We start from the raw sequence: 42,859 nt of genomic DNA on the forward strand, positions 1-42,859 counted from the left end.
CAATGAGCAACCGAAGAAAATCGTGCGCTTTATGTCGCAGACGGGGGGATAAGCGCTCGCTCACGTTTGAGATGGCGCTGCGGCGGCGCTGCTGGGCCCGCGTGAATAGCCTGCATCTCGTCGACCGAACGTGTTGATGCTCACCACCAGCCGGCATCTTGGGCTTGCTTACGGCGAGAATGCATTTATGATGGGCTACCTGAAAACAAAGACCCCGCCATGGAAGCTGGATGAAAGCAGCATCGGACAGTAGTGGGTCGATGCCAAGGTCATGACCTTGGCCAACTACGGATAGATGGAGCAAGAACGGTGCGTAAAATCGATGCGGTCATTCTGGCCGGTGGCCAGGGCCTGCGCATGGGTGGGCAGGACAAGGGGTTGGTGCAACTGGCTGGCCGGCCGCTGGTGTCGTGGGCAATCGACGCGCTGTTGCGACAGTCTCCGCGACAGCTGGAACAGATCCTGATTTCCGCCAACCGCAATCTCGCCGAGTACACCCGCTTGGGCTACCCGGTACTGCACGATGTACACGATGGCTACCCTGGACCGCTGGCTGGCATCCACGCCGCCCTGCTCGCTTCACCAGCCGAGCTGATGCTGGTGGTGCCGTGCGACGTGCCCTTCCTGCCGCATGATCTGCTGCAGCGGCTGTTTGACGGCATGGGCGACGCGCCGGTGGCCGTGGCGCAAAGCGAGAACGGCCGGCTGCATCCGACGACCTGCTTGTTGCGCCGTGGCGTACTGCTGTCGCTGACCGAGCGGCTCAACTGCAAGGAGCTCAAGGTGGCGGACTGGATTGCTGCGCTCAAGCCCGCCTACGTCGAATTCCCCGATACCACCTTCGCCAACGTGAATACGCCCGAGGAATTGGCCGCCTGTAGCGATCGCGCCGGCGCCGCGCCCGCGCTCACGCATTTCGACGCGGCGGGCCAGGCGCATATGGTCGATGTCGGCACCAAACCGGAGACCGCGCGTGTCGCCGTTGCCAGCGGCAGCATCCGCATGCTGCCCGCGACGCTCACACTGATCGCCAACGGCGGCCACAAGAAGGGCGCTGTGCTCGGCATTGCCCGTATCGCCGCCATCATGGCCGCAAATCAGACTGCCGACCTGATTCCGCTGTGCCACCCCATCCCACTGCCCCGCGTCGCCGTCGATTTCGCCCTCGACCCTGCGGCCTGCGCCGTGCATTGCACGGTGAGCGCCGACACGATGGGTCGCACCGGGGTGGAGATGGAGGCGCTCACTGCGGTGAACATCGCGCTGCTCACCATCTACGACATGTGCAAGGCGGTCGATCGCGGCATGAGCATCACCGACATGCGCCTCCTGGAAAAACACGGTGGGAAGTCGGGCAGCTGGCAAGCCGCATGACCCGGCGGCGGTGAGCGGAGTAAAATCCGGCTTTTGCCTCGTGTAGCCCTCATGGAACCCATCCGCCTTTCCAAACGCATGGCCGAACTCGGGCTGTGCTCGCGGCGCGAAGCCGACGAATACATCGCGCGTGGCTGGGTCCGGGTCGACGGCGTGGTCGTCGACGTGCTGGGCAGCAAGGTATTGCCCCAGCAGAAGATCGAGCTGCAGCGCCAGGCGCAGGCCGTACAGGCGCAGCGCGTCACCATATTGATCAACAAGCCGGTCGGCTATGTATCCGGCCAGGCCGAGAAGGGCTACGAGCCCGCCAGCGTGCTGGTCCGCCCGGAGCACCACTGGGCCGGCGACAGCAGCGGCATCCGCTTCGAGCGCGATCACCTCAAGGGACTGGCGCCGGCCGGCCGGCTCGATATCGATTCGGTCGGCCTTCTGGTGCTCACCCAGGATGGCCGCGTCGCCAAGACGCTGATCGGCGAGAACTCGCCCGTCGACAAGGAATACCTGGTGCGTGTGGCCGGACGGCTCTCCGCCGAGGGATTGCAGCGGCTGAACCACGGCCTGTCGCTCGACGGCGAGGCACTCAAGCCCGCCAAGGTCAGCTGGCAGAACGAGGACCAGCTGCGCTTCATCCTCAACGAGGGCAAGAAGCGCCAGATCCGCCGCATGTGCGAGCTGGTCGGCCTGCGCGTGATCGGCCTCAAGCGCATCCGCATCGGCCGCATCACGCTGGGCGATCTGCCACAGGGTAAGTGGCGCTACCTGCGGGCGGACGAGCGGTTCTGATGCCGCGCGCCGATGTACTGCTGGTCGAGCTGGGCCTGGCGCCGTCGCGTACCGCCGCACAGCACATGATCGCCGCTGGCCGCGTCAGCGCCGATGGCAAGGGTATCGACAAGCCCAGCCAGAAAATCGACCAAGATGCGGATATCGTCGTTACACCGGATGAGGCCGATCGCTACGTGTCGCGCGGCGGACTCAAGCTCGCCGGCGCGCTGGCCTGTGCCGGGCTGAGTGTGAGTGGACTGCAGGTGCTGGACGTGGGGCAAAGCACGGGCGGGTTCACCGATTGCGCGCTGCAGGCCGGCGCGCGCCGCGTGCTCGGACTGGAAGTAGGGCACAGCCAGTTGCATCCGCGGCTGACGAGCGATGCGCGCGTGGTGACGCTGGAAGGCGTGAATGCGCGCCACGTCACCCACCAGGACATCGCCGCCCAGCTCGATGGCGAGATCGATCTCATCGTCGGCGATGTCTCGTTCATCTCGCTGACGCTGATCCTGCCCGCGCTCGCTGAGCTGCTGCCCGAGGGTGGCCAGCTGCTATTTCTGGTGAAGCCGCAGTTCGAGGTCGGTCCACAAGGATTGGCACGTGGCGGCATCGTGCGCGACGCCGGGCTCTACCCCGAAGTCGAGGCCAAGGTCCGCGCCGCCGCCGAGGCGGCCGGGCTGACAGTAGCGGGCTACTACGACAGCGCCATCACCGGTGGTGACGGCAACCGCGAGTTCTTTATTTACGCGCGGCGCGCTCGGCCTTGAGCTGGGCGAAGTAGGCGCTCGCAGCGTCGACTTCGGCCACCAGTTCGTGCATGGCCGGGTAGCGATCCTGGAACTTGTCCGGCTCGCCGCGGAACCACGCGAGGCTCGCCGGATACGCATACGCCGCCTGCCGGACCAGTACACGCCCGCGCGCCACGTCGCCCTGCATCGCGTGCATCACGGCGGCACGCCCCAGCTGCGCCGGGTAGGGCCGCACCGCATTGAGCGGATCGAGCACGGCCAGCTTCCACGGCACATCGGATTCGGTCGCCACCACGTAATTGGAGAGCGCGAAGGTCGCGTAGAAATCGACCAGCGGGTGCCGGCGCAATTTTTCCAGCTGGGCGATGCGCTGCACGTTCAGAGCGGCGTTCTTGGCAGGCTGAACCAGCGGATAGATCAGCAAATAGGTCTGCAGGCCAACCGTAGCAAGCGCCAGCGCAAAGGCGCCGCCCGCCACGCACAGCGTGCGCACGCCCCAGTCCGGCAGCCGCCAGCGCGGAGCGCCATCCCAAGCGACGAACAGCAGCACCGCGAACGGCAGCAAAAAGTGCGCATACCACAGCGGGTATTCGACAAGGCTGTGCAAGAGCGATACGGTGACCAGCACCGCGCCGAACCAGGCCACTGTGTTGTCGCGGCGACGCCAGACACCGACCGCGGCAGCGGCAATGCCAGCGAGCACCGGCAAGGTGCCGGCAAGGCCCGTTTCGGCGAGCAGGTTGAGCAGACTGTTGTGGCTATGCGTGAACAACCGGCTTTCCATTGCCTGGGCAAAGCGTGGCTCGATCTGCAGCGCCACGCTGTGCGCCGGGTACGCCGACCAACCCACGCCTAGACCCGGATGCGCGACAAAGGCCTGCCAGGCTTTCTGCCATTCGACGAGGCGTCGGCCCCCATTGGACGCGATGCGCTCCAGCGCGCTGGCCTTCCCGCCTCGGCCACCGACGAGAGCATTGATCAGGTCGACCAGCAGCGGCGCCAGCACCTGCGCCACGACAATCAGCGCAACGGCGTAAAGCAGTTGCCGGCCAAAGCGCCGCACCTCGATATCGCGTGTACGCCAGAGCATGGCGCCGCCGAACACCAGCCACGCGCCGGCATACATCAGCACCGAACGCGAGCCGCACCAGGCCAGCAGCAGCGCCAGCCAGGGCGCCACCAACCAGAACACGATGCGCGGCGCCCGGCCCTGCGACACCAGCCAGGCTAGCGCCCCCAGGCCCCAGGCCAGGTAATGGCCATACATATTGGCCTGACCGATCGCGCCGAACACGGTGGCGCGTCCGCTGGTGAACTTGACCCAGGCCTGCGGCAGGCCAATGCAGACGCTGACTGCAGCACCCGCGACCAGGCCCCAGGCCAGCGCGGTGAGCAGCGGAGCCCAACCGAATACATCGCGGGCGCGCGCCAGCGCCAGCAGCATCAGCGCCGCCATACCCATGTAGGCCATCGGAATCAGCAGCAAGGCGAGAAACGGCGGCGGCTGCAGCCACAGTTGCAGGCCCAACGCCGCCACCAGCGCCAGCCACATCCACGACAGCCACGGCGTGGCGGTACGCGCCCGTGGCAGGCCGAGCGCGGCCAGCACCAGCGCGGCACCGCCAACGAAGGCGGCAAGCTCGGATGGGAACACCGGATTGGGCGCCCAGCGGAACGGGATCAGGAAAGGCGCGCAGGCAAACAGGAACAGCAGCAGTTGGAACACGCGCAGCATGGCGGGCATCAGGGCAATCAGGATGCGGCAGTGTAGCGCGACAAGCGGCGGCTACTTGTAAGCGCCTGTTCAACGGCCGGTGACAAAGCTGTGACGACCGCGGCTTGACGCTGCCAGTGACGTCGATACGCCGCACCAGAGTGCCTCAGGCCTGCTTCACGGCCTCGGTGCGGCGCCCCGTCCATTGCGCGACGAAGCAGCCCAGTTCGAACAGCAGCCACAGCGGCAGCGCCAGCAGGCACTGTGACACCACATCCGGCGGGGTGACGACGGCAGCGACGACGAAGGCGCCGACGATGATGTAGGGTCGCCATTCGCGCAGCTTGGCCACCGAAACGATGCCCAGGTGCACCAGCACCACCACGGCGACCGGCACTTCGAAGGTGAGACCGAAGGCGAGGAACATGCCGAGCACGAAGTCGAGGTACTCCCCCGAATCGGGCAGCCATTGCATAGACGCCGGCACTACGGTGGCGATGAAATGGAACACCGTGCCGAACACGAAGAAATAGGCGAACGCCATGCCAACAAAGAATAGCAGCGTGGACGACACCACCAGCGGCAACACCAGCCGCTTCTCGTGCTGGTAAAGGCCCGGCGCGACAAACGCCCACGCCTGGTACAGGGTGTGCGGCAACGTCACGACAAACGCCGCCATGGCAGCGATCTTGATCTGCAGCACAAAGGGTGAGGCGATTCCGATCGACACCAGCTTCTGGCCTGGCAACACGCTGGCGAGCGGCGCCACCAGCAAGTCATAGAGCGGCTGCGAGAAATAGAAACAGACGAAGAAACCGGCCAAAAAGACCAAGATGCCGCGCAACAGCCGGTCGCGCAGCTCCAAAAGGTGTTCCATCAACGGTTGCAGATCGGTGCTCATGGGCTTCAACGGCGATCGCGCGCGGTGGGTACGGCGGGTTCGGGTGCGGCGGCAAACAGGTCGAGCTGCCGCTCGTCGACCGCGCGCACCGGCGCCTCTTCTATGGCGGGCACGCTGGCATCGGCCACCAAGGTCAGAGACTCAACCTGAGCAGGCTGCGTCGCAGCCGGTGCTTCTACGGTTTCGATTGGCGCGGACACGATCGATTCGCTCAGCGCCTCGCGCGCTTCGGTGAACGGCTGGTGTATGGTGTGCTGCAGCGCCGCCTGCTCGGCGCGCAGTTCGGCCTCGATCTTGGCCAGTTCCGTCTGGTTGATCTCGCGGTCCAGGTCAGCCTTCACATTGGCGGCAAAGCGCCGCGCACGGCCGACCAGCGCGCCGACGGTGCGCGCCACTTTGGGGAGGCGCTCGGGGCCCAACACGACCAGCGCCACGGCGCCGATCATCAATAGCTCGGAAAAACCAACGTCGAACAAATGGCAGGCCTCAGCGCTTATCGCGCTCGGCCACGTCGATCACGCGGCCGCCGGCCTTGTCGTCGGTCTCGGCCAGCTTCTTGGGCTCATCCTCACCCTTCATGCCGTCCTTGAAACCACGCACGGCCGAACCGAGATCCTTGCCGACGTTACCCAGCTTCTTGGTGCCGAAGACCAGGATGATGATGGCCAGCACGACCAGCCAATGCCAGATACTGAACGAACCCATGTGATGCTCCGATTGCTTGAGGTATTTAGTAGGTGACGACTTCGGCGATGCGCGGCGATAGCCCGGGGCCACCGATCACGTGGGCATGCAGGTGGAACACCGACTGCCCACCACCGGCCCCCGTATTGACGATGGTGCGGTAGCCGTCGACGAGACCCTGCTCGCGCGCGCAGCGCGCCGCCACCAGCATCAGCTTACCCAACAGCGCCTGATGTTCGACCTCGGCATGCGCCAGCGATACGATATGGACCTTGGGTACCACCAGAAAGTGCACTGGCGCCACCGGATGGATGTCGTGGAACACCAGCACGTCGTCGTCTTCGAAGATCTTGTTCGAGGGAATGGCGCCACTGGCCAGCTTGCAGAATATGCAGTCGCTCATTTCCCTTGCTCCTTGCGCGAGGCCTTTTCCTCTATTCCCGAAATGCCCTCGCGGCGCGCCAGCTCGGCCAGCACATCCTCGTGGCTCAATCCTTCGTGCGCCAGCAGCACCAGCGTGTGAAACCACAGATCGGCCACTTCGCGCACCACGTGCAGCTTGTTGCCATCCTTGGCTGCCATCACCACTTCCACCGCTTCCTCACCCACCTTCTTCAGGATGGCCTCGGTGCCCTTGCTATAGAGCTTGGCGACGTAGGAAGTCGACGGATCAGCGCCGCGGCGCTCGGCCAGCGTGCTGGAAAGACGTTCGAGGATATCGGCAGAAATCATTGCGGATCACTCCGGGTGCGCAATCAAACCGCAATTATATTGCCGTTTCGTTGCAAGTTCGTGGCGGGATGCACCGGGCACCGCACGCGAAAGGGGAAAAAGGACGGCACAGCCAGGACGCGGGCGCGCCGCTCAATGCTTGTAGATGGTGGCCGGATCTTTCAGCACCGGGTCGACCACCTGCCACTCGCCTTCCTTGAGCACGCGGAAGAAGCAGCTTTGCCGGCCGGTATGGCAGGCGATGCCGCCTTCCTGGTCGATCTGGTAAATCAGCACGTCGCCATCACAATCGAGGCGGATCTCGCTCACGCGCTGGAAGTGGCCGCTCTCTTCTCCCTTGTGCCACAGCCGGCCGCGACTACGCGTGTAGTAATGCGCGGTGCCGTGCTCGGCCGTCAGTGCCACCGCCTCGCGATTGGCGAAAGCGAACATCAGCACCCGGCCGGATACGCGATCCTGCGCGATCACGGGCACGAGGCCCTTGTCATCCCATTTGATTTCATCGAGCCAGGCGGCCACGGTGACTCCTTGTTCCAGATTCTTTACTCGACGTTCAACCGGATCGCGGTGTAGCTCGGGTCCGGCAGGTAATGGCTGACCAGCTGCACCTTGGCGCCGGGCACGAGCTCCGTGGCTGGCACTTCGAGCTTGACCGGGGACACCAGCACACCCTGCTCGTCCTCCACCATCAGCCTGGCATCGGCGAGCTTGAGCGGCGTCTTGCCCTTGTTTTCCAGCGTAACGAACAGCGTGAGCTCGTTCTTCAGACCATGGCGGCTATTGTCGATCACCGCCGACAGGCCATCGCGGCTCTTCACGGCGATATCGCAAGCCAGCGCCGAGCTGGCGGAGACTAACAATGCAAGGGCAATCAACAGCTCACGCATGATGGGGTTCCTGATCAGATCGAAAACGACACGCTAACGCCTGCACGCGTGCTGCGGGGCAAGTGCCGACGCGCGTCGCAGCACTGCCTACAGCCGGACCTCGATCCCGGCCGCCTGCATCGCTTCCTTGGCCTGGCGCACCGTGTACTCGCCAAAGTGGAAGATGCTGGCCGCCAACACTGCGCTGGCGTGGCCCTGCGTGACCCCTTCGACCAGATGCTGCAGGTTGCCGACACCGCCTGAGGCGATCACCGGGATGTCGACCGCATCGCTCACCGCGCGCGTCAGCGGCAGGTTGAAGCCGATCTTGGTGCCATCGCGATCCATGCTGGTCAGCAGGATTTCACCGGCACCCAGTTGCTGCATCTTGCGCGCCCATTCCACCGCATCGAGCCCGGTGGCGCGGCGGCCACCATGGGTGAACACCTCCCAGCGGGTGTTGGACTCGTCGACCGCCTTGGCGTCGATCGCCACCACGATGGCCTGGCTGCCGAACTTGTCGGCCGCACCCTGCACCACCTCGGGGTTGGTGATGGCAGTGGTGTTGATCGATACCTTGTCGGCGCCGGCGTTCAAGAGCCGTCGTACGTCGCCCACCTGCCGCACGCCACCGCCGACGGTCAGCGGAATGAACACCTGCGAAGCCACCGCCTCGATCACATGCAGGATCAGATCGCGGTTGTCGCTCGACGCGGTGATATCGAGGAAGGTGAGCTCGTCCGCCCCCTGCAGATTGTAGCGCTTGGCGATCTCGACCGGATCGCCCGCGTCGCGCAGGCCGACGAAATTGACGCCCTTGACCACGCGACCGGCGGTAACGTCGAGGCAGGGAATGATGCGTTTGGCTAGCGGCATGACGATCTACTCGAAAGGCGAAGGGGCGCCCAAGCGCCCCGTCGCCAGGATGAAACGCGCAGCGGAATCAGGCCGGCACCAGCTGGTCGGCCAGTTCCTGCGCGTCCTTGAAATTGATGGTGCCTTCGTAGATGGCGCGACCGGTGATCACGCCTTCGATGCCTTCGGCCTCGACTTCGCACAGCCGCTTCACGTCATCAAGGTTGGTCAGTCCGCCCGAGGCGATCACGGGAATGGTCAGCGCCTGAGCCAGCTTCACCGTCGCTTCGATATTCACGCCCGACAGCATGCCGTCCCGGCCGATGTCGGTGTAGATCACGCTCTCGACACCATAGCCCTCGAAACGCTGCGCCAGGTCGATCACGTCGTGATCGGTGATCTTGGCCCAGCCATCGGTCGCCACCTTGCCGTCCTTGGCGTCGAGCCCGACGATGATGTGGCCAGGGAAGGCGTCGCACGCCTCGTGCAAAAAGCCCGGCTGCTTGATCGCGGCGGTGCCGATGATCACGTAGTCGATGCCGGCATCGAGATACATCTCGATCGTTTCCAGATTGCGGATGCCGCCACCCAGCTGCACCGGTACGTCGCCATCGATGGCAGCGAGGATGCGCTTTACCGCATCGAGATTCTTGGGCTTGCCGGCAAAGGCGCCATTGAGGTCGACCAGGTGCATGCGGCGTGCCCCTTGTCCCAGCCAGTGGCTGACAAAGCTCGCCGGGTCATCGGAGAACACGGTGGCGTTGTCCATTTCACCCTGGCGCAGGCGCACGCACTGGCCGTCTTTGAGATCGATAGCGGGGATGATAAGCATGGTCTGGATCTAAGGGTTTGCGGGTTTACACGTCGGGCCGATCAGGGGCGACCGTCCCAGTTTACGAAATTTTTCAGTAACTTGAGGCCGGCATCGGCCGATTTTTCCGGATGGCACTGGATGGCGAAGATGTTGTCACGCGCCACGGCCGCCGCGAAACGGTAGGGATAGGCCGATTCGACCACGGCGATGTCGTCGACCGGGGCAAAGTGATAGCTGTGCACGAAATAGAAACGCTCGCCATCCGGGATACCGGCCCACAGCGGGTGATCGCGCTTGATGAACATCTCGTTCCATCCCATGTGCGGCACCTTGAGCCGCTCGCCGTCCGCGCCGACCATCTGTTCTGCCGGGAAGCGGATCACCTGGCCGCCGAATACGCCGAGACTGTCGGTCGGCCCTTCCTCGCTGCGCTCGAACAGAAGCTGCGCGCCGACGCAGATGCCCAGAAACGGCTTCTCGGTGGCGGCCTTGAGCACGCTGGCCTTCACGCCGGATTCCTCCAGGTGCGCCATGCAGTCCGGCATGGCGCCTTGCCCTGGGAACACCACCTTGTCGGCGGCGGCGATCTCGGCAGCATCGGCGGTCAGCACCACGCTGGCACGGTCGCTAGCGACGAGCTGCATCGATTTGACCACCGAGTGCAGGTTGCCCATGCCGTAGTCGACGATGGCGATTTTTTGCATCGTGTTCAGCCTACCAAAGTGCCCTTGGTGCTCGGCGTAATGCCCGCCATGCGCTCGTCGAACGACACCGCCATGCGCAGCGCGCGGCCCAGTGCCTTGAAGATGGTCTCGGCCTGATGGTGCGCGTTCTTGCCCTTCAGGTTGTCGATGTGCAGGCTGATCGCGGCGTGGTTGACGAAGCCACGGAAGAATTCGCCGAACAGGTCGACATCGAAGCCGCCGATCACGGCGCGGGTGTAGTCGCACTCGTATTCGAGACAGGGGCGACCGGACAGGTCAACCACGACGCGGCTCAAGGCTTCGTCGAGCGGCACATAGCTGTGGCCGTAGCGCACAATGCCCTTCTTGTCGCCCACTGCCTTGGCAAAGGCCTGGCCCAGCGTGATGCCGACGTCTTCCACCGTGTGGTGGGCGTCGATATGCAGATCGCCGACGGCCTTGATTTCGATGTCGAACAGGCCATGGCGCGCCACCTGGTCGAGCATGTGCTCGAAGAAAGGCACGCCGGTATCGAACTTGGAAACGCCGGTGCCATCCAGATTGAGCGTGATGGTGATCTGGGTTTCCAGCGTGTTGCGGGTAACGGTAACTTGACGCATGGGCAGGCAGTGGTCCGGGGTAGTGCGAGATTGTCTCCCAGAACCGGCGCGGCGGGAAGCGGGAACGTAATCCGGGCGGCGCTTTACCAGTGCGAAACGAACTCGTCGCAGGCTGCATCGAACTCGGCCTGCAAGGCAGTGAAGCGCGGATCGGACAGCTCGGGCGGGGTGTAATCGTCGTCGACCAGATCGAGCATGCGCATTTCCTCGACGCCATCGGCAAAGATATTGGCGACGTAGAGCACGTCCGACAGCGTGCGCATCGTCACTTCCGGCGTGCGTGGCGTGTCGTTGTCGCGTACCGCTTCGATGATGTCCTCGGGCAGGCCCAGCGCATCAAGCAGCACGGTACCCACGCTGTCGTGCCATTGCGCGACCAGGTAGTGCACGGTCGCCGGCCGCTCGACGAGCTCGGGGTAACGCGTGGCGCGCTCCAGCATGTAGAAGGCGCCCAGGTCGTGCACCAGGCCACCGAGCATCGCCAGCTCCGGATCGATGCGGGTGAGCTTGCGCGCCAGTACCCGGGCAATGGCTGCGCACTTGAGCGTGTGCACCCAGAAGTTCTTGGCAATGGCGTCAAACGCCACCAGCTCGCGCGAGCGCACCATTTGCTGCATGGCGCAGGCCAGCGCCGCCGAGCGCGCGGTGGCAAAACCCAGCCGGGCCACCGCCTGTCCGACATCGACCAGCGGCTTGCCGCCGGCGTTATAGGCCGCGCTATTGGCCAGCCGTAGCAGCTTGGCGGTGATCAGCGGATCGCGCTGCACTTCATGCACCACCGCCTGCAGCGACGCGGCCTCGTTGCGCAGCACCTTTCCAACGCGAATGGCAGCATCGAAGCAGATGGGAAAGGTCACCTCGCTGCCTAGCTCACGGGCAATGTCCTCCAGCATGGCAAAGCGTTCGCCACGCAGTTCGGCGGCAGTCTTGGGGGGCGTGAACATGTTAGGCATGGGTGTTCTGCAGGTAAGGGTGGAACGATTTCAGCATAGGAAAAGAGACGACAGCTGGCCGCGCCTTTCTAACATTGCATCCCCGCTACTTCAACCGCAGCTCGGCTGCGCACGCATGCGCCGTCAAGCCCTCGCCGTGTGCCAGCACGCTGGCAATACGACCGAGCTGCTGCGCACCGGCCTCGGACACATTGATCAGGCTGGTGCGCTTCTGGAAATCGTACACGCCGAGCGGGCTGGCGAAGCGCGCGGTGCGCGCGGTCGGCAACACATGGTTGGGGCCGGCACAATAGTCGCCCAGACTCTCGGACGTGAAGCGGCCCATGAAGATGGCGCCGGCGTGGCGCAACTTGCCCACCCAGGCCTCGGGCTCGGCCACCGACAGCTCCAGGTGCTCGGGCGCTATGTAGTTGGAAATGGTGCAAGCGTCATCCAGATCGGCCACCTTGATCAGCGCGCCGCGATTGGATAGCGACGCTTCGATGATGTCGCGGCGCGTCATGGTCGGCAGCAGCCGGGCGATGCTGGCCTCTACCGCGTTGATATACGCCGCGTCCGGGCACAGCAGGATGGCCTGGGCAATCTCGTCGTGCTCGGCCTGGCTAAAGAGATCCATCGCCACCCAGTCCGGATCGGTGCCGCCATCGCAGATCACCAGGATTTCGGAGGGCCCGGCCACCATGTCGATGCCGACGATGCCGAACACCGCGCGTTTGGCGGCGGCGACATAGGCATTGCCCGGGCCGGTGACCTTGTCGACCTGCCGGATGGTCTGCGTGCCGTAGGCCAGCGCACCGACCGCCTGCGCGCCACCGACGGTGAAGACGCGTGACACGCCAGCCACGTGAGCGGCGGCGAGCACCAGATCGTTTTTCTCGCCCTTCGGGGTAGGTACCACCATGATGATCTCGGGCACGCCGGCGACGTGCGCCGGAATCGCATTCATCAGCACCGACGACGGATACGCCGCCTTGCCGCCTGGCACATAGATGCCGACCCGATCGAGCGCGGTGATCTGCTGACCCAGGAGCGTGCCGTCCTCGTCGTGGTAGCTCCAAGACGCCATTTTCTGCCGCTCGTGGTAGCGGCGCACCCGCTCGGCGGCGGCAACGAGCGCATCGCGGCGTTCGGCCGGCAGACGCTCGAACGCGGCCTTGAGCTCATCCTGCGTCAGTTCCAGATCGGCGAGCGTTTGGGCGCTGGTGCCGTCGAAGCGATTGGTGTACTCGACCACGGCCGCGTCGCCGCGCGCCTTCACGTCGGCAAGGATATCGGCGACGCGCGCGTCGACCTGCGGATCCTGCGAGGTTTCGAAGGCCAGCAGCGCCTGCAGTTGGGACTGGAAATCGGAAGTAGCGGAATCGAGGCGACGGATCATGGCAAGGCGGGATTTGAATCAGCGAAAGCCCCGAGTATACCCGGCACCGACGCCATCCGCCTGTCGGAACAAGGCATTACGCGCGCGGCTTGCCCCTGCGCAAGCGAAGCCCGATCAAGACAACGCAACCTTCACCCCCAGCGCCACCAGCACGCCGCCCAGCACCTTGTCGATCACCGCCTGAGCCCTGGCCAGAGTGCGCCGTACCACAGCGCTCTGGATGATGAACACCAAAAGCGGCCACCAGATCACGCCCAGCATCCAGATGATGAAGGCGTACCACAGCTTGGCGAGCAAGGTGGTGTCGACGCTGAGGATCTGGGTGAACACCGAGAGGAAGAACAGCGTGGCCTTGGGATTGAGCAGGTTGCACAACAGGCCCTGCATGAAAGCCTGGGTCAGGCTCACCTCCTCGCGAACACCGCTCAATGCGATGGTGCCGCCACCGCGCGAGCGCAACGCCTGGACGCCGATCCACACCAGATAGGCCGCACCGGCATACTTGAGGATATTGAACAGCCATGGCGTGGTGGCGATCACCACTGCCAGGCCTGCCACGCAGTAGCTCATGTGCGCGGCGATGCCGACATTCACCCCTGCTGCGGTCGCCAGCGCCGCGCTGCGCCGGTAGCGCGCGGCGTTCTTGACCACCAGGAAGAAGTCCGGCCCAGGCGAGAGCATGGCCAAGAGGGCGATGGTGGTGACAACAAGCGTGGTCTCGAGCATGGCGATCTCCGTGTGCCCCACGCCATGCTATGCCTGCGGCAAGAACCGCCGTATACGGGTTTTCCGCAGCACTAGTCGTCGCCCTTCTTCATCTGCTCGCGCAACTCGTCGGCGGTGATCTCCACGCCCTCTTCGCGCATGGCGGCGGCCATTTCCTCCAGCTGCTCGTCGCTCAACTGGCCGGCTTTCAGCTTCTGGCGCTGCACATAATCGCCGTAGCCGGGGACGCCGACCGATGCCAGCATCGCCGGGATGGACAGCAAGGACAGCAGCAAGCCAATCACCGCCAGCACGTTGATCAGCGTGGTTGGTGGCTCGGCCGGCGGGCCGTAACGGTTGTCGCCCGGCGAGCCCGGCCAGAAGCACAGCGCCAGCGAGCCGAGTGTGACAAGGCCCCAGGCCATGGCGCCAAGGCGCGCATCGATCAGGCTGATCAGCATGGACACGACCACGCCGCCGACCGCCCACCAGCCAGACTGGTTCACGTCGTGCAGCCGGAACACCGCCAGTCGCACGAACAACCAGACCCAGGCCATGCCGAACACCACCCAGAAGCCCTTGAGGAAGACCAACGCCAGCGAGAACAGCAGCGTGATCGGGAAGATGGCCAGGATCAGTAGCACACCATAGGCGAGATAGCGCATCCGGCCCAGCCGGCCGCCAAGACCCACGCCAAACAGCTTGGGCGTTTCAACGATATCCATCAGTGCGGCGGCGTCCGGGCGCAGCGACGACACGCTGCGCGGCCCCGCCATCTGCTGCGCCTGGCGCGCCTCGATCTTGGCCTGGTTCTGCGCGGCGAGCATGCGCGGCATGTCGGTACCGCAGCCGGTACACAGCGTGCGCTTGGGTTGCTCCAGCGCGCAGGATGGGCATTTGATCGTTTCGGGCAGTGACTCCTCGACCAATCCCAATTCGCGCTCGGGGGGTGCCGCCACGGCAGCGACCGGCGCTGCGACTTGCGGCGGCACGCGCAGTGTGACCGTGGGCGGATGGATGGGGCGCGCCTGTATATCGTCAAGCAAGGATGGAAACGCGCGCTCGCCAGTTGGCGCCTGCCAGGGGCGGCCGTCCGGATGCTCGACGCGTACGCCGGCGCCAGCCTTGGCCAGCAGTGCCAGATAGGTATCGACATGCGCCAGCGGCAATTGCTGCTTGATCACCGTCGGCGCCGTATCGAGTAGACGCGCGCTGCGCTCGGCATCGAGCTTGAGCAGTGCGGCCAGATTGTCGCGCACACCGTCGCGCTCATGGCCGGACAATACTTCACCAGTCAAAACCAGACGGACCGTCTCGCTCATACGAAGTAGGACTTGTTCAACTTGGAAAGCCAGAAAATTAACGAATTATTCAGCACTCAGCAAGCAAGAGTGCGGAATTTCGCACTACCGGGCGCATCCAGCATGGCAGTTACTTACAAAAACCAGCAAGATCTTCACGACGACGCCGAGTGACCCGCGTCCTCGATCTCACACAGCTCCAGGGCCGTGAGAACGCCACGCCGGCGCATCGCCCATTTTGCGAACTGCAGTTTCCAGGCGGCGTTGCTCGCAATCGCGTCAAGCGGGGTGGTGACGGCGTAGCCCAGGGCACGCGCGGCAAGTGCCGTGGCCCGTACGCACCCTTCGGCGTACACCCCAACGATGACAATGCGCGAAACCCCATGGGACTGGAGTAAGGGTTGCAACTGGGGATTGGAAAAGGCACTGGGCGCAGACTTCGAAAAGATCGGAATACCTGGGGGAAGCGTGATGCGGGGGTCGATTTCACCGCCAGGAGCGCCTATGACTGCGGCGCCCCGGCGGAAGAAATTGCCGATCTTCTGGCTGGCCTTGAACTCATTCACGATGGCAACCGGTATGGCCGCCGGCAACACCTGGCCGCCGAGTATGCGTCGCGCAGCGGCAATCACGCGCTCGGCACCGACATCGCCTACGGGCATGCGGCCCCGCATCGAATCCAGAAAATCGACTTGCAAATCCATCAGGAGCACCGCGGTCGTTGTCAATTCGAGCCTCTCGTGATTCTTTGCCTCGAGCAGCCTGTTCGCAAGCGTAGTCGTTAACACCAGCCCATGCTTTCAACGATAGAAATGTTTCAATGGTATATGGGTTGATGTGCGATGGCCTACCATCGCCACACATCGCAGCGACATCCCGGGCGCATTTGTCCTGTCCAGCTGGCTGCAGATTATGCCGTTGCTTCGTATATTCGCCGGGCACACTCACCGCGATCACCGCCCCCTCTTCCTACCAGCAGGCCATGCCACCGATGAGTTCCTTCGCGGCAAAAGTCGTGCAGCGACATTGGCTGCGCTCGGCCCATCGCCTCAGCCTGTATGGCGGTCCACGAGAGTGGCCCGAGCGCGGTGCGGATTGCGCGCTATCTTGTTCAACCTCGCCAAGTGCGGCTCAAGCCGGTTCAAGTACGGGCACATTCCAGCCCGCAACAGGCGCAGCAGTTCATCACGCCATTGTTGCTCGACCCGGGTGATGCGACGTGGCAAACGGATCTGGAGGGGCGCGTGCTCATTGAGCTCCCAATGCCGCGCCTAGCCACCGGACCGCCCTCCTTCCTGCTCGCCTCAAGCCGCAGGCCTGCAGTTTTTTGCCATGCCTTTGTAAAAGCTGCAACGCGCTGCTACGTTTTCAACACTTGGATCCCTTCCCTTCAGGCACACGGCTTGCTCCCGTGACCCGTGCGGCCGCACCAGCCTGGTACGGCCGCCCACCTTGGGAGGCAGTATGGCTACATCGATTTCGTTCGATCAGCACCACCCACGCGGCAGCTGGCGGCGTTTTGAAGCGCTGCAAGACGCCCCGTTGATCGAAATCGCCACGCTGGAAAGCGCCCAGCAACGGCAGGCAGGACTGCTGGCCGGTCTGCTTCAGCCAGCCGCCGCCATTGATCCCAAGTTCTTCTACGACGCCCAGGGCTGCGCGCTCTACGGCGCCATCTGCCAGCTGCAGGAGTACTACCCCACTCGCACCGAGGCGGCAATCTTCGAGCGCTATCGCGATCAGATCGCCGCACAGTTGCCCGGTCGCTGCTTGTGGGTGGATCTGGGCTGCGGCGATGGTGCCAAATCCTGGCCCTGGCTGGAGACGGTGGATGCGGCGGGCTATATGGGTGTCGATATCGCGCAGGACTGGCTGGCCCACACCTTGCAGGTGGGCGCGGAGCGTTTTCCAGCCATCGCGTTCTCGGGCGTGGTCACCGACTTCAGCCAGACGCTGCTGCTGCAGCCCGTGCTCTCCGGGTGGCTGGAGCAGCCGCCGGTGTTGTTCTATCCCGGTTCGTCCATCGGCAATTTCGCGCCGGCGCAAGCGCTGGCACTGCTGCGCGCCATGCGCCAGCACCTGGGGCCACACGGTCGCTTGCTGATCGGTGTGGATGCGCTCAAGGACGAGGCCACGCTGCGCGCCGCCTACGACGATGCGCTGGGCGTGACTGCTGCATTCAACCGCAATGTGCTGAGGGTGGTGAACCGCGAGCTGGGCTGCCACTTCGAGCCCACCGATTTCTCCCACCGCGCGCACTTCAACGCCAAGGCCAGCCGGATCGAGATGCGGCTGGTCGCGCGTCGCCCGGTCACCGTCCAGTTGGCCGGTACCATGCGGCATTTCGCCAAGGGCGACGCCATCGTCACCGAGCATTGCTACAAGTTCACTCCGGAGCGCTTCGAAACCCTGCTCACCGTTGCCGGTTTTGGCGAGATCCAGCGCTGGAGCGACGATCGCGGCCACTACAGCGTGTTCGTTGCCGCCACTGGGCGAGCCCAGACGTGAAGCCCGAACCTGCGCGGACCATGGCCGCCGCCAACGCACCGTTGCGCGATCACTATGCCACCGTGCGCGCGCGCTCGCTGCAACTGATAGCGGGGCTGACGGCGGAGGATTGCATGGTGCAATCGATGAGTGACGCCAGCCCGCTGAAATGGCATCTGGCGCATACCAGCTGGTTCTTCGAAACCTTCGTCCTGGCGCCGTTACGGGGCTATCGCTGCTTCAATCCGGCGTACCGCATGCTGTTCAACTCCTACTACGTGGGTGTGGGCGAGCGTCATGCCCGGCCGGCACGCGGCGTGCTCTCCCGCCCCGATCTGGCCCAGGTACTGGCCTACCGCCAGCACGTGGACGATGCGCTGGACACTGTGCTGCAAGGCGCATTGGCCGCAGATGCGACTGCACTGATCGAACTGGGGCTGCAGCACGAACAGCAGCACCAGGAACTGATGTTGACCGATCTGAAGCACCATTTCTGGTGCAATCCGCTGCATCCGGCCTATCGCGATTCGACCGGCCTTTCGGCCCCGCCAGCCATCGGGGCGCAGTGGTTGCGCCACGCCGGCGGCAATACGGAGATCGGCCACGCGGGCCCGGCCTTTGCCTTCGACAACGAAACGCCGCGCCACCCGGTAACTCTGGCGCCCTATGAGCTGGCCAACCGGCTGGTGACCAATGCCGAATACGCCGTCTTCATCGCCGATGGCGGCTATCGCCAGCCCACGCTATGGCTGTCGGATGGCTGGGATTGCCGCCAGCGCGAAGGCTGGCAGGCTCCGCTCTACTGGCTAGATGCCGCCGGCAAGCGTGCGTTCACACTGTATGGCGATCAGCCACTGCACCCGACCGCACCAGTCAGTCACATCAGCTATTACGAGGCCGACGCCTACGCGCGCTGGGCCGGTGCCCGCCTGCCCACCGAAGCGGAATGGGAGCAAGCTGCCGATACATCATCGACCGCGCCAGACGGCACCCCATCGCTGGCGCCACAGCCCGCAACGGGTGAAGGGCTGACCCAACTCTTTGGCACGCTGTGGCAATGGACCGGCAGCGCCTACCTGCCCTACCCCGGCTATCGGCCGCTGCCGGGCGCGGTCGGCGAATACAACGGCAAGTTCATGATCAACCAGATGGTGCTGCGCGGCAGCGCCTGCAGCACCCCGCCAGGCCACGCGCGCGCGAGTTACCGTAACTTTTTCCCGCCCGCCGCGCGCTGGCAGTTCAGCGGGATACGCCTGGCGCGCGACGTGGGCTAGCCGCCGCTCACTCGTGCCGGAGTTACTCGTGTTGCGGCGGGTCATCCACAATGTGGCGCGTGGCCTTGCGTGAGCCGATGTGGGGCACCGGCAGCACGCCGCCCGGCACCATCATCACGGCCAGCGGTGCCTTCGGTGTTGTTGGCAAACATGATGAGCCCCTGATCCAAAGCCGGATCGGGCCGTCCATGGCGGAGCAGGAAACCCGCCGCGACGAACGGCGTTGCCAGCCCCCTTTGAAAGCACGATGATGCGCCCCCAACTACGAAACACCGGCTTGGCCTTACGCCGTGCCACCACCTGGAGCAATCCGATGACCCGCAATCTGTCGCCCTTCGCGATCGTCCGCACCGCCAGCGCGGTCGTCGGCGTGCGCGTGTACGGCGCGAATCACGCATTGAAGGTCGTTATCACCTAGGTGCCGAGCGTTGCCCGGTACCTGGTCACCGGGTACCCGCATTCAGCAAAACCCCGGTCTCCCCACCGGGGTTTTTTGTTTTTCCATGTTCAACCCAAGGAGTTCGCCATGTGGCGCTACGATAAACAGATCGAAACAATTCGCGCAGGCCAAGGGAAGCAGGGCTTGCGCCCTTCCTTTGGTGCGATTTCGGCTGCCATCGTGGGCACACCCGCCGCGGCTGCCTTAGCGCAAGACACCACAAGGCCCTTCCAGCGCGGAAAGGCCCCGGCGCCCGGCCCGTAGCCTGGCGCGTGCCCTTGCAGGGCTGAATCCGTGGCGATCGACCAGCGAAGTCTGGCGATGCCGGGTTCGAACAAGGATGAACACATCATGGAAAACAGAAACCGCCGCAATATCGGCATCATCGCCCACGTCGACGCGGGCAAGACCACCACTAGCGAGCGCATCCTCTATTACACCGGCGAGAACCACCGGCTGGGCGAGGTGCACGACGGCGCCGCCACGATGGACTTCGATCCGCAGGAGCAGGCGCGCGGCATCACCATCAACAGCGCGGCCACCACCGTGTTCTGGCAAGGCACGCAGATCAATCTGATCGACACCCCGGGGCACATCGATTTCAACATCGAGGTGAACCGTTCGCTGCGCGTGCTCGACGGCGCCATCGTGGTGTTCGACGGCGTGGCTGGCGTGGAGCCGCAAACCGAGACCAACTGGCGTCTGGCGGACAAATACCGTGTGCCGCGCATTGCCTTCGTCAACAAGCTCGATCGCACCGGCGCGGATTTCCTGCGCGTAGTCGGCATGATCGAGGAGCGGCTGGGCGTCAAAGCCGCAGTGCTGCAGCTGCCGATCGGCGCAGAAGGCGACTTCCACGGCCTCGTCGACCTCGTGACGATGACGGCGCTGACCTGGCCTGCCGGCAACGCACCCACCCGCTATACGCGTGGGGCTATCCCGGAAGCGCTGCAGGCGGATGCTACGGCGTGGCGCACGCGACTGCTGGAAGCGGTGGCCGATCAGGACGACGCGCTGCTCGCCGCCTATCTGGACGGCACCGAGATTGACGAGGCCATGCTGCACGCGGCGATTCGGCGCGGCACGATCGCCGGCGACGTGGTGCCGGTGGTTGCCGGTTCCGCCTTCAAGAACAAGGGGGTGGAGCCGCTGCTCGATGCCGTCGTGGCCTATCTGCCAGCGCCGGGCGAAGTGGCCGTCGCCAGCGAGCACGATATCGCCAGCGATCCGGAAGGACCGCTGACGGCGCTCGCATTCAAGGTGATACAGGACGACCATGGCGCGCTCACCTTCGTGCGGCTGTATCGCGGCCGACTGGCCGTGGGCGACAGCGTGCTCAACACCACCAGCGGCAAGCGCGAGCGCATCGCCCGGCTGTACGAGATGCACGCCGATCGCAAGCGCGAGCGCGAGCTGGCGGTGGCTGGCGATATCGTCGCCGTCGTCGGGCTGAAAACCACGGTGACCGGCGATACGCTGACCGACCCGGCGCACCCGCTGGTGCTGGAGCGCATCGACGCGCCCGAACCGGTGATCGATATCGCCATCGAGCCACGCACGCAGGCGGACCAGCAACACCTGTCGCACGGCCTGCAGGCGCTGCTGCAGGAGGACCCCAGCCTGCGGCTGCGCCACGATGCCGACGCCGGCCAGACCATATTGTCCGGCATGGGCGAGCTGCAGCTGGAGGTGACGCTGGAAAAATTGCGTACGCGTTTCAAAGTGGAGGTCCATACCGGCCGCCCGCAGGTGGCGTACCGCGAGACCATCACCCGCAGCGCGACCGTGCAGCACGTGCACAAGAAGCAGACCGGCGGCCCCGGCCAGTTCGCAGTACTGACGCTGCAACTGGAACCGTTGCCGCAGGGCGAGGGCGTGCAGTTTGAAAGCCGCATCACCGGCGGAGCGATTCCGCGCGAGTTCATCCCGGCAATCGAAGCTGGCGTGCGCCAAGCCGCCATGGCGGGTGTCGTGGCAGCCAACCCGGTGGTCGATTTCAAGGCCACGCTGCTCGATGGCGACTACCACGAACGCGATTCGTCGCAGCTGGCGTTCGAGCTCGCCGCGGCACATGCGCTGCGCCTGGGCCTGCAACAGGCGGGATCAGTGCTGCTGGAGCCGGTGATGGCGGTGGAAGTGATCACGCCGCAGGAGCATATCGGCGACGTGATCGGCGACTTGACCCGCCGCCGCGGCCTGGTGCGGCAGCAATCGGCACGTGGCAACGCGGCGGTGATCGACGCGCATGTGCCGCTGGCGCAGATGTTCGGCTACATCGGCAACCTGCGTGCACTGACGACCGGGCGCGCCAGCTTCACCATGCAGTTCGACCACTATGCCGAGGCACAGCGACCCGTCGAGCTGGCCGCCGGTTGATCGCAGGCTGCTCTCAACCCTGGGCGGGCACTTCGGTGCCCCCTTTTTTTTTCATCCCGCCATCACGCGACACGCCACTGCGCACTGGCGGCAGGCAACGGCGCAAGGCAATGCTCGGCATCGTGCCAAGCGTATTCAGCGGCGCAGGCCTCGCACAGCTGTGCACAAATCGCGCACAACGCTGGCGCATAAGCACTGCCGCGCGCCATCAGTGTGACGGAGGGGTGGCAAACATCAGCGCAATCACGATCAAGCCGGATGCAGACGGCCCTCTCGCTGGCGTGCCCCTCCGCAAGGCAGGATGCAACGCAGTGCTCGCAAGCGATATTGCAGGCGTGGCAGGCCTCGATACACGCGGTGTTTCGTGATGTTGCATGGGTAGCTCCTCGCACAGGCTGCTACCCGATAGGGCAACCCATGCCGTTGCAGAAAAACGTACAAGCACGCGGGCAACTTGGTTTTCCGTACGGGCAGCTTGAGCATCCATGAAAAACGGCTACCCACGGGTAGCCGTTTTGTTCATGCGCGATGCCATCAGCGCGCCGATACCGCTATCCTGGCGCCAGTACTGATCGGTGTAATGTCGATGTCCACCGGCAGGAAGCGCTGGATCACCGCGATCTGAGTGGTCAGGTGCGAGGAGACCGTACAGGTGGTGAAACCGCCACCACCCGCCAGCGCCAGCGGCAACAACAGCTGGTCCGCCAGGTGCTCTCCAAGGGCGGCGCCGCTATCGAGATAGCGCCGCAACTCCGCAACTGTGTTGCCGGCGACACGCTCGGCCGAGATGCCGCGCTCGCCAAAGCCGGTGCAGATTTCCGTCAGCTGCTCGAACTCGGCGCGCAGCAGCAGCACATTGCCGGGGCCCTCATCGGCCGGCAGCTCGATCACCGCCTGCGTGGCCTCGGGAAAAGCCGCTGCCACCGTATCGAGTTCGCGCCGCGCCACGTTGTAGCTGACGCCCGCCACCACCGCCTCGGCCTGCACGCCACGCAATGCACCACGTTCCACCAGTTGCAGCGGCAGCAGCGCCGAGCCGGGTTCGATGCGGGCGACGATCTCGCCGCCGCCAGCCGGGTAGAAGCCGTGGCGATTCAGCGCCAACGTCTGCCGCACGCCCATCCTCGCCATCAGCGGCGCCCAGGTCTGGATCAGGAAATCGGCCGGCGGCGCCGCCTTATTATGGGTGCCGCCGCTGACCGTCACCGTGCTCGGTCCATCGGCCAGCCACAGCGCCGGCAATACCGTCTGCAGCACCAGCGTGCAGCTGCCCGCGGTGCCGATGGCGAAGCGATAGTCGCCGGCCAGCAGCCGACGCGGCACGAAGCGCAGCGATTGTGAACCGGGTGTGGCGCCAACGACCTGCGCGTCGGTAATGGTCGCTGCGGCCTCCACCGCGGTGAGGTGCTGACGCAGCAGCCCCGACTTGGCCCGCCCGGCGCGGATGCGCTCGATCTGGAACGGCTTGCCGGTAATCATCGAGAGCGTGAGCGCGGTGCGCAGCACCTGCCCACCGCCTTCGCCCTGGGCGCCATCGAGCTGCACCCAGTCGGATTGGATATTGTTTTTCATTGTTTTGTTTTCTTGTTCTGTGCCGGCTTCGCCAGCTGTATTCAATGTTGCATCACAGTACGCAGCAACAAGGCATCGAGCGCGGCCATGTCGCCTTCTGGCTGGCGAAAATCCGGCATCGCACCCTCGCGCGCCAACCGCGTGCTGATCCAGTCGTGGATCAGCGGGAAACGCGGGCCATATTCAGCCTCGTCTGCGGCCATCTTCAGTGCCAAAAGGCTGTTGAGCTCGTCGCGCAGCGCGGCATCCGGAATCAGCGCCTCGGCCAGTTCGGCAAAGCGCATCGGCGGCATGCCACGCTCCTCGTCCACCCATTGCGCCGCCAGCAGCGGCCGCAAGACGTACAGGTATTTCTTCAGCCGCACCGTATCGCCGTGCAGATAGCCGCGGAAGTTCTTGCGTGCCATCGCCAGGTAGTGCCAACGCGTCTTGCGCGGCGAGAAGAAGGCTGGTGCCAGCGCATGCACCTGCGCCACCCAATTGGCATCGGCACGGTAGATCACCGGCGAATCCAGCCACTCGAACAGCGTGGGATTGGAGCGCGCCAGCAATTGCAGCGCCTTGCGCAGCTCCCAGCCGGAGATATCGAGCTCGTCGTCGATCGGCAGCTCGATCACGTCGCGCTGCGGCCCCACCCTGAGATACCAGTCGGGCCGATGCACGTAGACGAAACGCACGTCGTAATCACTATCCGGTGAGGCAAAGCCCCAGCCACGACTGCCCGACTCACAGGCAAACAGCACGCGCACATCGTGCCGATCTTCGATTGCTGTCAGCTCATCCATGACCTTGGCACGCAAGGTATCCGCAATGGGATGAGCAAAGAGAATTGGCATACTTATATATCCATTTCAGCTAATTTTGTCCGGCCAAATTCCGATGCGCCGCAAGCCTGCTACTACATGCGCAAATTCTTCTATCGCACTGATCGTTGATGGGTCAGATAGCAAAACTACGAGACGATCCCGATCCACCGCGTACGGCTGTCCGTACGCCATGCAGCCATAAGGCTCGTCATAGCGTTCTAATAGCTGTCGCGCTTCAGCATGGGTTTGAGCATGCCCTAGCAATTGCAAAGCCAAAGCAAATCGCCCCCACGCACCGAGCTTGTAGGCAAGCCGCGTCGCGACTATCTGGTCTCCTCGCATGAACGCCGCAGCTGCATTGTCATGCAACCAAACTCCATCTGGCGCGTACGCCTTATCCAATAGCTGCAATGCAAAACGCCTCAGCTTACGGGAGGGGTCGAGCCAGATTTTTTCAAACATCTCATTGCGCCGCTCAGGCACCTTCAAAAGCAGGAAACGAAGCGCAGCAAAACGAACCTTGGGCTCAGGATGCGCCGCATACGCCATCGCTAAAGGCGGCAAATCATCCGCAATACTCTCCACTGCGTCCCAGCACAAGGCCGTAACTTCCGAATCACTTAGGACCGGTCGCTTTAGCACCGATTGGTAAAACGCTGCCGTATCGAAACCAAGCCGCTTGGCATGCCATCGCGCCAGCTCCCTCATGCGGACACCTGAGTCGAGCAATTTGGATATGCAATAGTCCAAGCTCTCTTGAGTATCGCCAGAACTCTCGACAACCATCGTAAGCCCTATGGCCCGGATCGAAGCAGAACGACTTCCCAGGGCCTGGCGAGCCAATGGTAAACGCTCTGCAGCTGGCAATGCTGTTGCGGCCCTCAATGCCTTCGCACGGACAGCCAAATTGGCATGCATCAGCCCAGCGTCGATAGCCTGTGTTAGCGAGAACTCGGCCAGAAAGGCATCGAACAACCAAAAGGCTACTTGTCGCCGGGAGCGATGGAACTCAGCCAACAACCGGGGACGATGCTCCAATCTACGCAGCAACTCGTAAGTCTGCGCCAGCACATCACCTTGATCCTGTCGCCCCTTGAATTGAAGCTGATAGACAAGCTCGATATTGGCGAGAAAGTCTTCCGCACGCTGCTCATGCAAATGCGCTATGTAGATCGCCTTGGCTACGCTACGCACTTGCGGAACCCAGTCATTCAGTCGCTCAATCGCCACGGCTAGTACGAGGGCACCACGCTGCGCAGCAAGATGCCTTAGCGCCCCCTCACGTACATGTCCATTTCCAGACCTGGACAAATGTGTAGCCCGATCTGGGTGCTGAATCAGCTCAGCTAACTGTTTAGCTGCCGCAATTTGGTTGCTCGATACAGCTACAGGTAAAACGCCTGATTTTGCAGAGCCGGCCAGTAGGTTATTCAGCCACGTCTTAAAGTTAGTACTCATCTCTACCCCTTTACACACACCACTTGATGCAGCGTATGCACGATTTCCACCAGCTCGGACTGCGCAGCCATCACGGCGTCGATGTCCTTGTAGGCCATGGGGATCTCGTCGATCACCTCGCTGTCCTTGCGGCATTCCACCCCGGCGGTGGCACGGATCTGGTCGTCCACGGTGTAGCGGCGCTTGGCCTCGTTGCGGCTCATGGTGCGACCGGCACCGTGGCTGCATGAACAGAACGCCTCCTCGTTCCCAAGGCCGCGCACGATGAAGCTCTTGGCACCCATCGAACCCGGAATGATCCCCAACTGGCCTTTCTGCGCCGACACCGCGCCCTTGCGCGTTACCAGCACTTCACGGCCGAAATGCATTTCCTTCTGCACATAGTTGTGGTGGCAGTTCACCGCTTCCACATCGGCCGAGAACGGCTTGGCGATCACCCTGCGAGCGGCGGCGATCACGTTCTGCATCATCACCGCGCGGTTGCGGCGCGCGTAGTCCTGCGCCCAGCCCACTGCCTCGACGTAATCGTCGAAGTGCTGCGCACCCTCGACGAAATAAGCGAGATCGCGGTGCGGCAGGTCGGCGATGTGTTGGCGCATATCGGCCTGGGCCAGTTCGATGAACAAATTACCGATGGCATTTCCTACACCACGCGAACCGGAATGCAGCATGAACCAGACGCGGTTTTCCTCGTCGAGGCAAACCTCGATGAAGTGGTTGCCGGTTCCCAGTGTTCCAAGATGCTTGTGGTTGTTGGTGTTCTTCAGCTTGGGATACTTGTCGGTAATGGCCTTGAAGCCATCGGCCAGCTCGCCCCACATTGCATCCACGGTGGCCGGCGGCGTATCCCAAGTGCCTTTGTCGCGGCGGCCGGGCGTTCGGCCATGCGGCACGGCGGCTTCAATAGCGCTACGCAGCCCGGCCAGGTTGTCCGGCAGGTCGGCGGCGGTGAGCGTGGTGCGCGCGGCCATCATTCCGCAGCCGATATCCACGCCGACAGCAGCCGGGATGATGGCGCCGACGGTGGGAATCACGCTACCGATGGTCGAGCCCTTACCCAGGTGCACATCCGGCATCACGGCAAGGTGCTTGTAGATGAAGGGCATCTTGGCCGTGTTCATCAGCTGCTCGCGCGCCTCCTGCTCCACCGGCACGCCATGCGTCCACATCTTGATCGACGCGCCGTGGGTCACGGCGAGGGTGTCGTACTTGTTCATTGCTTGTTTTCCTTGATTGTTCCCGCCAGTGCCCGGCGCCGCGCCTGGCGGCATCCGAGGCAACGGATGGCGGTTGAATACACATAGCCCTTGGCGGTTTCGTACCACCATTGCTGTTGTTCTGCAGTCCAGACCTGGCTCGCACCGCAATCGCGGCACGTAAAGGCCAGATCCATGTAGTACCCACGTTCGACGAATGCGGGTGCGCCGTAGCTGTTATGTGGCGCCAATAGCGCCAGGTTCACTTGCCGGGCGCCCTTGGGCCGCACCGTCACGGGGACCGCTCGCGTCGCCGCTTCCCGCCGTGCCTGGCGCCGCGCCATGATCGCGGCCCGTTTCTGCTTACCGCTTTGCATCATGCCTCTCCTGACCGCCCGGCGGGATCACCCACCGGGCGGATCTAAACCTTCAGTTTCACCAGCCCGTTCAGCAACTGATCGAGCCCGCCGACCACCGAGATCTTGTCGATGCGCTCGGCCAGCCGCTCCAGCGTTTCCAGCTCCTTGAGCCGTAGCGCGGTCGGGTTGTCTTCCATCACCTTGGCGGTGTTGAGCAAGGAGCGGGTGGCGCCCGTTTCCTCGCGGCGGCGGATCACGTTGGCCTGCGCCGCCTTTTCCGCTTCGACCACCTGGGCCAGCAGTGCCTTCATCTCGCCCGGCAGCACGATGTCCTTCACCCCCAGGCTCACCACCCGCACACCGAAGCCATCGAGCCGGCTCGCCGCGTGCTGGCTCACCACATCGTCGATCACCTGCTTGTTCTCCAGTAACTCATCCAGCGTGCGGGTGCCAACGGCGGCACGCAGGCCGAACTGCAGCTCGCGGTAGACGTGCTCCATCGGCTTGGGCAGCCGGGAGAGCGCCAACTCCACGTCGTCGAACAGCCAGTTGGCAGCGAGGTTCACGCGCAGGCTCACCTTGTCGCGGGTGAGGATTTCCTGCCCGGTGATCTCGATTGCCTGCAGCCGGGTGTCGATCAGGTCGACCGCGATATCGCGGTTGAAGCGCCAGTAGGCATAGCGGCCCGGTTGCAGCAGCGCCACGCGCTGGCCGTCGATCCGCAACACGCCTACCTGGCCCGCCGGCACCTGCACGTTCAGCACCGCGTTGAGCCCGGCAATGGCCTTGCCACGCAAAGCCGGCTGGGCAATCCGTGCCAGCAATTGCTCCGGCACAGTCCAACCGGCGGCGAGGTCGATCCGCTCGAAGCGTTGCGGCACGGCATCCTGCCAGTACATGCGGCGCGAGCCCGGTGGCACGATCTCGACCAGTGCATCGTTCTCGAAGCGCAGACCGGCCTCATTGTCGCCGAGATCGAACAGCACGAAGTGCTGCGCGACCGTCGCCGGCTCGTGCTGGCGCAGGTATTCGGCCAGCGGATGCTCGAACAGCGCTTCGGTCAGCGGGTAGGTCACGATGGTGTAGTCACGCTTCACACTGGCCTTGAGGTAATGACCAGGGTGCAGCACGGCGACGAAGTCGCCATCGCGCAGCAACAGCGCGCGCTCGTTTTTGCGAACCAAAAATCTTTGCATCATCTCTCTTCTCTCTCTCAATGCCGGCGGGCGTCGATTCGACCGGGCCGGGCCATGACCAGCCTGGGAGCCAAGCGCTGCAGCTGCATCGCCACGCGGAGCCTTTCCCACCAGCTCCTGCACTCGATGTCATCGGTCGCGCTTGGTTGCCAGGCGGCGATGAGCCAGCCGGGCCGAATCTCGACGGCGGTGTCGCCACCGCGCCGGGTACACCTGTTTGCAATCCCCGTGAAGGGTGTTTTCGAGCGGGAGTCGAACCCGCGACAGACGGTGTTGAACCGTTGCTCCACCACTGAGCTATCGAATGGGGCGAACCCGGGAATCGAACCCGGCGAGCCACCAGGCATCGCCATTGGCTGCGTTTCGGCTGGCGGTACACACACGTTCAACAGGGACCGTGTGTGCCGGAGCGGCGTTGGAACCGCTTACCCCAGGGCACATGCCGTCGCTACAGCTGGGGTAATGCTTAGCGAAAGCTGTGCCAGATGATGCCAATCAAGGAAAATTCAAATCAAGCAACTGTTTTAAAAGGAATTAATGTTTTTCACATGCAAATCATGGTGACGGTGATTTTTGAAATTCATATATGATGTGATCGTCATTTATATTTTTGTATCGCATCGATGAAACGCACTGTCGTTACCGGATTTGTAGGCACCGTGCTCGACTACGTGGGCAAAGGCAATCAGCGCTGGGAGAAGTGGCGGCCCACGGTCGGGCTATGCCAGCAGGAAGACCTGGTCGTGCATCGGCTGGAACTGCTGCATGACGCCCGCAGCCGCGGGCTGTTCGAACGCTTGCGCCGCGATATCGCGCAGGTGTCGCCGGAAACCGAGGTGGTCAGCGTGGAGATCGCCCTGCGCGATCCGTGGGATTTCGAGGAGGTGTACGCCGCGCTGCTCGATTACGCGCGCGGCTACACCTTCGATACCGAGGCCGAGGATTACCTGATCCATATCACCACCGGCACCCATGTGGCGCAGATCTGCTGGTTCCTGCTGGCCGAGGCACGCTACCTGCCGGCGCGGCTGGCGCAGACTTCGCCGCCACGCAAGAAGGAGCCCGGCGATGTCAGCGGCAGCGTCGCCATCATCGATCTCGATCTCTCGCGCTACGACCGCATCGCCAGCCGCTTTGCCCGGGAACGCGATGAAACGGTTTCCTTCCTCAAATCCGGCATCGCCACGCGCAACGCCAGTTTCAACCGCATGATCGAGCAGATCGAGCGCGTGGCCGTGCGCTCCAAGGCGCCCATGCTGTTCTGTGGCCCCACCGGCGCCGGCAAGTCCTTCCTGGCGCGCCGGGTGTACGAGATGAAAAAAGCCCGGCATCAGCTCGCCGGGCATTTCGTCGAGGTGAATTGCGCTACGCTGCGTGGCGATAGCGCGATGTCCGCGCTGTTCGGCCACGTGAAGGGCGCGTTCACGGGCGCCCAGGCCGAGCGCGCCGGGCTGCTGCGCAGCGCCGATGGTGGCTTGCTGTTTCTCGATGAGATTGGCGAACTGGGGCTCGATGAGCAGGCGATGCTGCTGAAGGCCATCGAGGAAAAGCGCTTCTTTCCGGTTGGCAGCGATCGCGAAGTAGAGAGCGATTTCCAGCTGATCGCCGGCACCGTGCGTGACCTGCAGCAATGGGTAGCCGAAGGCCGTTTTCGCGAGGACTTGTACGCCCGGATCAACCTGTGGACCTACGCCCTGCCCGGCCTTGCCGATCGCAGCGAGGATCTGGAACCCAATCTCGAATTCGAGCTGGCGCGCTATGCCCGCGAGCACGGCAGCCAGGTGCGTTTCAATCTGGAAGCCCGGCGCGCCTACCTGAAGTTCGCGACTTCAGCCGATGCGCAATGGCGCGGCAACTTCCGCGAGCTATCGGCCTCGGTCACCCGGATGGCCACGCTGGCCGATACCGGGCGCATCGATCTGGAGCAGGTCGAAGAGGAAGTCGGTCGGCTGCGCCGGTCGTGGTCCAGCCCTGCTGACCATGCGCTTACCGCCTTGCTGGGCGATGCCGCCGAGGCGCTGGACCTGTTCGACCGTATGCAGCTGGAAAACGTGATCGCGGTCTGCCGCGCTGCGGGCTCGCTATCCGATTCCGGTCGTCGCCTGTTTGCCGTATCGCGCCAGGAAAAGGCCAAGGTCAACGATGCCGACCGACTGCGCAAGTACCTGGCCCGCTTCGGCCTGACTTGGGAGCAGCTACGCGAGGCCGCGTAAAGCCGGCCAACCCGCGTATATTGCGCCCTGAACACCCACCAGAAGCCGTTTCATGACCGACGCCACCACCGAACTTTCCGACTATCTCACCCTGCATGCGGCCACGCTGGTCACCATCGAGGGCAACTACGCGGTTTCGGTACATGGTGAATTCCATGTGGCCGGCAGGGCGATTGCCTACCACCTGGTGCCGGATCAAGGCTTCCTCGGCAAGGCCAGCAAGTGGCGCAAGCTCGATGACGCCGGACGGCTGGCCCTGCTGCAGGAGCGCTGGAACGCCGAGGTGCGCGCCAAGCTCGAAGCCCAGCTCGTGGCCACGGCCGAGCAGGTGTTGCGACTGGCCGAGGAAGGCGGCGCCGATCCGGCCATGGCGCTCTCCGCATTCCAGGCCAAATACGAGCTGGCGCGTTTGCGCTGCAAGATCGCCTGGGACCGCATCCGCGCGGCGCGGCAGGCGCAGCAGCAGCAAAAGCAGGCGGGAGACGCCAGCGCCGCCATCGATCTATCGCTCTACCCGGAGTCGTTCGAGATGGCGCAGGGCATGGATCGGCATTTCGTCGCGGTGCTCGGGCCGACCAATTCGGGCAAGACCCATGCCGCCATGCAGCATCTGGCCAAAGCCACGAGCGGCGTTTATCTCGCGCCTTTGCGGCTGTTGGCGCTGGAGAACTACCAGCGACTGCTCGATGCCGGCGTCGCCGTGAGCCTGGTGACCGGCGAACAGCGCAAGCTGCATCCCGATGCCACCCACGTGGCCAGCACCGTGGAAATGCTCAACCCCAACCGCCGCATCGAAGTGGCGGTGATCGACGAGATCCAGTTGCTCGACGATCCGGATCGCGGCGCTGCCTGGACCGCTGCGGTGTGTGGCGTACCCGCCGAAACGGTTTACCTGCTCGGCGCACTGGAAGCACGCGAAGCCATCGAATCACTGGTGAAGCGCATCGGCGGCACGCTGGAAGTGCGCGAACTGGCGCGCAAGTCGCCATTGACCATGGAATCGCAGCCGCTTGGCTCGCTGAAGAACCTCAAGCCCGGAGACGTGCTGATCGCGTTCTCCCGCCGCGAAGTTCTGAACTGGCGCGATCAAGCGATCGAACAGGGTTTTGCTGTGTCGGCCATCTACGGCAATCTCGCGCCTGAAGTGCGGCAAGCGCAGGCCGAGCGTTTCATCAACGGACAAACACGGATCGTGGTCGGTACCGACGCCATCGGCATGGGGCTGAACACTCCGGCGCGGCGGGTGATCTTCACCACCGCGCGCAAGTGGGATGGTAGCGCCGAGGACACGATCACAGCCAGCCTGGCCAAGCAGATCGCCGGGCGGGCCGGGCGTTACGGCGCGCATGAGGCAGGTTTCGTCGCCGGGCTTGATGCCGCCACCCATAAGACCATTGCAGCGCTGCTACGCGCGCCGCCAGAACCACTGCCCACATCCGGCTTTTTCGTCGCGCCCAATCTCGATTACTTGAACCGGATCGCCACAGCGACCGGCGAGAAGCGCCTCGCCAAGCTGCTGGAACTGTTTACCCAGCACATCAACGTGCACGACGCCTTCTTCGTACCGGCCAACCTCAGCGACCAGATCGACAAGGCCCGCTGGCTGGACGGGCTCAATCTCTCGCTGCCCGACCGCTTCACCCTCAGCCTGTGCCCCGTCTCAACCAAGATCCCCATGCTGGAGCGCGCGCTGCAGGACTGGGCCAGCCTGCGCGCAGACCGCCGCCGAGTACCGCTGCTGCGCATCGAGGGCATGGGCGGCCGTAACGCGCTGCAATACCTGGAGGACAGCTGCAAGCTCTACGCCGCCTACGCCTGGCTGGGCTACCGCATGCCCGACACGTTCCCCGATGGCGAAATGGCGCAAGCCCTGATGCAGACGACGTCAGAACGGATCGATCGGATGCTGCAGGCGCAGAATACGGCACGCGGTAAAACTAGCGGTGCCCGAAGACAATCCTCGCATTAGGCCCCCCAACAGCAGCCAATGCCTAGCCCAAAGCAAAACAGGCCGATCTTAAGATCGGCCTGTTTTGTGCGCGTAGGTTTTAGCGCAGCGATACATCCTTATCGATGACCTTCGGCGTAATGAAGATCAACAGTTCACGCTTGTTGTCGACATTCGTCCGGTTCTTGAACAAGTTCCCCACGACCGGGAGATCGCCCAACAACGGCACCTGGGTCACAGTACTGCTCACGTCTTGGATGAAGATGCCACCGATAATCACGGTACCGCCGTTTTCAACCAGCACCTTGGTTGTGACCTGCTTGGTGTTGATGGCAGGACCACTGATAGTGTTCTCACCACGGCTATCCTTGTTCACCTTCACATCCATGATCACATTGCCGTCGGGAGTGATCTGCGGCGTGACCCTGAGCGACAAAGTCGCCTTCTTGAACGACACCGATGTAGCGCCGTTCTGAGCCGATTCCGAATACGGAATTTCCTGGCCATCCTCGATCACCGCCTCGGTCTGATCCGCCGTTACTAGTCTTGGGCTGGAAACGATCTTGCCTCTACCATCCTGCTCCAAGGCAGACAACTCAAGAGCTAGCAAGCCATCATTCCCAGCCAGCAGCATCCCTATCGATCCTGCCGCGAAGCCACCTAGTCCTGCAGCAGGCAAATTTACTTGAGGGATATTCCCCGCAATCATCGGTCCAGGCCCCGTCATATCGACGCCGTTTGCGGGATAAGTGCCATCGTTTTTAATGCCGCCACCTACCTGCAGATCGCCTTTCCATCCAATCCCGTGGAACTTCACGCCAAGATTCTTGCTAAATCCATCTTCGGCTTCGACGATACGCGCCTCGATCATCACTTGACGCACCGGAATATCAGTCTTTTCGAGAATACTTCGAATCTGGTCCAGCTTGGACGGAATATCCTGAATGATCAGCAAATTGGTCCGCGGATCGATCACTGCGCTACCGCGTGCCGACAGGATTTTTTGCTTGTCATCGGTGAGGATTTTCTTGAAGTCATCAGCCTTCTGGTATTTCAGCTGGAAAGTCTCGGTACGGGTCGGTTCTAGATCGGAAATTTGTTTTTTGGCTTCGAGCTCCTGCTTTTCCTTGGCCGCCAACTCGTCCCGTGGTGCAACCCACAGCACATTGCCGGCACGGCGCTGATCCAAACCCTTGGCCTGAAGAATGATATCCAGTGCCTGATCCCAAGGCACGTCCTTCAATCGCAAGGTCAAGCTACCTGACACAGTGTCGCTGGTAATGATGTTGAGCCCCGTAAATTCCGCAATCACTTGCAGCACGGTACGAATCTCCACATTCTGGAAATTCAACGACAGCTTTTCACCCTTGTAGGCCGGACGCAATGAAGCAATAGACTTGTCGTTTTCGCTGGTTTTACGAACCTCGACGATGAAACGATTTTCAGTCTGATAGGCCGAGTACTCCCAGATACCGGTCGGCTCAATCACCATGCGAACGTTGCCACCCTGGCGATAGGTTTCGATTTTTTGCACTGGGGTGCCGAAATCCGCAACGTCCATACGACGTTGCAGATTCTCAGGCAGGCCAGCCTTCAAGAAATCGATTACCAGCTTGGTGCCTTGCTGACGAATATCGATTCCCAGGTTGGGACTGGTGAGATCGATCATCACCTTGCCCTCGCCGCTTACACCACGGCGGAAATCGACTTCTCGCAACCCATCCCCTTCGGTCGAGGCTGCCACAGCAGGAGCAAAGTGGGTGGTTTCCGATTTGGCAACGACCGCCTTGGCCGATCCGTCGATGGTAATCAGGTAGGAATTACCGTCCACCTGTGCATCGTAAGCGGCCTGTTTGTTGAGATTCAATACCACCCGGGTACGCCCGGAGCCTTCGGCGATGTTGACCAGTCGCAACGCAGTGCCATTGACTTGAACTGCGCTTTTCCCCGCTTTATTTGCCGTTCCCGCGAAATCAAATGCTAAACGCGGTGGCGCATTGACGGAAAAGCTGGTGGGTTGAGGCACTGGGCCGTCGAACACAACCTTGACAATCTGCTTGTCGTTTGAGACCGAGTTGACCTCAACGTTGGTGATATTGGCAGCCTGAGCCACGACGACCAACGCCGCGATCATCATTCCCCCAGCCAGCCGTTGCAGCAAGGATAACTTGTTCATTTTTTCTGCTCCGCTTCATCTAGGGTAAGGCTAGTCTCGCGCTCAACCCAATCTCCGCCACTGTCCTCGACGATTTCCTTGAGCTTTACTTCGGTCTCACTGATCGAAACCACCATGCCGAAATTCTGCCCCATGTAATTGCCAACCTTGACGCGATAAAGGCTTCTATCTGGCGCATTGATCAGCGCCTGAATTACCTTGCCCTGCTGTAGCACCCCGACCATCCGGAGCTTCTCCAGATCGTAATTCTCGAGCACTTCCTTAGGTCGGTCTGGATTTGGCGCGATGCTACTTCCGCTGCCTTTTTTCGCCAATACCATCTTCGCGGTATCGAATGGATCAGGGATAGCGAATGCATCATAAACAAAAGGCTCGACCGTCTTGACTTCCGGGGCCGCCTCAATCTTGCCCCTCAAACCTTCGCTGTTTTCCCGCATCCACTCTTTCAGATCGCCGTGCTCTTCGCCGAAACAGCCGGTAAGCGACACGGCCAGAATAGCAAGGGGTAAGCAGACCTTTACTCGGCGAGGCGCTTTCTTTTGCATATCGGTTCCCATTAGTTCCGCCGCTTCTTCTTCGCTTCCGCTTCAGCTTGGCGAATCGCTTGTTGCTCGGCCTCATCCAGCGCACGGTAGGTCTTGACCGTTGCTTCAAGCATCAGCGAGCCTCCCTTGGCATTGCTCAACTTTATATCAGCCAACGTCACTATCCGAGACAGCTTGGCCACGTCACTGACGAATGCTGCCAGATCATGATACGAACCGATAACCCGGATACTGATGGGTAATTCAGAAAATTCAGCGGTCTTGATCTCGTTTCCTGGCTTGAACAGTTCAAACTGCAAGCCTCGACCTACACCAGCCTGGTTGATTTCAGTCAGCAATGTCTCCATTTCAGACTTATCAGGCAATTGCTTGAGCAAGGCGCCGAACGACTGCTGAATCTCGATCAGTTGCTGCCGGTAGGCTTCCAGATTGACCGCCTTCGCTTTCTTCTGCTTGAACTCTTCTTTCAGCTGCTCTTCTTTCGCTTTACCCTCATCCAGCTCAGTCAGAAAGTCAGCCCATACATAGAAATGGCCAGCGGCAATGATTGCGGCAAACACGAGCGCAAGCAGGCCAAGTTGCGCTGCTGCAGGCCAGTTACCGATGTCCTTGGGATCGAGACTCCGCAACTCGTCTAGCGTCATTTCGCCTCCCCTTCCTTATTTTTATCTGCAGCGGAGTCCGCGGCGGCGGCACGCGTAATTTTGATGTTGAGATTGAACTCGGCGAGCCTCTGGTTCCCTACTTGCGCCGCCTTGACTTCAATCAGCAACGGCTGCTCAAATACCTCGGAATCATTTAGATTGCGCATCAACGTCGACACGCGCGCGTTCGATTGCGCATAGCCGGTCAACGCCAACTTGTCATCGGTTTGCACGATATCCTTGAGGTACACGCCCTCAGGGGTCTGACGCACCAGTTGATCGACGATCTTCACCGACTCCGATCGATTCGATTGCAGGCGCTCGACCACCTGCTTGCGAGCCAGCAACGCGTCCTTTTCCGCCTTGAGACGCTCGATCTCTGCGATTTCTCGGTCCAACTTGGCATTTTCGTCTGTGAGAAACTGGTTGCGCTCATTCTGCGTGTCGACACGCGTCGAGAGAACGAAGCTGCCAGCCGCAACAACGCCGGCCGCAGACAAGAAAACAATCCCTAACAACGCCAGGTAGCGGTGCTGTCTGGCCTGCCGTTTTTGCTCACGGTGGGGTAAGAGGTTAATCCTGATCATGACGGGTCGAACCTCCGCATCGCGAGCCCGCACGCGATCAACAAGCTGGGCGCATCGAGTTGTATTTGTTTGCCCCGGAGCTTGCCGGTGGCCATGCCATAGAAGGGGTTGGCGCGCATCGCACTCGCAACCTGGGTTCGGCTTGATACGGCCTCATCCAGGCCGTGGATGGCGCTGCAGCCACCGGCGAGCAAGATGTGATCAACCGAGTTGAAATTGCTCGACGTATAGAAGAACTGCAGCGAGCGCGAGATTTCCAGCGCCAGCGTATCGATGAAGGGCTGCAGCACCTCGGGTTCGTAATTCTCGGGCAAACCACCAGTCTTCTTCGCCTGTTCGGCCTCTTCGAACGACATATTGAATTTGCGCTGAATTTCCTGCGTGAGCTGGTTACCCGCATAGGCCTGATCACGGCTGTAGATGGACTGGCCATCCTTGAAGATATTCATATGCATCGCGGTGGCGCCGATATCGACGACAGCGACGATCTGGTTCTCGCCCCGGCCGGGCAACTGCGGGCGCATCAGCTCGAACGCCGCTTGCGTCGCGTAGAGCTCGACATCGACGACCGAAGCCTTGAGTCCAGCCCCTTCGACCACGGCCACACGCTCGTCGACCTTTTCCTTCTTGGCCGCAGCGATCAGTACATCCTCTTCATCCTGCACCGACGGCGAAGGGCCCAGTACCTGGAAGTCGAGATTGACTTCGTCGAGCGAGAACGGAATGTACTGGTTGGCTTCGGTCTCGACTTGCATTTCCAGATCGCGCTCGGACAAACCGACCGGCACGAGGATTTTCTTGGTGATGACCGCTGCCGCCGGCAAGGCGATCGAGACGTTCTTGACGCGCGAACCGAGCTGGCGCCAGGCACGACGCAGTGCATCCGCGACGGCATCCGCGTTGGTGATGTTGCCGTCCGACACCGCATCCTTGGGCAAGGGTTCAATGGTATAACGATCAAGGCTGTAGTTACGGCCAGCCAAGCTCAGTTCGACCATCTTCACGGCCGACGAGCTGATGTCCACGCCGATCAGTGGCGCCGCCTTAGGCTTGAGAAAGTCGAGATTCAAAAGAAATTTCCTTATTGGATAGGAAACTAGAATAGTTTTTTGCGGCGGTACGCTAAAAATCCTAGCAGCGCCACACAACCCCTGTAAAGCAAGCTACGCAAAGCATCCGGTTTTTGCAACAACGTCTGAATCGCGTAAATTACGTCCCAACAAATTCTTTCATTCGACACACATGACCCGAAAAATCGTACTGATCAGCGCTGGCATCGTCGCAGGCTTGGCCATATTTGCCGTCGGTCTGCTATTTTTTGCCGTCCTGCTCACCTATCCTCGACTCCCGCCGCTGAATGCGCTAACCGATTACCGCCCCAAAATTCCGCTCCGCGTCTACACCGCCGACCAAGTCTTGATCGGGGAATTTGGCGAGGAACGTCGTGCTTTTGTGCCCATCGCGCAAGTCCCCGCGACCATGAAACAGGCGTTGCTGGCAGCCGAAGACGAGCGCTTCTATACGCACGGCGGCATCGACTACCTGGGCGTGCTGCGCGCCATGCTGGGCAATGTACTCTCCGGTCAATCCCAATCGGGCGCCAGCACCATCACCATGCAGGTGGCTCGCAATTTCTATCTGACCAACGAAAAAACCTTTACGCGAAAATTCAACGAAGCCTTGCTTTCGTTCAAGATTGAGCACAATTTATCCAAGGACCAGATCCTTGAACTCTATATAAACCAAATCTACCTGGGTCAACGCGCTTATGGCTTTGCGGCAGCGGCCCAAACCTATTTCGGCAAACCGCTCGCTCAGCTTTCCGTTGCCGAAACCGCAATGTTGGCCGGCCTTCCCAAAGCGCCATCCAAGTACAATCCGGTTGCCAACCCCAAGCGCGCCACTCAGCGCCAACACTACGTACTGCGGCGTATGCACGAGTTGCGGTTTATCAATGATGCCCAGTACCAAACCGCGCTGAAAGAGCCGCTGCAAGTTCGACAAAGCGCAGGCATCCAGTACACCGTCCACGCCGAGTATCTGGCGGAGATGGTTCGCCAAGCGATGGTCGAGCGCTACAAGGATGCCGCGTACACCCAAGGTTTCAAGGTTTACACGACACTCGACAGCCAGCAGCAGACAGCCGCGTATGCAGCACTGCGCAAAGGCCTGTTGATTTACGATGGCCGTCATGGATACCGCGGTCCGGAGGGCTTTCTCGACCCCTCGCTCTTACAAAGCGGAAAAGAAGATTTGCTCGCCGATGCGCTGGAAGGCCTGGAAGACGCCGGCGAGCTCCGACTGGCGGTGGTCAACGCTGCCAGCAATCGCAACGTTTCCGCAACGCTCAAGAACGGTGAGCGCATCGAGATCGAAGACGATGGTCTGCGTGTCGCCCGTTTCGCCCTATCAAACAAGGCCACGCCGACCACCCGGATTCGCCCAGGCGCCATCATCCGGGTCCGACTGGCCGGGAAGAATTGGCAGATTGCGCAGGTGCCACAAGTGGAAGGCGCTTTCGTGGCCATGGATCCGGGCAATGGTGCCATCCGGGCCTTGGTCGGTGGCTTCGATTTCAATCGCAATCATTTCAATCACGTCACTCAGGCTTGGCGCCAGCCCGGTTCCAGCTTCAAGCCCTTTGTCTATTCGGCTGCGATCGAGCGCGGCGTCACCCCGGCCACGCTGGTCAATGACGCCCCGCTGGTGATCGACCCCCAGGAAATCGGCGGCCAGCGCTGGGAACCCAAGAACTACGACGGGCGCTACGCCGGAATGATGTCAGTGCGCGACGCGTTGACTCGCTCGAAGAACCTGGTGTCGATTCGGCTGTTGCAAGCAATCGGCCCCAAGTATGCTCAGCAGCACATCACCCGCTTTGGCTTCCCGGCCAGCAAGCACCCGGCCTACCTCACCATGGCGTTGGGCGCTGGCAGCGTCACGCCGCTGCAGATCGCCGAAGGGTATGCCGTATTCGCCAATACGGGTTTTCGCGTGCTGCCCTACTTCATCGACCGCATCGAAAGCGATCGCGGCCAGTTGCTGGCGCGCATGGAGCCGGAAGTCGCCGGTAAGGGTGCCAAGCGCACGTTGGATGCGCGCAACGCTTTTGTCATGACATCGATGATGCAGGACGTGGTGCGCAGAGGAACCGCAGCCAAGGCCAGAGTGTTGGGACGCCAGGATCTGGCTGGCAAGACGGGAACAACCAACGATGCCATTGATGCCTGGTTCGCCGGCTACAGCCCCGACATGGTTGCCGTCGCCTGGATGGGCTTCGATCAACCCCGCTCGCTGGGTGGCAGTGAAACCGGCGGCGCCGCCGCCTTGCCGATCTGGATCGACTTCATGAGCGTGGCGCTGAGCGGCCGGCCCGAGAAAGCACCGGTCGTCCCCGACGGATTGATCGTACGCTCGACCGAATCCGAAACCGGCAGCCACAACGAATATTTCTACGCCGAGTTTCCGGAAACCAATCCTGAACTGGGCTTGGGTGGCGGCGGCGCGGCAGCGCAACCGCTGGAAGAAATCAAGGATCAGCTGTTCTGACGGGAGATGGCGAGCATGCGGAATCGGCGGCGATGCGTTAGAGTCTGAATCAACGCGCACGCGAGGAGAGGACCATGGGCAAGTTGCACCCGATCGAGCGCAGCGCAGCCAGCCTCAGGCTGGAAATCGCGCATCGTGCCGCACGCCTGATCGCCGAGGATCACATCAATGATTTCGGCCTCGCCAAGAAAAAGGCCGCACGCCAGCTGGGCGTGACCGAAGCGCGCAATCTCCCTTCCAATCAGGAAATCGAAGAGGCGCTCGCCGACTACCGCGCCATCTACCAGCCGGGGCACGACGATGCCTTGCTCTCGCTACGCCGCAAGGCGATCCAGGTGATGCGCTGGTTGTCGCCATTCCAGCCCTATCTGACCGGATCGGTCCTGAATGGCGTGGCCAGCGAGCATTCGGACATCAACCTGCTGTTGTTTCTCGACGACCCCAAGAGCGTGGAACTCTTTCTGCTCAACGAACGTGTCAACTACGAACACCTGGATCCGCGCAACTCGCCGCGCTTCGCGGACCATCCCACGCTGGCCTTCTGGTTCGACGACAGCGTGGTCAAGCTGCATGTGCGACCGCATAACGCAGAGCGGCAGAACGTAAAACGCGAAGAACGCGCGCGGCTGGATCAAGTCATACAGTTGCTCACCGAACCGTCTGCCATGCTGTGAACGGTTCGGCCCGATCGGGCCCCGCCATGCTACGCCCCAGTCTGATACCCGTTTATCTCAATGATCCGGATCCCTATCTGGTCAGCGACCCTGTTCAGCTCGCCCATTTGCTGCACTATCTGCTGACGCACCGCGAATTGCTCTGCCTTTATCCGCGTGGATTGCGCGAGCCGTTTGCCATCAGCACCCTGCTTGGCCTGACCGAGCAGCACCTGCATCTGGACCCCGCCCCACAGGAAGCATTCAATCAGCGACTGCTCAAACAAGGGATTACCGTCGTGACTCAGCTGCGTGGCGTCAAGCATCAGTTTGATGGCGCTACGGTACAAGAGGGAAGCCATCAGGGTCGCCCGACCTTGTTGATTGCTTTACCCGACCAAATGCTATGCCTGCAACGTCGACGCAACTATCGACTGGAATTGCCGCTGGCACATCCCATCTATTGCGAGTTGACCGCACTCGGCGTCTTGCTGGTCATCGCCGATCTAAGCCAAGAGGGGCTGGGATTGCTGACAGAGCGACCCCTCGACCTTCAGGTCGGCCAAGCCTACGAATCCTGCCGTTTCACCTTGCCCAACGGCATGCTGATCGAGGCCGAGCTCAAGCTGCAGTCCATTACCGAAGTCGCGCACAAACAGGGTCCGCCTGCGCTGCACTACGGCTTTCGCATGCGGGGGCTCAATACCACGCAGGCGAATGCGATCCAGCGCTACCTGGCGCAATTGGAACGCCAACGCCTGGAACGAGAACACTGATGGCCTGCGCCCTTTTTTCCAGTCGCACGCTACGTACGCTCGAAGCCCTGCATGCAACGGCACAGCCGCCACTGATGCAGCGCGCAGGGGCGGCCATTGCCGCGTGGATCCAGGATCACTTCCCGCTCCAACCCCTCACGGTGGTGGCCGGCCCCGGCAATAATGGCGGGGATGCCTTGATTGCCGCCTCGCAGCTACGCTCGGCAGGCTGGCCGGTACGGGTGCATCGCCTGGGTTCCTGCCGCCACCCCGAGCTGGAGCAGGGCCTGGACGTGGTCGAGACGCCGCCCACTGGAAATGGCGGGCTGCTGCTGGATGGCTTGTTCGGTATCGGTCTTCAGCATGCGCCACGCAGTCCTGCGGACAACTGGATAGCTGCGATCAACCGCAGCCAGGCTCTCATTGTTGCGATCGACGTGCCCAGTGGACTGGATGCCGATACCGGCCACGCGCCAGGGGTGGCCGTCCGGGCCGCCCATACATTGACGCTGCTGGGCAACAAGCCCGGCCTGTACACCGGGATGGGGCGTGACCTAGCCGGAAAGGTGAGTTTCCTCGAACTCGGAGTGACACTGCCCGACAGCCCCGACTATCTCTTGATCGAGGGTGGCAACGCGCCGAGGCTCGCCCCCAGAATCCATGCTTCGCACAAGGGCAGCTTTGGCAGCGTGGTCGTGATCGGTGGTGCCAGAGGAATGGCCGGGGCGGCCTTGTTGGCCGGTCGGGCCGCGCTGCACGCCGGCGCCGGCAAAGTACACGTCGGTTTGCTCGACGATGCGCTCCATCTCGATCCGCAGCAGCCCGAGCTTATGCTCAATTCTGCGCGCCACACGCTGGAGGCCCCCAGCGACGCAATCGCGATTGGCCCGGGCCTTGGTCGCAGCGCCGAAGCTTTGCAGATGCTCGCTTTGACCTTGGCTGCGACCAAGGTTGTCGTGCTGGACGCCGACGCGCTCAATCTCGTCGCTGAGACCCCTTCCCTCGGCCAACAGCTCCAACAGCGGCAATATCCCACGATCATCACGCCGCATCCGGCCGAGGCGGCGCGCTTGCTGGGCTGCGATACCGCCGCCATACAGGACAATCGCTTCGCCGCCGTGGCGCGCTTACGCGATCACTACCGTTGCACGGTGGTGCTCAAGGGGTCCGGTACACTTTGCACGTCTCCCGAGCAACTGACTTCGGTCAATGGCAGTGGCAACGGCGCACTGGCCAGCGCCGGTCAAGGCGATGTGCTGACCGGCCTCATCAGCGCAATCTGCGCACAAGGACTGGTGCCGCTGGATGCCGCACGCCTGGCCACCTGGGCCCATGGCGCCGTGGCCGACCATTGGCGCGATCAACACCCGGCCGGCGTTGGCCTCACCGCAGCCGAAACCCTGGGGCTGGCCCGGACCTACCTGAATCGCTGAGGCCGCACCTGAGGAGCAGGTGGCGGGTCCACCGTGCCTTGGCCTTGTGCGCCACCAAAGCAAAACCCCCAGCCTTTCGGTCTGGGGGTTCTGGCATGG

42 protein-coding genes, 1 tRNA gene and 1 pseudogene are annotated in these 42,859 nt (G+C 62.5%); 14 read left to right on the forward strand and 30 right to left on the reverse strand.

The features are described 5' to 3' along the window. Nucleotides 1-309 precede the first annotated feature (309 nt). The 4 genes and pseudogenes from mobA to NLI84_RS17545 all read left to right on the forward strand — a co-directional run. Nucleotides 310-861, forward strand: a pseudogene (gene mobA / locus NLI84_RS17530) (molybdenum cofactor guanylyltransferase MobA); the annotation flags it as partial. A gap of 6 nt (nucleotides 862-867) precedes the next feature. Then, entirely contained in the window at nucleotides 868-1,374 is a 507-nt protein-coding gene (gene moaC, locus NLI84_RS17535) for a cyclic pyranopterin monophosphate synthase MoaC (RefSeq protein WP_255992126.1), read from the forward strand. Between the two features lie 51 nt (nucleotides 1,375-1,425). Continuing rightward, a complete protein-coding gene (locus NLI84_RS17540) occupies nucleotides 1,426-2,157 on the forward strand; it encodes a pseudouridine synthase (RefSeq protein ID WP_255992084.1) in 732 nt (243 codons plus the stop codon). Further along, nucleotides 2,157-2,906: a TlyA family RNA methyltransferase gene (locus tag NLI84_RS17545; RefSeq protein ID WP_255992085.1), complete on the forward strand. Its 750-nt coding sequence runs from the start codon at nucleotides 2,157-2,159 to the stop codon at nucleotides 2,904-2,906. Before NLI84_RS17540 ends, NLI84_RS17545 begins: the two co-directional genes overlap by 1 nt. Here NLI84_RS17545 and NLI84_RS17550 read toward each other — a convergent pair. From NLI84_RS17550 to NLI84_RS17630, 17 genes are all read right to left on the reverse strand, one after another. Next, on the reverse strand, nucleotides 2,878-4,623 hold the full coding sequence (locus NLI84_RS17550) for a PglL family O-oligosaccharyltransferase (RefSeq protein WP_255992086.1): 1,746 nt from the start codon (nucleotides 4,621-4,623) through the stop codon (nucleotides 2,878-2,880). The genes NLI84_RS17545 and NLI84_RS17550 overlap by 29 nt on opposite strands. Before the next feature lie 145 nt (nucleotides 4,624-4,768). Further along, nucleotides 4,769-5,503: a twin-arginine translocase subunit TatC gene (gene tatC / locus NLI84_RS17555; protein ID WP_255992087.1), complete on the reverse strand. Its 735-nt coding sequence runs from the start codon at nucleotides 5,501-5,503 to the stop codon at nucleotides 4,769-4,771. Nucleotides 5,504-5,508: 5 nt separating this feature from the next. Continuing rightward, nucleotides 5,509-5,979 carry a Sec-independent protein translocase protein TatB gene (tatB, locus tag NLI84_RS17560; RefSeq protein ID WP_255992088.1) on the reverse strand — a complete coding sequence of 157 codons (471 nt, stop codon included), beginning with the start codon at nucleotides 5,977-5,979 and terminating at the stop codon, nucleotides 5,509-5,511. A 10-nt stretch (nucleotides 5,980-5,989) separates the two neighbouring features. Beyond that, a complete protein-coding gene (gene tatA / locus NLI84_RS17565; protein ID WP_255992089.1) occupies nucleotides 5,990-6,208 on the reverse strand; it encodes a Sec-independent protein translocase subunit TatA in 219 nt (72 codons plus the stop codon). A gap of 25 nt (nucleotides 6,209-6,233) precedes the next feature. Next, nucleotides 6,234-6,590: a histidine triad nucleotide-binding protein gene (locus NLI84_RS17570; RefSeq protein ID WP_255992090.1), complete on the reverse strand. Its 357-nt coding sequence runs from the start codon at nucleotides 6,588-6,590 to the stop codon at nucleotides 6,234-6,236. Next, the gene (locus NLI84_RS17575) at nucleotides 6,587-6,919 is read right to left on the reverse strand and encodes a phosphoribosyl-ATP diphosphatase (protein WP_284699979.1); all 333 of its coding nucleotides are present in this window, start codon (nucleotides 6,917-6,919) and stop codon (nucleotides 6,587-6,589) included. Before NLI84_RS17575 ends, NLI84_RS17570 begins: the two co-directional genes overlap by 4 nt. A gap of 132 nt (nucleotides 6,920-7,051) precedes the next feature. Next, nucleotides 7,052-7,438: a phosphoribosyl-AMP cyclohydrolase gene (gene hisI / locus NLI84_RS17580; RefSeq protein ID WP_255992091.1), complete on the reverse strand. Its 387-nt coding sequence runs from the start codon at nucleotides 7,436-7,438 to the stop codon at nucleotides 7,052-7,054. A gap of 23 nt (nucleotides 7,439-7,461) precedes the next feature. Next, nucleotides 7,462-7,806 (reverse strand): hypothetical protein, encoded by a 345-nt coding sequence (locus tag NLI84_RS17585; RefSeq protein ID WP_255992092.1) that lies wholly within the window; start codon nucleotides 7,804-7,806, stop codon nucleotides 7,462-7,464. An 87-nt stretch (nucleotides 7,807-7,893) separates the two neighbouring features. Then, a complete protein-coding gene (gene hisF / locus NLI84_RS17590) occupies nucleotides 7,894-8,661 on the reverse strand; it encodes an imidazole glycerol phosphate synthase subunit HisF (RefSeq protein WP_255992093.1) in 768 nt (255 codons plus the stop codon). A gap of 67 nt (nucleotides 8,662-8,728) precedes the next feature. Beyond that, nucleotides 8,729-9,472: a 1-(5-phosphoribosyl)-5-[(5-phosphoribosylamino)methylideneamino]imidazole-4-carboxamide isomerase gene (hisA, locus tag NLI84_RS17595; RefSeq protein WP_255992095.1), complete on the reverse strand. Its 744-nt coding sequence runs from the start codon at nucleotides 9,470-9,472 to the stop codon at nucleotides 8,729-8,731. A 41-nt stretch (nucleotides 9,473-9,513) separates the two neighbouring features. Further along, the gene (gene hisH / locus NLI84_RS17600) at nucleotides 9,514-10,158 is read right to left on the reverse strand and encodes an imidazole glycerol phosphate synthase subunit HisH (RefSeq protein WP_255992096.1); all 645 of its coding nucleotides are present in this window, start codon (nucleotides 10,156-10,158) and stop codon (nucleotides 9,514-9,516) included. 5 nt (nucleotides 10,159-10,163) lie between these two features. After that, nucleotides 10,164-10,757 carry an imidazoleglycerol-phosphate dehydratase HisB gene (hisB, locus tag NLI84_RS17605; protein WP_255992098.1) on the reverse strand — a complete coding sequence of 198 codons (594 nt, stop codon included), beginning with the start codon at nucleotides 10,755-10,757 and terminating at the stop codon, nucleotides 10,164-10,166. Between the two features lie 83 nt (nucleotides 10,758-10,840). Next, nucleotides 10,841-11,710, reverse strand: a complete 870-nt coding sequence (locus NLI84_RS17610) for an HDOD domain-containing protein (RefSeq protein WP_255992099.1) — start codon at nucleotides 11,708-11,710, stop codon at nucleotides 10,841-10,843. An 85-nt stretch (nucleotides 11,711-11,795) separates the two neighbouring features. Continuing rightward, nucleotides 11,796-13,088, reverse strand: a complete 1,293-nt coding sequence (gene hisD / locus NLI84_RS17615) for a histidinol dehydrogenase (RefSeq protein WP_284699980.1) — start codon at nucleotides 13,086-13,088, stop codon at nucleotides 11,796-11,798. A 114-nt stretch (nucleotides 13,089-13,202) separates the two neighbouring features. Next, nucleotides 13,203-13,814, reverse strand: a complete 612-nt coding sequence (locus tag NLI84_RS17620; protein WP_255992100.1) for a LysE family transporter — start codon at nucleotides 13,812-13,814, stop codon at nucleotides 13,203-13,205. A gap of 71 nt (nucleotides 13,815-13,885) precedes the next feature. Next, complete coding sequence (locus NLI84_RS17625) at nucleotides 13,886-15,115, reverse strand: DUF805 domain-containing protein (protein ID WP_255992102.1); 1,230 nt, start codon at nucleotides 15,113-15,115, stop codon at nucleotides 13,886-13,888. A 134-nt stretch (nucleotides 15,116-15,249) separates the two neighbouring features. Then, a complete protein-coding gene (locus NLI84_RS17630) occupies nucleotides 15,250-15,882 on the reverse strand; it encodes a cysteine hydrolase family protein (RefSeq protein WP_308445835.1) in 633 nt (210 codons plus the stop codon). 676 nt (nucleotides 15,883-16,558) lie between these two features. Here NLI84_RS17630 and egtD point away from each other — a divergent pair. From egtD to fusA, 4 genes are all read left to right on the forward strand, one after another. Beyond that, a complete protein-coding gene (gene egtD, locus NLI84_RS17635) occupies nucleotides 16,559-17,602 on the forward strand; it encodes an L-histidine N(alpha)-methyltransferase (RefSeq protein ID WP_255992103.1) in 1,044 nt (347 codons plus the stop codon). After that, nucleotides 17,599-18,855, forward strand: coding sequence for an ergothioneine biosynthesis protein EgtB (egtB, locus tag NLI84_RS17640; RefSeq protein ID WP_255992104.1), 1,257 nt, complete (start codon nucleotides 17,599-17,601; stop codon nucleotides 18,853-18,855). The genes egtD and egtB overlap by 4 nt, the downstream gene beginning before the upstream one ends. A gap of 59 nt (nucleotides 18,856-18,914) precedes the next feature. Then, nucleotides 18,915-19,106 (forward strand): hypothetical protein, encoded by a 192-nt coding sequence (locus NLI84_RS17645; RefSeq protein WP_255992105.1) that lies wholly within the window; start codon nucleotides 18,915-18,917, stop codon nucleotides 19,104-19,106. Between the two features lie 539 nt (nucleotides 19,107-19,645). Then, nucleotides 19,646-21,670: an elongation factor G gene (gene fusA / locus NLI84_RS17650; protein ID WP_255992106.1), complete on the forward strand. Its 2,025-nt coding sequence runs from the start codon at nucleotides 19,646-19,648 to the stop codon at nucleotides 21,668-21,670. A 62-nt stretch (nucleotides 21,671-21,732) separates the two neighbouring features. Here the strand turns inward: fusA and NLI84_RS19280 are convergent, their stop codons facing one another. The 8 genes from NLI84_RS19280 to NLI84_RS17685 form a co-directional block, all read right to left on the reverse strand. Further along, nucleotides 21,733-22,062, reverse strand: coding sequence for a four-helix bundle copper-binding protein (locus NLI84_RS19280; protein ID WP_373316985.1), 330 nt, complete (start codon nucleotides 22,060-22,062; stop codon nucleotides 21,733-21,735). Nucleotides 22,063-22,204: 142 nt separating this feature from the next. Continuing rightward, on the reverse strand, nucleotides 22,205-23,242 hold the full coding sequence (rtcA, locus tag NLI84_RS17655) for an RNA 3'-terminal phosphate cyclase (RefSeq protein WP_255992107.1): 1,038 nt from the start codon (nucleotides 23,240-23,242) through the stop codon (nucleotides 22,205-22,207). Between the two features lie 41 nt (nucleotides 23,243-23,283). Continuing rightward, nucleotides 23,284-24,078, reverse strand: coding sequence for a nucleotidyltransferase domain-containing protein (locus NLI84_RS17660; RefSeq protein ID WP_255992108.1), 795 nt, complete (start codon nucleotides 24,076-24,078; stop codon nucleotides 23,284-23,286). A gap of 15 nt (nucleotides 24,079-24,093) precedes the next feature. Beyond that, a complete protein-coding gene (locus tag NLI84_RS17665; protein ID WP_255992109.1) occupies nucleotides 24,094-25,506 on the reverse strand; it encodes a hypothetical protein in 1,413 nt (470 codons plus the stop codon). A 2-nt stretch (nucleotides 25,507-25,508) separates the two neighbouring features. Continuing rightward, complete coding sequence (locus NLI84_RS17670; protein WP_255992110.1) at nucleotides 25,509-26,723, reverse strand: RtcB family protein; 1,215 nt, start codon at nucleotides 26,721-26,723, stop codon at nucleotides 25,509-25,511. Beyond that, nucleotides 26,720-27,082, reverse strand: a complete 363-nt coding sequence (locus NLI84_RS17675) for a zinc-ribbon domain-containing protein (protein WP_255992111.1) — start codon at nucleotides 27,080-27,082, stop codon at nucleotides 26,720-26,722. The genes NLI84_RS17670 and NLI84_RS17675 overlap by 4 nt, the downstream gene beginning before the upstream one ends. Nucleotides 27,083-27,123: 41 nt before the next feature. Next, on the reverse strand, nucleotides 27,124-28,260 hold the full coding sequence (locus tag NLI84_RS17680) for a slipin family protein (protein WP_255992112.1): 1,137 nt from the start codon (nucleotides 28,258-28,260) through the stop codon (nucleotides 27,124-27,126). 235 nt (nucleotides 28,261-28,495) lie between these two features. Then, a tRNA-Leu gene (locus NLI84_RS17685) sits at nucleotides 28,496-28,564 on the reverse strand. 316 nt (nucleotides 28,565-28,880) lie between these two features. On the opposite strand from NLI84_RS17685, the gene rtcR reads away from it, so the two are divergent. Together rtcR and NLI84_RS17695 are read left to right on the forward strand one after the other, a co-directional pair. After that, nucleotides 28,881-30,470 (forward strand): RNA repair transcriptional activator RtcR, encoded by a 1,590-nt coding sequence (gene rtcR / locus NLI84_RS17690; RefSeq protein WP_255992114.1) that lies wholly within the window; start codon nucleotides 28,881-28,883, stop codon nucleotides 30,468-30,470. Nucleotides 30,471-30,522: 52 nt separating this feature from the next. Further along, on the forward strand, nucleotides 30,523-32,439 hold the full coding sequence (locus NLI84_RS17695; RefSeq protein ID WP_255992115.1) for a helicase-related protein: 1,917 nt from the start codon (nucleotides 30,523-30,525) through the stop codon (nucleotides 32,437-32,439). A gap of 79 nt (nucleotides 32,440-32,518) precedes the next feature. On the opposite strand, the gene NLI84_RS17700 is transcribed toward NLI84_RS17695, so the two are convergent. Genes NLI84_RS17700 through NLI84_RS17720 form a run of 5 tightly spaced genes read right to left on the reverse strand, consistent with a single transcriptional unit; the run spans nucleotide 32,519 to nucleotide 37,440 of the window. Further along, on the reverse strand, nucleotides 32,519-34,594 hold the full coding sequence (locus NLI84_RS17700) for a type IV pilus secretin PilQ (RefSeq protein WP_255992116.1): 2,076 nt from the start codon (nucleotides 34,592-34,594) through the stop codon (nucleotides 32,519-32,521). Further along, nucleotides 34,591-35,139 carry a pilus assembly protein PilP gene (locus NLI84_RS17705; RefSeq protein ID WP_255992117.1) on the reverse strand — a complete coding sequence of 183 codons (549 nt, stop codon included), beginning with the start codon at nucleotides 35,137-35,139 and terminating at the stop codon, nucleotides 34,591-34,593. The genes NLI84_RS17700 and NLI84_RS17705 overlap by 4 nt, the downstream gene beginning before the upstream one ends. 11 nt (nucleotides 35,140-35,150) lie before the next feature. Continuing rightward, complete coding sequence (locus tag NLI84_RS17710; RefSeq protein ID WP_255992119.1) at nucleotides 35,151-35,783, reverse strand: type IV pilus inner membrane component PilO; 633 nt, start codon at nucleotides 35,781-35,783, stop codon at nucleotides 35,151-35,153. Then, a complete protein-coding gene (locus NLI84_RS17715) occupies nucleotides 35,780-36,370 on the reverse strand; it encodes a PilN domain-containing protein (RefSeq protein ID WP_255992120.1) in 591 nt (196 codons plus the stop codon). Before NLI84_RS17715 ends, NLI84_RS17710 begins: the two co-directional genes overlap by 4 nt. Further along, on the reverse strand, nucleotides 36,367-37,440 hold the full coding sequence (locus tag NLI84_RS17720; protein ID WP_255992121.1) for a pilus assembly protein PilM: 1,074 nt from the start codon (nucleotides 37,438-37,440) through the stop codon (nucleotides 36,367-36,369). Before NLI84_RS17720 ends, NLI84_RS17715 begins: the two co-directional genes overlap by 4 nt. A gap of 172 nt (nucleotides 37,441-37,612) precedes the next feature. Between NLI84_RS17720 and NLI84_RS17725 the strand changes: the two genes are divergently transcribed. The 4 genes from NLI84_RS17725 (at nucleotide 37,613) to NLI84_RS17740 (ending at nucleotide 42,760) form a co-directional block, all read left to right on the forward strand. Further along, nucleotides 37,613-39,919: a penicillin-binding protein 1A gene (locus NLI84_RS17725; protein ID WP_255992122.1), complete on the forward strand. Its 2,307-nt coding sequence runs from the start codon at nucleotides 37,613-37,615 to the stop codon at nucleotides 39,917-39,919. 74 nt (nucleotides 39,920-39,993) lie between these two features. Then, the gene (locus tag NLI84_RS17730; RefSeq protein ID WP_255992123.1) at nucleotides 39,994-40,593 is read left to right on the forward strand and encodes a nucleotidyltransferase family protein; all 600 of its coding nucleotides are present in this window, start codon (nucleotides 39,994-39,996) and stop codon (nucleotides 40,591-40,593) included. Between the two features lie 26 nt (nucleotides 40,594-40,619). Beyond that, on the forward strand, nucleotides 40,620-41,348 hold the full coding sequence (locus NLI84_RS17735; protein WP_255992124.1) for a flagellar brake protein: 729 nt from the start codon (nucleotides 40,620-40,622) through the stop codon (nucleotides 41,346-41,348). Next, a complete protein-coding gene (locus NLI84_RS17740; protein WP_255992125.1) occupies nucleotides 41,348-42,760 on the forward strand; it encodes an NAD(P)H-hydrate dehydratase in 1,413 nt (470 codons plus the stop codon). Before NLI84_RS17735 ends, NLI84_RS17740 begins: the two co-directional genes overlap by 1 nt. The last annotated feature ends 99 nt before the right edge of the window (nucleotides 42,761-42,859 follow it).

Source organism: Chitinolyticbacter albus (assembly GCF_024437655.1).
In the GTDB taxonomy this organism is placed as follows: Bacteria; Pseudomonadota; Gammaproteobacteria; order Burkholderiales; family Chitinibacteraceae; genus Chitinolyticbacter; species Chitinolyticbacter albus.

What these genes read in the sequence shown, in the direction of transcription:
- NLI84_RS17540 (WP_255992084.1), top strand. Translation starts at nt 1,426, where the DNA reads ATGGAACCCATCCGCCTTTCCAAACGCATGGCCGAACTCGGGCTGTGC.
- NLI84_RS17545 (WP_255992085.1), top strand. Translation starts at nt 2,157, where the DNA reads ATGCCGCGCGCCGATGTACTGCTGGTCGAGCTGGGCCTGGCGCCGTCG.
- NLI84_RS17550 (WP_255992086.1), bottom strand. Translation starts at nt 4,623, where the DNA reads ATGCTGCGCGTGTTCCAACTGCTGCTGTTCCTGTTTGCCTGCGCGCCT.
- tatC (WP_255992087.1), bottom strand. Translation starts at nt 5,503, where the DNA reads ATGAGCACCGATCTGCAACCGTTGATGGAACACCTTTTGGAGCTGCGC.
- tatA (WP_255992089.1), bottom strand. Translation starts at nt 6,208, where the DNA reads ATGGGTTCGTTCAGTATCTGGCATTGGCTGGTCGTGCTGGCCATCATC.
- NLI84_RS17570 (WP_255992090.1), bottom strand. Translation starts at nt 6,590, where the DNA reads ATGAGCGACTGCATATTCTGCAAGCTGGCCAGTGGCGCCATTCCCTCG.
- NLI84_RS17575 (WP_284699979.1), bottom strand. Translation starts at nt 6,919, where the DNA reads ATGATTTCTGCCGATATCCTCGAACGTCTTTCCAGCACGCTGGCCGAG.
- NLI84_RS17585 (WP_255992092.1), bottom strand. Translation starts at nt 7,806, where the DNA reads ATGCGTGAGCTGTTGATTGCCCTTGCATTGTTAGTCTCCGCCAGCTCG.
- hisF (WP_255992093.1), bottom strand. Translation starts at nt 8,661, where the DNA reads ATGCCGCTAGCCAAACGCATCATTCCCTGCCTCGACGTTACCGCCGGT.
- hisA (WP_255992095.1), bottom strand. Translation starts at nt 9,472, where the DNA reads ATGCTTATCATCCCCGCTATCGATCTCAAAGACGGCCAGTGCGTGCGC.
- hisH (WP_255992096.1), bottom strand. Translation starts at nt 10,158, where the DNA reads ATGCAAAAAATCGCCATCGTCGACTACGGCATGGGCAACCTGCACTCG.
- hisB (WP_255992098.1), bottom strand. Translation starts at nt 10,757, where the DNA reads ATGCGTCAAGTTACCGTTACCCGCAACACGCTGGAAACCCAGATCACC.
- NLI84_RS17610 (WP_255992099.1), bottom strand. Translation starts at nt 11,710, where the DNA reads ATGCCTAACATGTTCACGCCCCCCAAGACTGCCGCCGAACTGCGTGGC.
- hisD (WP_284699980.1), bottom strand. Translation starts at nt 13,088, where the DNA reads ATGATCCGTCGCCTCGATTCCGCTACTTCCGATTTCCAGTCCCAACTG.
- NLI84_RS17620 (WP_255992100.1), bottom strand. Translation starts at nt 13,814, where the DNA reads ATGCTCGAGACCACGCTTGTTGTCACCACCATCGCCCTCTTGGCCATG.
- NLI84_RS17625 (WP_255992102.1), bottom strand. Translation starts at nt 15,115, where the DNA reads ATGAGCGAGACGGTCCGTCTGGTTTTGACTGGTGAAGTATTGTCCGGC.
- egtD (WP_255992103.1), top strand. Translation starts at nt 16,559, where the DNA reads ATGGCTACATCGATTTCGTTCGATCAGCACCACCCACGCGGCAGCTGG.
- fusA (WP_255992106.1), top strand. Translation starts at nt 19,646, where the DNA reads ATGGAAAACAGAAACCGCCGCAATATCGGCATCATCGCCCACGTCGAC.
- rtcA (WP_255992107.1), bottom strand. Translation starts at nt 23,242, where the DNA reads ATGAAAAACAATATCCAATCCGACTGGGTGCAGCTCGATGGCGCCCAG.
- NLI84_RS17660 (WP_255992108.1), bottom strand. Translation starts at nt 24,078, where the DNA reads ATGCCAATTCTCTTTGCTCATCCCATTGCGGATACCTTGCGTGCCAAG.
- NLI84_RS17665 (WP_255992109.1), bottom strand. Translation starts at nt 25,506, where the DNA reads ATGAGTACTAACTTTAAGACGTGGCTGAATAACCTACTGGCCGGCTCT.
- NLI84_RS17670 (WP_255992110.1), bottom strand. Translation starts at nt 26,723, where the DNA reads ATGAACAAGTACGACACCCTCGCCGTGACCCACGGCGCGTCGATCAAG.
- NLI84_RS17675 (WP_255992111.1), bottom strand. Translation starts at nt 27,082, where the DNA reads ATGATGCAAAGCGGTAAGCAGAAACGGGCCGCGATCATGGCGCGGCGC.
- NLI84_RS17680 (WP_255992112.1), bottom strand. Translation starts at nt 28,260, where the DNA reads ATGATGCAAAGATTTTTGGTTCGCAAAAACGAGCGCGCGCTGTTGCTG.
- rtcR (WP_255992114.1), top strand. Translation starts at nt 28,881, where the DNA reads ATGAAACGCACTGTCGTTACCGGATTTGTAGGCACCGTGCTCGACTAC.
- NLI84_RS17695 (WP_255992115.1), top strand. Translation starts at nt 30,523, where the DNA reads ATGACCGACGCCACCACCGAACTTTCCGACTATCTCACCCTGCATGCG.
- NLI84_RS17700 (WP_255992116.1), bottom strand. Translation starts at nt 34,594, where the DNA reads ATGAACAAGTTATCCTTGCTGCAACGGCTGGCTGGGGGAATGATGATC.
- NLI84_RS17705 (WP_255992117.1), bottom strand. Translation starts at nt 35,139, where the DNA reads ATGCAAAAGAAAGCGCCTCGCCGAGTAAAGGTCTGCTTACCCCTTGCT.
- NLI84_RS17710 (WP_255992119.1), bottom strand. Translation starts at nt 35,783, where the DNA reads ATGACGCTAGACGAGTTGCGGAGTCTCGATCCCAAGGACATCGGTAAC.
- NLI84_RS17715 (WP_255992120.1), bottom strand. Translation starts at nt 36,370, where the DNA reads ATGATCAGGATTAACCTCTTACCCCACCGTGAGCAAAAACGGCAGGCC.
- NLI84_RS17725 (WP_255992122.1), top strand. Translation starts at nt 37,613, where the DNA reads ATGACCCGAAAAATCGTACTGATCAGCGCTGGCATCGTCGCAGGCTTG.
- NLI84_RS17730 (WP_255992123.1), top strand. Translation starts at nt 39,994, where the DNA reads ATGGGCAAGTTGCACCCGATCGAGCGCAGCGCAGCCAGCCTCAGGCTG.
- NLI84_RS17735 (WP_255992124.1), top strand. Translation starts at nt 40,620, where the DNA reads ATGCTACGCCCCAGTCTGATACCCGTTTATCTCAATGATCCGGATCCC.
- NLI84_RS17740 (WP_255992125.1), top strand. Translation starts at nt 41,348, where the DNA reads ATGGCCTGCGCCCTTTTTTCCAGTCGCACGCTACGTACGCTCGAAGCC.